Origin of the sequence: Bacteroides difficilis (assembly GCF_048319815.1) — a bacterium.
GTDB classification, from domain to species: Bacteria; Bacteroidota; Bacteroidia; order Bacteroidales; family Bacteroidaceae; genus Bacteroides; species Bacteroides zhangwenhongii.
This window is the reverse complement of record NZ_CP182814.1, coordinates 3575626-3633296: the sequence shown is the minus strand read 5'-3', so window position 1 is coordinate 3633296 and position 57671 is coordinate 3575626. Positions and strand designations below refer to the sequence as shown.

Below are 57671 nucleotides of genomic sequence, written 5' to 3'. Positions count from 1 at the left end.
ATGTATTCACGGAATATCGGGAAAGAACGCCATATGGCAAACGACTTGAAAGCAAGGATAATCTCCACCCCTGCCCTGTCGGCTACGCTCTTGATCAATGTAAGGTTCTTTCTTAGAAGTTCTTCTTCCATAATATAACAAGGAGAAGGGAACTGTGCAAAGTCTATCATCATACTATTTAAGTTTTATCTAAAATCCCAAAGTAACGCCTCAATGACGCGGATGCAAAAATACAAATTCAAAAGCAAAGAGAGATTGTTTTATTTTTAATTAAGATATTGCTTTTCGAGAACTTTTTCCTATTTTTAAGCCTTTATTATTTATAAGTAGTTGTATCATCCTAAATAACTGATTGAATATGAATAAAGATTTAAGAAAAGTAGTGATTCTGCTGGCACATCCCAACATTAAAGCCTCACAAGCGAACAAGGCATTAATTGACGCTGTCAGTGACATTGAGGGAGTAGCGGTTTTCAACCTTTACGAATTGTCGGAAGATATCGCTTTCAATATCGACGAATGGAGTAAAATCATCTCCGACGCTTCGGCCGTTATCTACCAGTTTCCTTTCTATTGGATGAGCGCACCGTCATTATTAAAAAAATGGCAGGACGAGGTTTTCACATTCTTATCCAAAACTCCGGCCGTTGCCGGAAAGCCATTGATGGTAGTGACAACTACCGGTTCGGAATACGAGGCCTATCGCAGTGGTGGACGAAACCGATTCACTACGGACGAACTTTTGCGCCCTTATCAGGGAAGTGCAATCCACTCGGGCATGGTATGGCAGACCCCCATTGTGATATATGGAATGGGAACCGCGGATGCGGGAAAGAACATTGCCGAAGGAGCGAACTTGTACAAACAAAGAGTAGAAATGCTTATTAACAGCAGTAATGCGGGAAATAATTGGTAAAAACAAAAAGCGTAGCTTTATCCAGTCTAAAGCTACGCTTTAGCATACCTAAAGCACAGCTTTAGAGGAGGTAAAGCAATGCTTCTTCTTCAGTGTCAGTACGGGCAAAAAAACAAACACTCCGACCACTGACATTATCAACCCGCCAATAGTGCCTGCCGCCAACGGAAACCAGAATCCTTCCTTTTCCGCTCCTACCATAAAAGGAATAAATCCCAAAACGGTAGAAGCAACCGTGAGGAAGATAGGTATTATCTTTGTATTCCATGCCTTCACATAGGCCCGTAACGGTGCAAGACACGGAAAACGCTTACGAACCGCATTATATTCATTCAATATATAAATGCTTGCATTCACCGTGATGCCACAAAGCAGGACAAAGGAGGCAAAACCTCCCTGGTCAAAATTCAGTTTGAACCAATAGAACGTCAGGAATACGCCGATATAAGATACCGGAATCACAAAAATAATAGCCAACGGCTGTTTCAACGAATTAAAAAGAATACTCGTAATAAAGAATATAATGCCGACTACGATCAGAAGCAGACGATATTGTTTATTATCCTTTCCACCCCACGACCAGTTGTTATCTTCTGATTTCGCAGTATATCCCATCGGAAGGACTTCATTAAACTCCTCCAAATCTTTCTTCAGCAATTTATGCCCCTGTTCCGAAGAACCTATATACTCGTATTGCAGGCACAAGCGGTATTGCTGGTTTTCCTTTGCCACCTCTTGCGGCATCTGTCCTTTTTCGACAATGGCCAGTTCCGACATCTTATATTCCCTGCCGCCTGCCTGAAAAGGATAATACCGCATAGCCCATACATCCCTTTCTTCCGATTGCCGGGAAGAAAGCCTTATCTTTTCCGTTCCTTCCTCCGTCAGTACTGAACCGATTTCCATATTTCGCCCATATATCGGACGGATAACGGAAAACAACCCTCCGGCTCCAATTCCTTCTTCAACTATCCGCCGTTTGTTCAGATTGAAGTAGAACTCCATATAATCATCTTTCCACCACGAGAAACCAGAACCTATCGTCACTTCTCTAATCCGCCGATGCTCCAACAGCTTTACTTTCAGTTTCTCCGCCCAATCGTAAAGTTCGTCATAATTGTACCCGTACATCTTCACTCGGAAAGAACCCGCATTCTCACGCACACTATTACTGAATCCCTGATCCTGCAACCCATAGATACTCCAATCTCCACCACCCAATTGAAGAGCCTTACTTATCATATTAGCTTTCAACGTATAAGGGAACCCGCTTTTCTGGTGTTCTTTGGTGAAATAGATATGGATAGATGCACGACGGGCACTCTCTACGGACGCTTGAAACTGTTTGATTTCCTTAAATCCACTCAGATAGGTTTCCATCCGTTTTATCAGTGTATTCATCTGCTCAAGCGTGCTCCCATTCGGTAGATTCGCATTGGCGTGGAGCACCACTTCTTCATTACGTGAGAAATAGCTCCCCTCATACACCTTTTGTATGAACAGCCGCAAGCTTCCGCCCAACGCCTTATCCACAATCGGTTTCACCTTTTCCTTATAAGTAGAAGTACCCAACGTTTTATTATAAACTTCCGCCCATTTATCTTCCCCCTTCATCTTTTCCGGCAACAAGAATACAGGTAATCCGAATCCCAATAATAACAGTATGCACACCGCCACCCTCCAACGGCAAAGAATCCGTATCAGCCACATATAAAAACGGCTGAAGTAAACCGGAAAACGGTGCATCCTTGAGCGTGTCCACACTAAGAGACGCACGTTCCCTATCCTTTGTCCCGATTTCAGTTTCAGCTTTGGTTTCGAAAGAGAAATTCTTTTCCGCCGCTTCAGTCCTGTTTTATCAATCAGGGAAGGAACAAAAAACAAGGCAACCAACAAAGAGACTCCCAAATTGATAATCACCACAGCGGCAAAGTCCTGCAAATTGAGCCGTATCTTCTCATCCAGAAAGAAAACGATAGCCAGTGCTCCCATCGTCGTCAATGTGGCCGCCAGCACAGACATAAACGCTTTCCGGTTGCCACGACGCAGATAGTGGTCGCTCATCACTATCGTATTATCAATCACAAGATTCAACGAGACAGTGATACCCGCCAAAGAATACAGCTGCATTTCCAGCCCGAACGCGTAATACAGAATAACCGCTATCGCTATATTGACAGACAGGCTGACAACAATCAGAAACAGATATTTTGGACTGAATGTAATCAGCAATACAAACAACAACAGGATAGCCACCGTGCCCCCCGTACGCAAATAAATCTTACCAAGCTCATCTCTGATGAACTCCGTTGCGTCATAACTCGTATGAATCTCATATCCCGTCGGGAGCAATAGCCGGATATTATCCATATATGCCTTTACTTCCTTACCCAACGCCAACTGATTGGCCGTCTCTTCCGCAACTATCGACAGATAAATGGAATTCAGTCCATTGATACGGTAATAACTTTGCGGCTGTTGTTCCATGCGGGAAACCTTCACCAGCTCATCCAGACCAATCATTCTCCCGTCCTTCATCTTCACCTGTATCCGGCTGGCATCAAACTCCCGGCTGTCATGTTCGGGAACCAGCGCCAGGCGTATCCATTGCCTGCTCGCAGCCCCTTGTTCCGCATCATAAGTACCCAGAAATTCTTTCTTATAATGCAGCCCGACCGCCTGACGAATATCATCCGTACTCACCCCCAACGTACGTAGCTGTTCACTGTCATATTCCAATCTCCATTCCATCGGCGTAGCTCCGCTAATACTTATCTTATAAATTCCCGAAAGTTGTGCCAGCCGTGTCTTGATATGCTCCTCCGCATATTGCTGAATCAGAATAGGAGTGGCAGGCGCATTAATCGTAAACGACATGAAAGGCCCTTGACTCTGTTGCTCCGGACTATGCATCTGTATATACGGATAACTCACCCCGTCCGGCAACTCAGGCCACGTCTGCCGGATAATCGTCGAAGCTTCAAAACGCGCGACCGATGCATCCGCATGCCTGTCCAGACTTACATTAATCCTTCCCCACCCGTTTCCCGAAGTGGAAGAAATGTTCCGAATCCCTTTCACACGGGCAAGCATTGCTTCCAACTTACTGGTAGCCGTCATCTCCACCACACGAGCCGAAGTGCCGGGCATACTAAAACTGACACTAAACCCCGGCAATGTCCGCGATGGATTCAGCTTGACCGGTAACAACGGAACAAGTGCCAACCCGACTAGTGCCACACAGACAAATGCGACAATCAATGTAAAAGCGGATGCCTTTGAAGACCTTTTCAATTCAGATTCCATATCAATCTTTTCTCATTCTTCATTTAATTAGTTTCCCTCCGTTAAAATCGAAACGGTCGGAAAGGGAAAGATTCGCAGCGAAATCAAACAGAGTGAGACGACGTATCTTGTAATAATTCAGCCAGTAATTCTGTAAAGCCGAAATATAGTTCCGTTGCGCCTGTTGCTGACGATTAAGTGAAAGAGTGAGACTGTTGATGTCCGCCTTACCAATAATAAAACGCTGTTTCGTCTCGTTATAGGCAAGAATGGACAAGTCAAGCGCCTCTTCCGCACTCGCTATCAGTTGCTGCTGGATATTAAAGTCACTTACCGTCATGATAACCTCCTCCTCAATGCTTATCTCATCCTGACGGGCGGAGATTTTCACCACATTCAGATTATTCCGTGCCATATTATGCTTTCCCTTACGGACACCCCAATCCACCAACGGAATAGAAACGCTGACCGACACCAAATCCTGTTGCATCGGTTTATGATATACATCACCGAAATTATCCGCTACCTGATTAAAGCCGATACTCGCATTCACGCTTGCGTTGAAACGTGATTCTTTTCTCGTCTTATCCACATTTCTTTCCGCTTCCAGTACATTCTGCCTCAATTCCAGCAATTGAGGGTTATTACTCTTTCCATAGCTCAAAGCCTCATCCACCGGAATCTCTATCCGGTTGGGACGGGAAGGAAGCTTCAAGTCTATCTGCGTATTCTTATCCAGATTAAGAAAAGACGCCAGAGAGAACATCGCCCGTTTCAGATCACTCGCCTTGTTCTGCAACGTATTCTGCGCGTTCACACGGTCCAGCTTCAGTGTCAGCAAGTCAGCCTGCGAAATGGCGGCTATCCGATGACGTTGCTGTCCGATACGGTACAGTGTATCCGTGGAAGCCAGGTTATCCTTAGCCAGATTATATTCCGCCTGTGCCATAGCCAGCGAAAAGAAATAATTCGTAGCGGTTTCCGAGACTTTCTCCACATTATAGAGAAATTCCTTCTTTACGCGCTCGTATTTCAATGGCTCTATCTTACGTTCCCACTTGAAGGGATTGTATCCTACCAGGCTCTGCGAATATCCGATTCGCACGGGAACACTGGTGAGTTGTGTCACGCTGTTATCACCAAAGTTACGCATATAAGCAAGATTCGATTCCAGATAGAATGCACCTCCGGTCAAGTCCAGGTTTTGTTTCACACTCAGTCCTCCGTATGCATAATAAGATTGCTGCGTACGGTATACATCCAGGTTGGAGCCCGAATCGTAACGCTTCGTAATGTCCCTGTTATATTGTGCCGGAGTAAGATCCAGCGTCAAGCTGGGCAAACGGTTGGCACGGTATGTCCGGTATTCCCAATAACCGGAAAGGTACATATTCCGTGCGCGGAATGACTCCAACGAGCTGTCATTCGCCAAAGCAATCGTCTGATTCAGGTCCAGTACCAGATGTTTCTGCGCATACAACGAGGATTCACCACAGAGGACACAGAGGACACAGAGAAAGGTGGGAATTCTTAATAATCCATTCATAATTCTCATATTTGAACTATTCTTTATTACTTGTTTCTTCTTTTTTCCGGTAAATGAACCAGTAAAGCAACGGTATGACAAACAGGCTCACTGCCGTACCTATCGACATCGTTCCTATCATGGCAATGGACAACGGCTTTTGCAGTTCCGAACCCATATCCGAAGAGAACAACAGCGGGACCATGGCAAAAATCGTAGTCAGCGAAGTCATAATAATAGGTCGGAGACGTCTGCGGCCGGCTTCATGGATGGCTTCCGGCAAAGGGACGCCTGACTTGCGCAGTTCATTGATGGCATCCAGTTTCAAGATAGAGTCATTGATGACAATGCCACAGGTGACAATCAGCCCGATGGCGGACATCAGATTCAGTGTGTGCCCGCAAAGCCAAAGTAACAACAGTGCAAAGGCCACGTCTATCGGAATCTCCGCCAGGACAAGCAAAGGCTGTAAAAAGCTCTCGAACTGTGCCGCAAGGATAAAATACATCAGCAACAGTGAAATCATAAGTATCACTACCAGTTCATCCAGCATTTCCCGATTTGAGAAGAAGCTGCCGGAAAAGCCCGTGTCCCAGTCTCCCGTTTCCTCCGCTACCCGCTTTACATTCTTTATCAGCTTGTCCGCATCCCGCACCCCGTAAAAGTCGAAGGGCACAAATTCTCCGTTACGCCCGGAAGTAATGCTTTTCAAGTCTTCGGCGGGAGTCACCTTTACCAGTTCCCGAAGCGGGATATATTCCACCTCCCCTTTACTGTCCGGCTGTGTCTGTATCAATGTCTCCTGCAAGACCCTGTTCACCGTTCTTTCATTGCCCGCAATATTTATCGGAAGATACTGCTGGTAAGAATGCAGCATGGTCACGCTGTTTTCACGGAAAGCGGTTTTCAAGACACGGTAAAGCTCATTATAGGAGACACGGTAGAGCAAGAGCTTTTCCTTGCTGATACTCAGGTTCAACTGGTTCTCGAAAGCGATACCCGTAGGGTTGATTCCGGTTTCTTTCGCCAGTGCCTGCTCCACTTTACGAATTGTTTCCGCTTCCGGTGCCTGCGCCCTGTTGCGGGCATAGAACTCGGCAACGACATCCGGCTCGCCCGTCACGAAGAGTTTTTCAAACACCGTTTCCGGCGGAGCGAAAGACACGACAGAGAGCGGATAGCGTTCTTTCAGCCTCCGGTATATCTCCTGTTCCAAGGAAGCGATCTCATCGGAAGTCTCCGTCCGGAAATAAAGTTCCGCCTCGGAAGAGGAAAGTTCCCTTTCCCGGTTCAGGATAAAGTCCTGCCTGCCGATAGAAGCCGTCTGTTCAAGGAACCGCCCCTCCAGTTCCTTAAAAAGTCCGTCCACACGCTTCCTGTTTTCATCCACATGGATATTCTCATTCCATTCGATGCGGACAATCAGTTCGTTCTCTTCTATATCGGGCATCCGCTGCTTATCTATGAAGAAAAAAAAGAAGACGCAGAGCGGGATGGAAACGATGCAGAATAGCACACTGAATGTTTTATGACGGAATACCCAGTCCACTCCCGAATCATAAAAGCGGTCCAGCGTATGATCTTTTATCGGGTTATTGAATCTGAAAGAAAACCACTTCCATTTTCGGGTACGGACGCTTGTACGGTAGACCAGCAGGTAAAGAACGGGAAGAAGCATGATTCCCGTAAAATAAGACACCATCAGCCCTACCGTGACAGAGAAAGCCTGGTCATAGAAGATGGCTCCGGCAATGCCACTCATAAAAATCAAGGGAGCGAATACGGCGATGGTAGTCAGCGAGGAACTCAACATGGGAGTCACCACTTCGCTCGTTCCCGTGATACAGGCACGCCGCAGGGAATATCCCCGTTCACGATATTGCGAAATATTCTCGGTCACGATGATCGAGCTGTCAATCATCATTCCCAGAGCCAGAATCAACCCTGCAAGGGAAATGATGTTCAATGACATATTACAAAGGTAGAAGAATACAAAGCTGATGACGATGGAAACCACCATGCTAAGTCCGATAACCAGCGGTGATTTCACATCACCCAGAAACAGAACCGCCACCAGGCAGATAAACAGGAAGCCCTGAGAAAGATTCTGTTGCAGGTTGGAAATCGTATAGTCCAGCAGTTCCGTCTGATTACGGCTGATACTGAAATCAATATCCGGATACACCCGCTGGAAATAGTTCATAGTGCCTACAAGGGAATTCTTCATCTTATCCATGTTCTCGTCTGCCTGCTTGATGACGGCCAGCGTCACTGCGCGTTTGCCGTTCGACACGGATACACCTTTCTCCTTCACTGGCACGATACTAACTTTACAGAAATCCTTTAACTGTACGATGCGGTCGCCCTTGCGCAAATAGATATTTTCCACATCTTCCGCCGTGCGCAGCAGTGTAGAGAACTTAATGTTATATTCATAGTACCCGTCACGCACCGTCATACTACCCGGTTCCACATTATTGGACGACAGGGCCGATTCAATATCCCCGATGGAAAGTCCCATCATCGCCAGCTTATTTTCATCGGGAACAATCTGTACCTGGCGTTCCACGATTCCGGTCACGTCTACCATAGCGACTTCCGGCAATTGCTCGATACGGCGTTTGATAACCGATTCGGCAAACCCGCACAAATCCAAGAAAGTTTCTCCCGTACCATAACCGGCAGTGTCATTCTTCAATGTCAGATTCAGGTAAAATACGGGAATATCCGTAGCGCTTGCCTTTATCACTTTCGGACGTTCCGTCTCTTTCGGAAGGAAGTTCATCGCAGCGTCTATCTTTTCGTTCACCTCGATAAAGGCAAGGTCGGTATTCGTACCGTAATCAAAAGACAAACGGATGATTCCCGCCCCGTCACGTGACTCACTATGGATATCTTTCAAGGTCGAAACCTGAATCAGTTGTCCACGTAAAGGTTTCACAATCGTATTTTCCAACTCACGGGCAGAGGTATTGGCGGCGGATACCTGAACCGTTATCTCCGGAATGGCAATATCCGGAAGCAATGAAACCGGCAGGGTGGAATACGTCACCAGCCCGATAATGAAGCAGGCGGTAAAAGCCATCAGTACCGCAATAGGACGCCGGATTAAAAATTTTATCATACTACTTGATTTTAGGCACGGGACTACACACAGACGACTCCGTACCTTTTTTGATTATCTTACATTTACTTCCGCTTCATGCGCCAGATTCAGATTTCCGGTCACAATGACCGTATCTCCTTCCAACAAACCATCTCCAACTCCTTTTTGGGATTTATCAGAAACGATGTATTCCGTAGCATTCTCCAGTCCCGTATGCACATAGTTCCACATGGACTTGCCGTCTTTCAAGGTAAACACCACCTGCTTGCCGGAGCGCAATACCACCGCCGTCTTGGGAATCACCAGCTGTTCACCCAAGTTACGTCTCACGCTGACCCTTACGTTCATGCCGCTAAACAGCCTGCCTTCTCCGTTCACGTCAGCCTTCACCTTCACCATCCCGTTGGTATCCACCAATGGGTTGATTTCCGACACGCCGCCTTCAAACGAGCCCCCTCCAGCATAGGGAAAAATCATTACCTTATCACCTTTCTTTATAAAGGACAGTTCACTCTCCAATACAGTAAATTCGGCCTCCATACCTTTGGTATCAAGAACCGTACAGAATACTTCAGACGTATTAGCCAGGTTAAAAGCCTTCGAAAAAAGATTAGCCACTACTCCGTCAAAAGGAGCGGTCAGTGTGGCATGGCCCGTTTCTCTCTTTGCCAACTCATATTGTGATTTCGACTGGTCATATCCGCTTTTTACTTTGGCAATCTTCATCGTCTCCGCCGGAACGTTGCTGAAATCATCAACAGAATACCCCTGTCCTATCAATATATCCTTCAGCTCCAGTTCAGCTTTCAACAAGGCATCCTCAGACTGGGACAGTTTCTGCTCCAGACGGAATTTGTCCAACTCCGCCAGTTTTTGCCCTTTATGCACACGGTCGCCATTCTTCACATAAATACGGGCGATAACTTCACTTGTCTCAAAACGCAAATCAGCTTTATTCCGGGCATTTACCTTGCCATTGCTTACCAACTCGTGATTAAAATTCTGTCGCTTCAGGACTTGGACGGTGACCTCATTTTTTGCATCGGGAAGAACAGTGGTCACTCCCTGCTCTTGCTTTTCCGTACTACTTTGCTTGTCAGAGCAAGAAGCAGTCAACACGAATGCCAGACATAGCAATAATGTAGAATTGTGTTTATTCATATTTTTCTCTTTAATAGCTAGTTCTTATCGAGCTTCCCCCTTTATTTTCAATTTAAATGGAGATCCTTCGGCGTTGCAATATATTGTTATTGTTTTTTCAAAGTACCCAGGATGTTCGGCATTATAATCAATTTTCATTTTGATAGAGTCTCCCTTTAAAACAGGTTGCTTTTCATAATTAACTATCATACATCCACAAGAGACTACAACCTCATTTATGACCAATGGCTTCTCTCCTATATTTGAAATAAAAAAACTTCCACTTCGCATTTGCTTCCAGTTAAATATTCCCATATCCAAATATAAACTAGAAAATGAGATTCTCGTTTCTTCCAAAGAACTGACCACCGCAGACTGGATATTATCACCATATATGATATTTAAATATAAATCCTTTATATAAGGATTCGCAATTGGATTACCTACAGCTAAGATTTCGTCATTTTCATTTAATAAAAATGTATGAAAACGTTCATCTTCAGGAAAATGATTTAAGATATTCAAAGAGTCATTTGCATCAACATATATTGCATGAAAAAATTTATTCTTCCACATAAGATCGTAAATATTATCTGTTTTTTTCGGATGGAAATAAAACAAATAATCTATTTGATCTCTATACTTTGAATTTAATTCCATAATAAAACTATTCCAATCCGACAATTTCAACTTACAACTACTACATCCTATGGAATCCACATAACTAAGTATTCGGAATTTATGCCTTTCACCTACAGAAAACGTATCATTACCAAATGTAACAGTTTCATTATAGGTAGGAAAAATAATTTTTTTCCCTACCCATTTCAAGACCTCATCTTCCAATTGCTTCGTATTACTTTGACATCCTAACAGAAAGAATACCATCCCAAGGCATAATATATATATTATTTTCATATTAATGTAATATTTGTAAACATAGCACAAAGCCCTCTTTTCCTAAATGATGTCTTACTGAGTCTGGTAGCGATTTATACTTTGACAAATCGGAATCCGGATCTATATAAGTAATCCAATTTCCATTACTATATCCTGTACCCCAAGACATATCTGAATCTAGTACTACCTCGCTATTATAACATTTCATATTCTCCATATCATGCAGAAATACTTTATGCTGCCTTCCGTCCCATAATGCTCCCCCTATCATTCGATCTGTTACGACAACAAAATCCCTCAACAAACAATAATTATCAAACTTTTCAATATTACGTTCAATATCTTTTTTGTCTTCATCAAGTACGTTTTTATCACCAAAATCAATATTAATACTTTTTTCTAATTCGCCCGAATGGTTGAATAGATAGACATGGTTATCAATTGGCTGATTATAAACGATATGGCTTTCTGTTTTTACAAATTGATAAAAAGACAACCAATAATTAGGATCAAAAAAATCATCATATTGGAGATATTCTTTTAATATATTGATCTCTTCATCCACCAAAACAACTTTACTACCTTTACCTTTTTTATGATTCCAAGAAGACAACCCGAATAAGAAACCTGTTTCTAAAGTTTGTAAGATATCTGCATCAAAGGGTAATGAAGTTGCTGATAAAAAAGTCAAGTCAGGAGAATAAGAAAATAGTTTATCAAGTTGCCCATCAATACAATAAATTTCACCATCCTCCGCCACATCAAAGTCAGCAATATCAAGATACTCTCCCGGACCTTGTCCAAAGGTACCCACTTTTCCAATCCCTTGTCCTTTCATGTCAAAAACAACGAGCTTATTAAATTTCCTATCTAAAATATAAATCCTATTGTTTTTGCACAACACTTTATGTATAGCTCCAAAAAGGAGCTCCTCATCATGCATATCCAATAAGATATACTTTTTTCCGCCAAGTAAAGAGTCAGATATTTCATTTAAAGGGATTCTCTCCAATTGATCAAAATCAATTTTGTCCTCTGGAACACTAGACAAATTCTGCTGCTTGGCACATCCTTGTAAAAACAAAGCAAAAAACAAAAAGAACAAATTTCTCATGATTAATAATAAATTCGGAGAAAGGAATAACAAAACTTACAGAAGCTTTGTCATTCCCCTACTCCAATAATTATACACTTAAAGGTTTATTGACAACCTCTATTATCTTTACAATTATAATCGTTTTGCGATTTACAAGTTCCTGTTATTGAGGTTTTAGGACCACCACAAGGTACTCCTCCACCCTCTCCACGAGCCAATGCTTCAACATTAGATGAAACAAGTCCTATCAATAGATCTTTTTTTGATTGCGATTCATGGATATTATATCCGGCAAAAGCGATAACTAACACCACTACTATTCCTAACGCAATTTTTCTCATGATTTAATTATTTATAAATTAGACTTTTTATATCGCTGTATTTATCATTTCAACAGATAGCAAAACAAATTTGCACTAATCTCTTATTAACTATTTTGCCTCAACCTCCTTTTTCAAATTAGAATTCAGTTTATTATAGTCGACTATTAATTTTTCCATTTCCTTTCTCATTTCCTTTATCGCCGTCGATTGAACTTTCGGCTCTTTTGTTAAGACTACTTCAATCGCTCGCTTTAACTTCTCCTCATGCCGATAATCAGGTGCTGCATAAAGCTTTGCTAACAGATAATACGGATAAATCCGTCCCGGAAGCCGATGTGTAGAACGTAACAGAAACCTTTCGGCTTTTTCATATTCCCCTATCGCCTGATAATTCTTCCCAATAACATTCAATATCATCGGGTCATTACTGTGTGTCATCGCTTCCTCCAATACGTTTGTCGATCTTTCGTATTTTTTCAATTTATGAAGACAATGACCATATTCAAAAAGGAATGTCCCACAATTCTTTAACTCGGGATATAACCTCTCGTAATCTTCTTCAGCAGATCGGTAATCCCCTATATTATATAGCATTTTAGCACAATGCCAGTCCTTACACGCATCATATTGGTTGTTCCTCCAATAATACGTTCCCAATAGTACCATCATTGAAAGAAAAAGTGACAGTATTATCCTCGAGCGCCCAATGGCACAAGCCGCCAACAATAAATAGAATGCAACAGCAAAGCCTGGAATCTGCATCGGATAAGAAGAAAAAGCAAATACCAATACTGAAATCACACCTCCACAAATGCCAATTCTATTTTCCGTAATTCCCCTCCAAAGACAAAATGTAATCACTAATGCAGTCACCAATAAAAAAGGAACTCCATATTCCACCGCTATCTGTAAATACTCATTAAAAGCATACTCCGGACTTCCTGCCACCAGTTCTTCCGTCTCCGAATATTCACCGTTGGCGAAATAATCTTCCTGTGCTTTACCATAGGCTGAAACAAAGCTTCCTGTTCCATGTCCGACGATGGGACTTTCAGCAATAGCAAGAGCACTGACTTTCCACATGAACAAGCGTCCGTTGGCAGAAGTTGCTTTCAGTTGGAAAAGTGCGTAGCCAATCATTATGATTATAACACCACCTGCGATACAAGCTAATCCTACCTTTCTTTTATATCTCGTTCTGATCTCCTTTAATCTGATTCTCCATGAGGCGTGTATCCCATATACCCATACGCCCGATATAATGGCAGCAATCCAAGCCGAACGGCTCATTCCGGCAGGCAGCACACAAAGAATCAACAGTATCACTCCCAATGTCACATAATATTTTCCCTGTTCCAAGCATGTACGTTCCGTTTTTTCTCTCAAGTTTAGCCACTCATGCAGACAGAGCGGAAATATCATCGCCAAATATCCCGAATAAGGACCCGGATTATAGAAAGACCCCGTAAGTGCATACAAGGAATGATTGGAAACTGCCAGACCGTATATCTGTCTCAATCCCCAAATGGCCTCAATACCTCCCAATACAATCAATACCCATGTTACTATGGATGGAAAAGACAGATATTGTTTTCTGTTCAGGCAAAGAGAAAATACACAGCAAATGACAAAAACAAAAATTATGCGTCCCAACCACAGTTTTTGATAGGCCATTTCGCCAATAGGAATAGCAATCGGAATGGCAAAAACCACTACGCTCAAAATTGCAGCCACTCCCAAGAGCACTATCAAATCTGCCATACCTTTCCTCCCAAGCCTTATCCACTTCAATTTTGCTTTCATGTACTTCAATTGTCTGACTCTTCTATATCTTTTGATTAACTCTCCTATATGTTTTAGGTAAAACAACCGCATGATTTACCCTAAACAACCGTATCTTTTGAATCAATCAACCGTATGTTTTTTCTATATTATACGGTCCTTTACAAGTAAACGACCGCTCCTTTATGCTAAATTCTACCTATAAATTACATATTGCAATTATGCCTTCACCCGCTATCCCCCATGAATAAAGAGTTGTGAAGGGTGAAGGCCATAATCCGTATTTATCAATTTATATCTCATTTTTCATTTTATTTTCTTCATTATTCTATCCCAGCGGGGTTTCTCCGTAAATTTATCTTCCGAATACCAGATACGGGTAGCCTTACCTACAATATATTCTTCCGGCAACATCCCCCAATATCTTGAATCCTGTGAATTTGCCATATTATCACCGGATACAAAATAATAGTTCTTTCTAAAGCGATACTGGGTAATCGCACTGTCTCCCAGCAATATCTGTCCATCTTTTATACGTAGTTTCTTCTTCTGTTCCCAACCTATCAACTGCCTGTACAAAAGACAGTTTGTACGGTTCATCATTACCGTCTGTTCTTTCTTGGGAATCGGCAAAGGTCCGAACTCACGGATAGTCCATCCAATTTGTTTATCATACGGAAATGCACCGACCACAATACCATACTGCTCCGGATGATCCAAGTTCGCAAGATCGTGTTGAGCGCTGTAATTTCCCAGTTGTTCGTCACATCCACGTATTTTATAAAATCCGCCCCGAATCTCTAACGTATCTCCTGGCAAAGCAATACATCGCTTTACGTAATACTGCATCACATCCATTCGGATACTATCCCAGCGGTTCATTTGGTAAGGAAAATTAAAAACCAGTATATCATTTCTTTTGAAATTCCCAAATCCAGGTGTCCGGTGGATAACAACGTCCTCATTATTCAATACAGCAAACACATCAAACAGGCGAGCCCCCTTTATCATCTTATTAACCAATATCCGGTCGCCATCCTTCAATGTCGGTTCCATAGAATCCGAAGGTATCCTGAATGAAGTAAAGCAGAACAATTGCATCAAGAATAAAATTACCACCATACAGAATATGAAGAACGCCAAATTCTCCAATATATTCCAGATTTTTTTCACTTTGCTCATAGGTTTCCTTTTAATTGAACCAATTTATGATAAGCCATCAGCCCTAACACACATTTCACACGTTCGTCGTCATGCTCCAATAACCCTACAGATGGAAAAGTCATTTTCTTCATCCTTTCCTGCAAATAATCCGCCCATAAACACAATTGTTCCCAATGCATATCAGCGTAACCAAAGTCCTGTTCCGCTTCAATAATAGCAGTTGTCATCATCAATATATTGGCTGCCGCTTCTATGGCGCAGTCTTCTAGTTTCACCTGTTTGCTAGCAATGGGATACAAGCCTATATCGTAAGGTGGATACCTCTTTGCCCAATGAATATCTTCACAATACGCAAATATGGGCTCCAACAACCCTTTCATCCAATCGGTGCGATTAAAAAACAACAATGCCGGAAAACTTTTATAAGCTTCTCTGACATTACCCAAAGTATCACCAAAACAAAAAAGCTTATTGTCTGAGGATGACACAAACCTGTGAGAAGACATAAAGTTACGATAGGCAGAAAGCATGGACCCGGCAAAGGTTTCATTTCCTACTTGAAATGCCTTGATATTCCACCGATAATCCAATTCATCACATTCGGTTTTAAATTTCTGGTATCTGTTTCCTACAGACATCATTAATTCTTTCACCTCTCTTGTTCCATCCTTATTCCAAAGTGGGCGCAAATTTTCACCGCTATATTGGAAAGTCCGACCTTCTTCATGTCCAATAAGTAATACACCTTTATTCTCATTTCTCGCACACAAGTTTTGAGACAAGATGATATGATTATCTTCACATGAAAACGTTGTTTCCCCTGCTATCATAGCCAAATACAAACTGTCGGACTTCGCAAAACGCCAATCATGTTCAACCCAACTATCAACTTTCCTCGTACCAAACATCCATTCCGCATCTACATCAAACATAATTTCCACCGTATGCTCTTTTTCGTTTTCCGTACGAACCTGATAGGAAAGAAAACCGACAGGCCACCCTGCCATATCCCACTTTTCCGATAAGGAAGGTGAGACAAAATCAATCTGAAGTTCCACCTCTCCACACTGGAAAATAAATTGAGTCTGTGTAGCTTGCGCATTCATTTTTTTCAAAGTTGCAGGTTCCGCATCAGCATAAGTTTTATTTTCTATATACAAGCCAAAATCCAATAAGGCAGCTCCACCTGTATTGCGGCAATATGCAGCCAAGATATTATCTCCATCCACTATTTGATTAATTGCTTCATCAGTCAAACGCTGGCATTTCGTTTGATGTGTAAATCCGCTTTCCAACAGATGTTTCCCATTACAGAAAAGTTTTATCCGATCGTCGCATACATAACGGACATAAACTTTATGATTCTTCAAAACATTTCTATTACCGACCTTGATATGCCTGCGGACATAAATATTTTCCGCTCCCCACAGGGTATGAGCCGGATAATAATACCCTTTTACCGGGCCAAAAGCCCCTTTTCCTTCACTCCACCAAGAATCGTCATATACCCTCTGCTCCCATCCTTTTCCCGGGAACAAGAAAGAATATTTTCCCGTCCATCCGACTGTGTCCTTCGAAAGAGGTACTAAAGGAGATATACGTAAAGAATCACCTCCCATAAAACGATAAGGTATGCCGTCTACACGTAAAATACCAGTTATCGGAAACTCCTTTCCGGTTCTCAACTGCGGGTAACTTTTATTTAAGGTATCCCCCGTTAATTGGAGACTTAAACTGGGGGTAACAGCCAACAATGTATGTTCAGTAGGAACAATAGCGGACAGGCGGGGAATCTTCTCATCCGAACAAGCACATGCATATATCAGAGAAATAATACCTGAGGCTATAATCATTCTCCATGTTGCAACAAATCTGATATACATTCTTATTTCCATAGCTGTACCCCGTTTTCATAAATAAATATCCTCTCGTCCAATCCACGTGTATGATTTCTCAAAAGCAATACCGTATTTACAGGAATACCTTGAAATACCAATGAATCGGCAGTCGCCTTAATTTTTCCGGCAGACTTCCAATCCTTGTCACAATAAAACAACTCATATACATCATCAGGACGGACATAGTTGTCTCTGTTGCGCGGAGTATAGACAATACGGTCTACACGGACTTTTCTACCCAAGTCAAGTCCCGCCCATCCACCGGTATGTTTAAAATAATCAAAAGAAGTCCATGTTTTTCCATCAAAGACATTAGTATATTCATGCGTTCCGTCATGTTGGTAACATCCGGGAGTCCCTATAATTTCCCCAGATAAAGCTACGGTATCATTCTCCCCATAAAAAGCGACTTCCGCAATATTACATGCGCTTTTGGGCGGACCAAAATATCTTAAATAACGATATTCTTTATCAGACCAACTTTTTACAGTTGTATTCAAACGATTAGGTCTGCCCTGTATAATGAATAAGGTGTCTTTTTCAAAAAAATCAGGATGATTGCTCCCTTCAAAAACACCTCCTATCATTCGATTTCTGAACGCATTTTCTCTCCCAATATCACACTTAGCGTATAATATTACATCTTCCTTCTCCTTTCCTGAGGAATAATAGCAAATTTCATTACTCTGTTTATCAACATAAAAAGGATCGGTCAAAAAGCATAATGTCCCATTCTCATAAGTAGCCACTCTCATAAACGAGCCATTGCGTATATATTGAAACGATAAACGGCTAGCATCATATTCAGTCCAATCAATAGGAGTCCAACGATCCCGGTCACTGACACATAGATAAGCTATCTTTCCGATCCGTTTTGTTTTATATAGCTTTTCTAGAGGAATAACCAATTCTTTCTTAAAGTTATATCCATATCCATAAGTTACGTCCATAAATTTAGGCAAACGCCAAAATGGATATATGTCTTCCCCATATTTTGCCATTTGCTCATACAACTTTCTGTTCACACTAAAAGTATACCTATACACTTTAGAACTATCATTCCACCGATACCACCAATTCTTACGCACAGGGCGTAACTTTTGCGGAAAGTCAGTCATATACTCCTCTCCGTATTTATTCCATGTTGTTAACCAAAAATGCCCGGCATTTACATAACTACGTACAGGAACAAAGTCAATGGCGCAAGGAATACCCAAAGCTCTAAATAAATACACTCCAAAATCAGTCACTTCTCTGCATGTTCCTGATAAATATTGTACATATTCAGGCCCTATATGTCCAAATGGATAGGGCGTTACAGAAGTATAATAATAGTTTTTATCAGGCAATTTACTTATTAGATAATTAGCGGCAACTACAGGATCTTCTATATCTAAAGAATCAGACATACGCAATGAATCAAGCAACGAATTATATTTTTCATAGTACGTTTCACGCCAATAAGATAATGGTTCATCACCTATCCGATAAGGTAATAAGTACTCACAAAACGTTTCAAATGAGATATTCTTCCCCCAAGGTTGTTCCTGCCAAACTTTAAATGCCCAGTCAATGTTATGGCATAAATAGGCAGAATCTACCTCTAATATATCCCGCTTTTTATCAAGCTTTTTCATAGAGCCATATGCTTCCTTTACTGAATCGGCTACTTGTTGTGGTGTTTTTGGACTCTTCTTCAAACAAGTATAGTAAGATTTATAATTTTCCAGTTGTTCTCCATCAGAATATGCATAAAAAGGCATATTCTCTATCAAAAAACAAACTGCTTTATATTTTAAACTATCAGATGAATTTTCTTTATAATAACGAAGCACCTTTTCCAACTCTATTCGACTATTTCCTGCAGATTGCAAAGCGACTTCCAAATAAGAGGTTGGTTCTTCTTTATATACTATTTTAGCAATGATCTGCGATACCACAGAAATGAATAATGCGATAAGTATTAATTCAATATATCCTAAGTGCTTCTTCATCAAATCTCATTTTCTATAATTCATTTTGCATTTCCTGTAATTCTCAATTTAAGTGGAGAATCTTCCGTATTACAATGTACTGTAATAGTTTTATTAAAATGCTCTAGATGATCCGCCTTATATTTTACTTTTATAGCAATATTTTCATGAGGCCGAATTGGCTCTTTAGAATATTCTACTGAAATACAACCACAAGAAGTAGATATATTATTTATAACTAATAGCCCTTCCCCTAAATTATTTAATAAGACTTCGGATATTTGTTCCTGTTTCCAATCGAACTCACCCATATTCAAAGATTGTCTATCAAATCCAGCACTAGTCTCCAATCTTTTATCACATGATAAAAGATAATTATTGCCCAAAATGATTTTCAAATAAAGTTCCTTTATTTTAGGATTATATACAGGATTGCCAATAGCAATAACTTTATTATTCTTATCTAATAAAAATGTATGAAGCCTTGAATCAGAAGGAAAATTATTAAGTTTAATAATACTATCCTGATCATCCACACATACTGGATAGTTAAAATTGGAAGTTAATATAGCATGACGAATATCTTTAACTCTATGAGGAGAAAATACAAAAATAAAATTCATCTTACCAACATATAAAGAATCCATTTCTTTAATCAACATATCCCATGCAGGTAATTGCAGTTTACAACTAGTGCATCCTATTGAATCAACATATGTCAATATCTTATATTCACTGTCAAGATTATAATATATAGTATCTTCCAACATTGTTGTAAAATACATATTTTTAGGGAACAGAATCTCTTTCTGTTCCCACTCTTTCAGAAAAGAAGTTATATCACTATCATTTCTATTTGAACATGATATCAGCAACAATAGCAATAGTATAAAATTTACACTTTTCATTACTATCCTATTATTAAAATGAAAATTCCACTATATGAAATTCAGGAGAGCTACTAATTCCATAAATCTTTTTATGGAGTTTGTCAACAGCAAAATTTATGATTCCTTGATCTAAAGAGTATATTTTTTGAGGAGAACCATCCCATCCAAAAACAAATATACGATCCGGTAATTCCATTTCCTTAGCATCCGGATTCCAAGGCTTACCATTAAATAATACAAAAAAATCATCTCCAACATTATATGGAAAAAAGTATGAATCTTTGTTCTCTTTATCAGGGGTAGCGGCAATAGCATCACCATTATGGAATTCTTTGAAACGTGCATACGAATGTTCAGGCCCATGAATTCTTTTTCTCAGCTGCCCGTTTTGATCATAAATATCAATTAAATCTGTCCATTTATAACAAACAGCAATCCTATCTTTCATATTAGTTACAAAAGAAAATTTAAAAGCCTCCAATTTTTCATCATCGGTATATGACAAGTCTGTCACTACTGGATAATAGCCAAATTCACCGACCTTATTTCCTGCATTATTAAATTTTACAAATTGATTCTTTGGATTATAAGTTGATCCTATTAAACAATCGGCAAGCATACCAATTTCGCCATATGCCTGTAATTCTAATGTTCTTCTTTCTACAGGAAGTGTATTTTCATTCGAAATAAAATCTGCTGTATCATATGTGAATAACGTAAAGGAGGCAACATCAAATATTATGATTTGATTCTCATCAAATTTTATAATAGAAGGGCGAATCATTTCGTTCGGTCCTTGTCCTAAAGAAATCCGTTGACCTATTTTTCTTTTAGAATTTAAATCAAAAAGATGAAACAATTTTTTCTCCATTGGATTCATTGTTACTAAAATAGTATCACAGACATAAACACGCATCGGTTTTAAGACTTCTTTATCTGATAAGAATACTTTCCCTACCAATTTTTGGGTAGATGCAAAATCCTTATATTCAATAGTTGTTGCATCCTGATAGTTACTTCCATTCTTATCTGAACAAGCAACTAATACTATCAAAAACAGTATTATATATGATTTACGGATATTCATTGTATTATTATATATTTTTAGGCTACATAGAAGACTGATTAACAGTGCCTCTATATAGCCTATTAAAGAATCTGTTAGCTATCGCCTTATTCTACTATCATAACAAGTAGTAAAAGTATTATTTGTATATCGAATAATACATGTATCAAAATAGCTGGTCATACAATAAGTATTACAATCACTCTGAGAGCCCTCACCTGAACTAGCCAATGCTTCTATATTAGCCAAAGCCAAATCCGACAACTTCACATTTTTTTGTGAAGTATATACATTGTATCCCGTAACAGCGGCAACTGCGACAATGGCAATAATGCCCATCATTTTCTTTTTCATTTTGTATTTTTTAGTTTATACTTTCTCCTTTTTATTCTGTATATATCATTTCAACAGAATGGCAATAGTTTGCTACATTAATTTTTTATTCTTATGTTTGCATCGAAATCTTTTTTTAAAGGTTTAGGAGCAGATGATATGTAAGCAAATTCGGCAAGATGAACAAACTCATCATTCTGCTCCTTTAATCAAGTTAATTATCTCATTCAACCAAAGCTAAATTTTAGTATTGGCTGGTCACTATTTACATCTGTCGCCATTATTGTTTTAGTGGCTTCATCTACCCAAATGCCATATACATAATGATCAAGTACATATTTACATAACGGCTCTCCTTTCAAACTAAATACATAAATGTATTTTCCACCATCAGGAAGTCTGCCGCTTTGCCTTGCTATCTCTTTAAAGGACGTTCCATGAAACACCGCATAAATAGCACTATCAGTCACTTGAACATCACTGAATCCCATAATGCCTGTTGGTATACCATACCCATCGGAAACTTTGAATTCAGGTTCGTTGTGCTCACCGATACGAACAACATGAGTACTGTCTTTCAAATTATAAACTTCAACCACCTCTCCCAGTTGAGTGACAGCAGCTAAAACGCCATTATGGGGATTATAATCTAAAAAACTACGCCATGCTTGTGCTAATGCTGGACGGGCTTCATGCAAAGCTTTCTCATTCGCTGTAGGTATAGCGCCTATCTTCTCTATAAGTTTACCTTGGCAGTGAACCTTTAAAAAGCGGCTCTCACCTGAATAGTCAGGAATAACAAATGTTGTATCATCATACACAACAAAATCAAGTGGTCGAAGTATATCTTCATCCAATGTTACCGCTTCCTCACGAAGCAGTGAATCACCGGATGAAGAAAAGTCTAACCTAGTTAATTCGCTCTTGTTTGCATCCAATGTCCATACTGTATGATTATAAAAACGAAAGTTTTCCATTGAAAGCATTTCCACAGGAGAATCTCCACGCCGTCCAAAAGAAGACAGATACTGAAAACTCGGATATTGAAATAGATGTCCGTAATGATCAGTACCATGCAAATCCATCACAATGACCTTATCCCCTTCTATTCGTATTCGAAAAGGATAACGGAACAAGGCTGTATCAAGCTCTATTACCTGTGCTGACAAATGTCTCTCTTCCGGAAACTCTGAATATTTCATCCCCCAAAAAGTTCTTTGGGACTGTGAACACGAGAATAATAGTCCAACTACTAATATTAGTAGCAAAAGCTTACCAATCCAAGATAAATGGTTCGAAAACATATTCTACTTTTTTATGATTGATAGGACAATCCACTGAGCCGGAGCCAATACAGGTAACCATAGGACTTTCATCAGCAGCCAAAGCTTCCACATTATTTAATAAAATAACATTTTGCAATTTGTTGTACTCAGCTTTTCTACTAAAGAAAATAGAAACCAATACGACAAAAGAAAAAACTCCAAACTTTAAATACTTTTTCATACTATAATATAAATTGATTAATTTTTACCCAAAAGTAGACATCCGGTGCGAACACGCCAAATTATTAGCATGAGAAATCGTGAGGTCTATTGTGAGAAAATTCTCACAATAGACCTCACTGCTAATTTTCATCGATGAAATGGTGCTTTTTAAACAATCAAAGAATAACTATTTCCTGATGATTTAATAGATATGTTTACTGATTCTTCCCGAAATAACTTTCTTAAATCACTCACTGCACGACGTAACCTATCCTCTACACCACTATCTTCCGCTCTCCATAAGCATGAAATAATCTCTTCTTTAGTCACTGTATATGATGAAGATTTCAGAAACAACAAAAGTAAAGTTGCAGATTGAACACGAACCTGAATCTTTCGATCATTTACATAAAATTCATGCAAATCGTAAACATAACGCAGATTTGCCACACTTACAACTAATTGGGATATATCTTCTACAGAAGGAACGCTCTGTTTCATTTTTTTTCTTAGATAATAAATAAAACAAATAAATAAAAAAACAAGGAGAATTAATTCTCCAATAACAAGCATGGTTATCGAGGCATTTTTAAGAACTGTAAACCAAGAGTATCGAATAAAAGGTTCCACTTCTATTTCATTGGAAAGTCCAGCATAAATACTACTAACCTTTTTATATTCGGGTGAAAATAGCGTAGAATCTCCACAAGCAAGTACATAGGCACTATCTGCGTGAATATGTATTTGCAATGCATGACACGAAACAATATTCGCTTCAAACAGTTTTTTACTCCATAAAGATAAACAAGCATCGGCATCTATTCCCTCTTTTGCTAAAACAGTATGATGTATTCTAGTATCAATATCCGAAGTAACTACGACCTTACTTTCTTCAACTACAATATCTTTTACGCTTTTACCTTTAGGACTAATTACTGTACAATGTTCAAAGCTTCTATTCGGTTCCATTTTACTAGTAGCCTCATATAATCCCAGTGCCTTATATTGCGCATCGAATCCATCTTCTATTGCCTCCAATAAACTTATTTCTGTTTTTCCTCTAAGTGTAACTTCTCCTGATGTATAAAGCATTCGTTCTAATGTAACAACAAGAATTATCATTAAAATGAAAAACAGTAAAGCCATTCGTTTGTCTGAGTCCATAATTTATACAAATAACAAATTGTTATAAAAAAGTTCTTATCATGTTTCTTTTTACATTTTATAGACTGCAAAGATAACATTATTTAAACTAACAAACGAATAAACCAAGCGATAACTACTTTTATGGTTACTATGCTTACATACTAACGTTTATATAAATTACATCCAACAAAAAACGCTCCCAATATAAATGGAAGCGTTGTCTTTATCTTTTTTTTAAATTCACGATATTTTGTGGCAATCCTATTATAAGCTTTTTATTTCTTCAATGGATAGTCCTGTAACTTGAGAAATAGTATCAAGTGGAATATTCAAAGATTTCATATTATGTACCATTTCTCTTTTTTCTTCCATACGTCCCTCTGCACGCCCCTCTGCACGTTCGGTATATATATTATCTCGTAGAATCACTATGTTATCCAAATGACGATAATAAGCATTTAATTCTTCTTTAGTCATCCTATCCAGTTTCAAGCGTTGACGAGCCTCATCCAATCCCGGTGCTGTTGCACTATCAGGTATATCACCTGTATTCATATAATAAACCCATTCCTCCAACGGACTCCGGGCCACTTGATTGAAATCATTGACCTTCAGAATATAATATTCGGGATAAAGCTGACTGACACTATCTACTTTGAATGTCTGTTTCTGGAAAGGAGTCAATTCCAAAACATCTCCCTGATGGATTCCGCGGAATTCAGTTTTTCCATGATATACGATATCCTTTCCACTCCCTAAAGAGAAATATACAATATTGACACTATACACTTTCCTTACTTTGTCATACCCTTCCCCGCGGTTTATATATTCAGTGACCAATTTCGAAGTACCGAATAGCATACGTTGGAAATACGCATACTCATTATTATTTTGAACTTCAATCAAAATAAGTTCGCCTTTTGAGTTCTCCGCAAGCATATCTACCCGATTATACTTGTCAAACTCGTCCTCTTGATTGCTTTCACTTTCCAACAACTTCTGGATGACTATCTTTTCATTTAGAAGAGTGGTAAGAAAGCCCTCGAGAACTGCAAAATTGGCTTTATTACGCAATAAGCGTTTCATCGCCCAATCGAAACGAATATAATTACTTGGCATAGGTTCGTCTCCTTTCTTGTTATCTTGTTTCATGCTAACAAAGGTAAGCAGAATATGTTTGATTTCAAATATATATCCTTCTATTTCTTTCTGTCTAAGAATATTCTATCACCCACTCTCCCAAAGTCCGTGTTGTACTATCAAAATTCACTCCAACCTTATTCATCAGGTCTCTTACAAAAGAGTAATGCATTAGTTGAAACATGAACAAAGATAATGTTTTACGCGTATCTTACACAGATAGAGGCTGAATTTGTTATTTCTAACCGTATCATTATTGTATTGAAAGTGAAAGTTACTATCTATTATTCAGTATCAACGAGAAGTATTATCACTTTTCACTCATTCATAATGAGAAATTTTAGCATTTTATATTCGTTTATAATGAGAAGTTTTATATCTTTGTAATCAAAAGCCCAATTATCATGAAAGAATTATTAAAGCATATCATATTCGACCAGCGTGAAAAAGACATATCCCAAATGATAGAAAGGGATATTGACACGAGTTGTGTAAACAATCCCGAAGTGCTAGTCATATCTGGTATAAGAAGATGCGGAAAATCCGTTCTTTTACAGCAAATACGTTCGCAACAGTCAGAACAAGACTTTTACATGAATTTTGATGATGAGCGGCTTATCAACTTCAAAGTCGATGATTTTCAAACCTTATATGAAGCTTTCATCGAATTGTTTGGAGAACAAAAAACATTTTATTTTGATGAAATACAGAATATTCCCGGTTGGGAAAGATTTGTAAGAAGGTTGCATGACAGTGGATGTAAGGTATTTGTTACAGGCTCTAATGCCAATATGCTAAGTAGAGAATTAGGCACACATCTCACCGGACGTTATTGCCAAATTGAACTATACCCTTTCTCATTTCCCGAATTTCTAAAAATGAAGGAAGCATATCCGCAACAAAAGGACTTTTATACTACTACCGGAAAAAGTATGCTAAAAAAACACTTCGACGAATACTTGAAAACTGGCGGTTTTCCCCGTTATATAAAAGACCGGAACAACAATTACCTATCCACTCTTTATGAGAATATTATTTATAAAGACGTTGTCACTCGAAACAAACTAAATGGTGAAAGAGAATTGCTGGAAATGGTTTATTACTTAGCCAGCAATGCTACGAAACGTTTCTCGTACAGTTCGTTAGCAAAAACGATAGGTATCAAACATACGGAAACAGTCAAAAACTATCTGGAATATCTTGAAAATACTTATCTGCTATTTCAGGTAATGAAGTTCGACTGGTCTGTAAAAAAACAGATGAGCAATCAAAAGAAAGTGTATTTCATAGATAATGCCATTATTGGCAAAGTGGGATTCAATGCGACCGACAACATCGGGCAATTACTTGAGAATTTGGTATTTATAGAAATAAAGCGCCAAGGAAAAGATATCTATTATCACGATGACGGAATAGAATGCGACTTCATTATGCGTGAAAACGGACATATTGTATCTGCCTGCCAGGTCACCCGTTCGATGAAAGATGAAAAGACAAGGCAGCGTGAAATAAATGGATTAATTGCCGCACTCAATACCTATAATCTCACCGAAGGAATAATTCTGACTGATGACGAAACCGAGGAAATAACTATCGGTAACAAAACAATACATATAATTCCGATATGGAGATGGCTATTAAGATAGTGACGCTAGGCCAGTGCCAAGAAAGGAAACAGAGAATGGAGCCGACCTAATTCACTCGTTGCAAAACTTTGACGATATTTTTTTAGCATATCGAACTCGGTAAAACCTAAACTCGGTTCGATTTCTGAAATTTTTTGTATCTTTACCATGTGTTTTTATTGTTAATTACCCCCGTTTTGGCCGTCAAACCGTTTTTGGGGGGAGAATGCTTAAAGATACAAAAAAGGCAACTAACTCGCAATGAAGTAGTTGCCTTTAATTTTATTATTTTAGGAATATCCCAATTAGAATTCAGTAATGCCATTTTTTCTTATATTTATAATTTCAACAGTTGTATCCTTTAGTGTTTGAAGGATGATATTGATTTCATGTGTTGTCGGGAGTACTCCATAAGGTATATTTCTATTCAGGATAGGGAGATAATAATAGTCTGTCCAAAATTCTATATGATATACAATTAAAAAATTAAGTGTTCCAAAATCCCTTTGCTTCGGAGAAGAGGCTCCATAAGAGAGCCAAAGTGACTTAGTGTATGTAATATGCTTTTGTATTCTAGAATCTTCTTTCAATCGGGATATAGATTCTTCAATGTCAATCGGAAATAGTTCTTCATCCCGTTTGTGACTTTCAGATAAATATACGTATTCACTATGGTATGCAAAATGCGAATTAAGTATACCTCTTAATTCATGAAAAATATTGAGTGATAATGGGATAAATACATTATTTAATACATCCCAAATGTGTTGTTCTCCTGTTATTGAAATCATTCTTTCTGAAAGTTCTACCTTTCCTCGTTCAATAAAATCTATAAAATCGTAGCTATCATACCAGCCTGATACAGAACCGTCTTTTGCTATGTTGAACTCAATATAATCATTATACCCATTTTTAGGAGGAATAACTCCATTAGGAACATAACCGATTAATTGACAAAGTGCTTTTTTATCTTTATCAAGTAAAGTGTATTTACCCTCATCTCTCACTTTTGAAAAAATGTGGCAGGAACCAAATTCTGTTTTCCATTCCTGTAGAATATGTTTCTTTAAATCAATAGTAACTTCCCAGCGTTCATCGTCTGTTACCAAAGGATATTTCTCGTAATCATTGGATGAGAAAATGTAATCATCGGCATAAAACGGAATGGATATATGAATATATCGACTATATACTTCTATTTTTTCCTTTAATTCTGTATTCATAATTTACAAGTTTTAAATTAGATATTTATTATGCTACCGCATAGTATTGACGGCAGAAAACTCGTAAAAATAAGCATTTCCTTCGATGCCGAAAAACGAAACTTAGAGATAATGGCTTATAAATAAAAGCATGACATCACATTGAAATCCGTCCTCAACGCTGTGTAGGCAGAGTAAACTCCTGCGAGTCGCAGATCACCCCATTTTCATCTGCCACTGCTACACGGAACGTTACTTCACCGTCTTTCAATCGATCACTGGCATGTATGGAAGCCGTATAACGAATGCCTTCGCCCGGCAAAATCTCTTCGACCATTACCGAAGGAGAAATGCCGATATGCTTCACCTTGCCTACGGTTTCCACCACCGGAACTACGTTATAAACAGGCTTCCGGCCTTCATTCATAATCTCAAAGATAATCTTACTGTTCTCTCCCGCATCAATCACATGACTGCGATTATCATCTATAAAACGGATTCTACGTAGTTTCAATTGAGAAACAGGCTGCTGAACCGGCTGTTTCTTATATTTCTGCACACGAACCTCCCGAACTTCGGGAACGTATGCGTCATCCTCTATCGGCTCTTGTCGCGGTGCGGTCAACGCACTGCCTATCGCCGCACCGGCAATAGTCCCTACAATATTGCCAATAGCAGAGCCACGATAACCACCTCGCCAACCTCGATTATTATCTCCAATCAATCCACCTATCGAACCTCCCAAACTACCTCCGATAGAAGCACCGGCCACGATAGCTCCCGGATTACCCATACGCCCTGATGCACATCCGCTCAAAAGTAAAACGGAAAGCAAAAATACTGTTAGTTGTTTCTTCATGAGCCTTTCTATTTTAATATTTTTATTCTATTACCTTAAAACGAGCGAAACGCAATAATAGTTGTTTCTCTCCCGCATTTTTAAAATGAATAGTTGCTTTTGCATTGTCTCCCGTGCCTTCTACCTTCATCACTTCTCCCAAACCGAAACGTTCATGTTCAATTCTCTGTCCGGCTTGTAATCCTGCAACCGATACCGGACCGGAAGACATCGCTTGAGAACCGCCACTGCTTACCGTACTTACCTTTTTCAAATTTCTCGGCACACTGGGAGCTATTATCTGAGCCTTCGGTCGCTCCTTTCGTTCCGAAGAAGCACTTCCAAAAGGTGTAGTACGCGACGGAGAAGCAGAACGAGTGAATCCTCCTTCAATCTCCCTGCGGAAGCGTCCTGCGCCTTCATCCACCGAACGACTGATTCCCGCTTCGTGCGGCATTTTCAAATAATGGATATCAATATCACGCAAGAAACGACTGGGACTCCCAAACTCCATCTTTCCATAACGGAAGCGTGTTTTGGCAAAAGACAAGTAGCAATGTTCCTCTGCACGGGTAATGGCGACATAGAACAAACGGCGTTCTTCCTCCAATGCACGGGGAGAATCGCCAACCATCCCACTTGGAAATAGGTTTTCTTCCAGACCGACTACAAAAACATTCTTAAATTCCAATCCTTTGGCGGAATGAACTGTCATCAACGTTATCTTTTCTCCGTCATCCGCTTTGTCGGAATCCTGATCGGTGAGCAACGCAATCTCTGAAAGAAAATCGGTAAGAGATATATTCGGATTGCCTTCCTCCTGCCGCAAAGTACAGAAATCATTCATTCCATTCACCAATTCTTCTATGTTTTCCTTACGGCTCAAGTTCTCCGGAGAAGTATCCTGACACACATCGTTCATAATGCCCGATTGACGGATAATATCCACACCTATCTCGTACGCATTCTTATCCGCCTGATCGGTTATAAAACCCTCGATCAATGCACGGAAACCTTGCAGCTTTGTATGAGTACCTTTGTTGATGTTCAGTCCATAAGTCAACGGTTCACAAAGCGTTGACCACAGACTGACTCCATGATCAGTTGCCGCCGATATGATTTTACCGACCGTAGTATCTCCGATACCACGAGCAGGATAATTAATAATTCGTTTGAATGCTTCTTCATCATTCGGATTCACCACCAAACGGAAATAAGCAATCACATCTTTTATCTCTTTACGTTGGTAGAATGAAAGTCCGCCATAAATTTTATAAGGCATACTCCGCTTCCGAAGAGCTTCCTCAAAAATACGACTTTGTGCATTCGTACGATATAGGATAGCAAAATCAGCATACCCGTAATGATATTCCCGACGAAGTTCAGCTACCTTATTAGCAACGATATCCCCTTCTTCCACATCACTATATGCCTGAAATACACCGATAGCTTCCCCTTTCTCCTTTTCGGAAAATACGGCTTTACGTATCTGGCGCTCATTCTTTTCTATCAAGCTGTTGGCAGCACAAACAATGGTCTGTGTGGAACGATAGTTCTGCTCCAACTTGAAAACTTTCGTATTCGGATATGTCTTCGTAAAGTAAAGGATATTATCAATATCCGCTCCACGAAAAGAGTAAATGCTTTGTGCATCATCGCCAACAACACAAATATGCTGATTTTCTTTCGTCAGTTGCAAGATAATGCAATGTTGGGCATAGTTAGTATCTTGATACTCATCGACCAACACATAATGGAACTGTTTCTGGTAACGTGCTAATACTTCCGGATAATCACGAAACAGAATGTATGTATATACCAACAAATCATCAAAATCCATAGCTCCCGCCTGACGACACCTGTCCCAATAATGGGTATAAATATCACGAATAGCAGGCATCCTTACAGCCATATCGCCTTCGTATACTTCTTTATTGGCAGCGTATCCCGTAGGAGTAACCAAATGATTCTTTGCATTGGAGATGCGAGCTTGTACTACCCCCGGTTTATAAGTCTTTTCGTTCAACCCCATTTCTTTAATAATGGAACGAAGTAGACTTTTACTATCAGTAGTATCATAAATGGTAAACTGAGAAGTAAAACCAAGATATTGTGCCTCGCGACGAAGAATACGAGCAAAAACAGAATGAAAAGTACCCATCCATATATAACTTGACCATGGAAGACCAATATCACGGTCAACACGTTTCACTATTTCACGTGCAGCCTTATTAGTAAAAGTTAGTGCAAGTATATGATGCGCATCAAACTTTTTTTCCTTAATCAAATAATCTATTTTATAAGTCAATACACGTGTCTTTCCCGAACCTGCGCCAGCTATCACCAACGAAGGTCCATCAATATAAGTCACAGCTTCATACTGACTCTCATTCAGTTCTTCTTTATAATTGATATTCATAACAGCATTATAAAAACAATGTAGTTTTTTAACAAACTCTCGGCATTCAAATTTGTTCTGAATACAAAAGTATAATATTCATTTGAGAATGACGGTATTTTTATGATTTTTCGTCACTAACTATTTTAACCTAACCCCCAAAGCAATGAAAAAAAGTATATTGTTATCAATTATTTTGAGTTTAAGCCTAGTCGCCTGCATTCCACAGGCTATGGCGCAAAAACAAAGCCGTATGGAAAAACTGCTAAGGTATCTGAACGATAATGATACGGAAAAATGGCAGAAGAACCGAGAAAAGGTAGACAACGACACGAAGGCATATTATGCCGAAGAACTGGCCCTGCTGGATGTCCTTAACGGGTTGTGGAACGAACAAAGCGAACAAGCCGCAACCGATTATTTCGGATGTTACGGGAAAGCGGCAAACGCCTACTTCTCCAACATCTGTGAGGAAGAGAAAATACCGCTTCCGAACGTACAGGACAGAGCGGAACAGGCTATTATCCACATATTGGAGGCTTCGAAAGAACAGATACCTTTCAGCCGTACACTGCTGGACAGCATTCGTTCAAGCGGTTATACGGCAGACTCCGTTATTGCACAGAAGATACGGAATATCCGTGAATTGGCTTTATTGGAAGGTATGCTGACAGCGCCTGCACTCAGCACATATCAGACATATATAGCGGAATATCCGAATGGGAAATTTATCCCGCAAATCAATGCTGCCGAAAACAAACGGTTATACGGGATTGTAAAACATAACCCGTCACAGGAAAATTTCAAAGCTTTTTTTGACGATCCGGCAATGCAAAAGTTTTTCACGGACAAAGAAACGCGCCCGTTTTTGCCAAAAGTCCAAGCTTTATATGATGATTTTCTATTCCATTGTATCGACAGTCTGCGAGAGGGAAACAATGCAACCGCCCTCCGGCAGGTTATTGACGATTATAAACGCAACCCTTATCTGAGTTCCTCAGCACGTACCCATCTGGACGACCTCGAATATCTTAGCGAGAAAGCTGATTTTGAACTTTTGAAACCGACAATAACCAATTCCGAATCTTTGGGTTTGTTGCGGGAATTCCTCAGTACACATAAGTACAAAGAGTTTCGTGATCAAGCCAATGCGCTACGAGCTCCATTCATTCTACAGACAATCATCTCCACTCCCACTTCCGTAAAATATTACAATGCGGGACGACTGATCAAGTCTGCCGCCAACGACAGCACTGGGAATGTGTCAACCACTTATTCGTACAATGACAAGGGGCAGCTTGTCTCTATATTATCCCTGACTATGAAAAACGGTCAGGTGAGTGAGGAGGTGCAAACAAACAGACTGTATGACCCTCAAGGCCACTGCATCTTTGAAGTGCAGACAAATCCCAAGACCAAAACGGACATTTACCGAAGGACACGCCGTATCGGTGCCGACGGGAGCATCGAGAGCGATTCACTTAAATATATGGACGGAAGGTCGATTATCAGCACATACAGTAAACAAGGCTTATTGACTGAAGCCAAAGAATACAATAAGAACGGAGAACTCCAAGCATACACAGCGAACAAGTATGATGAAAAAGGCAGATTGACCGCATCGCAACATCAGAACTTGCTTATGGCTAACTCCGCCGATCAGATCATCTCCCAAAAAGATACTTATGAATATGACAAATACGGTTATTTGACTCAGATAGCTTATCAGCGTATTTTAGGCAATAACCAGAAAACGTCCGGTTACCTGACTTGTATGTATGATAAATATGGCAATCCGATTGACGGAAATTCTTATTATGAATATGATAATACAGGGCAATGGGTCTGCCGTACAAATCGCGGAAATCCCCAAGAGGTGGAACGGGTACAGTATATTTATAAATAAAAGTGAAGATACTGCGAACCTTTTACCAAATGCTTCTGTTATTATAGTATAACAAGCCATTTAAAACTTGTAACATTATGAATACTATATTAATGTCTTTAATTATGATGACCATGACTTACGAAATGCCTAAACTTCCTTACGCAAACAATGCGTTGGAACCTGTAATCAGTCAGCAAACGATAGATTTCCATTACGGGAAACATCTACAAACGTATGTAAATAATCTGAACAGCCTCGTGCCCGGAACCGAATATGAAGGTAAAAAGGTGGAAGAAATCGTTGCCACCGCACCGGACGGAGCTATATTCAATAACGCCGGACAAGTATTGAACCACAATCTATATTTCCTGCAATTTGCCCCCAAACCTGCCAAGAAAGAACCGACAGGCAAACTGGGAGAAGCCATCAAGCGTGACTTCGGCAGCTTTGAAAACTTCAAGAAAGAATTCAATGCGGCAGCGGTAGGATTATTCGGTTCAGGATGGGCCTGGTTGTCCGTTGATAAAAACGGAAAACTGCACATCACCAAAGAGGGAAACGGCAGTAACCCTGTACGTGCCGGATTGAAACCGCTTCTCGGTTTTGACGTGTGGGAACACTCTTACTACCTGGATTACCAGAACCGTCGTGCCGACCATGTCAATGCCCTGTGGAGTATCATCGACTGGGATGTGGTGGAAAACAGAATGTAACGGATTTACTGACTAAACTATACTTGAACAAGGTCGTTGTGATTTTCACAGCGACCTTTTTTAGGCTATATAGATGCCACCAACACAAATATCCGACAGAAAAATGAAAAAAAATCAACCGATTTAGTGTTTTTCTGTTTCTTTTTCACTTACTTTGCTCCCGTAAAGACAAAGGGGTGCCCCATGAGGGGCTGAGATTATACCCTAAGAACCTGATGCAGTTAGCACTGACGTAGGGATTGTGTTTCTTCTTATCGCCTTTCCGTAAAAGCACGCTCTTTGTATTTACTTTCAACTTATTTATTCTGATAGGACAATGAAAGTACAAGTGAACAACAAAGAGGTGGAACTTATCCCCAACTCTACCCTTACACAGCTGACGACGCAACTCGAACTTCCCGTTCAAGGTATTGCTATCGCGGTAAACAACAAAATGATTCCCCGTACCGAATGGGAACGTTTCGTATTGCATGAGAATGACAATCTGGTAATTATCAAGGCGGCTTGCGGAGGATAAGAAAATGATTAGTCTGCAATTTATCACACATCAGACCGAACGGTATTCATATTTCGAATCGGCACGTATGGCACTCGAAGGAGGGTGCAAATGGATCCAACTACGCATGAAAGAAGCTCCTCTTGAGGAGGTGGAACAAGTGGCGCTGCAACTGAAGCCACTCTGTAAGGAACACGAAGCTATCTTAGTTCTCGATGATCATGTCGAATTGGTCAAGAAACTGGAAGTGGACGGTGTACATCTGGGAAAGAAGGATATGCCCATCGACCAGGCACGACAGATACTCGGAGAAGCCTTTATCATCGGTGGCACGGCCAATACCTTCGAGGATGTCGTACAACATTACCGCGCCGGAGCCGATTACTTGGGGATCGGTCCCTTCCGCTTCACCACCACTAAAAAGAATTTAAGTCCCGTACTCGGTCTGGAAGGTTACGCTTCCATCCTTTCACAAATGAAAGAAGCGGATATCAACCTTCCGGTAGTAGCTATCGGAGGAATCACCAACGAAGATATCCCCGATATCCTCCGCACAGGAGTCAATGGCATCGCCTTGTCCGGAACGATTCTCCGGGCGGAAAATCCGGTAGAGGAAACACGGAAGATTCTAAGTAATTCATAAATCAACATCTATAATTCTAAATTCCAAAAGACATGGAAAAGTTAGTAATTGCAGGACGTGAATTCAGCTCACGCCTTTTCTTGGGAACAGGAAAATTCAACTCCAATGAAATAATGGAGCAATCTATTCTGGCTTCGGGCACAGAAATGGTAACGGTTGCCATGAAACGTATTGACATGGACAACAAAGAGGACGATATGCTGAAACATATTATCCATCCGAATATCCAGTTATTACCCAACACTTCCGGTGTACGCGATGCGGAAGAGGCTGTGTTTGCCGCACAGATGGCGCGTGAGGCGTTCGGAACGAATTGGCTGAAACTAGAGATTCACCCAGATCCCCGCTACCTGCTCCCCGACTCTATCGAGACACTGAAAGCTACGGAAGAGTTGGTGAAACTAGGTTTCGTCGTATTGCCTTATTGTCAGGCAGACCCCGTGCTTTGTAAACGGTTGGAAGAAGCCGGAGCAGCTACCGTTATGCCTCTCGGCGCTCCGATCGGCACAAATAAAGGATTGCAGACCAAAGAATTCCTACAGATTATTATCGAGCAGGCAGGTATCCCTGTTGTCGTTGATGCAGGTATCGGTGCGCCAAGCCATGCCGCTGAAGCAATGGAACTGGGAGCTTCCGCCGTACTGGTAAATACAGCAATTGCCGTTGCCGGAAACCCGGTAGAAATGGCGAAGGCCTTCAAAACTGCCACCGAAGCCGGAAGACAGGCATACGAAGCGGGATTAGGACTGCAAGCGGACAACTTTATAGCCGAAGCCAGCTCACCGCTGACTGCTTTTTTGGATAAATAATATGAATAAGTAGCTGACTGCTAAAAGAACAATTATGGAACAAAGAATAAAATTTCCCCGCTCTCAGAAAGTATATTTACCCGGAAAACTTTATCCGAATATCCGCGTTGCCATGCGGAAAGTGGAGCAAGTGCCCAGTGTCAGTTTTGAAGGCGAAGAAAAGATTGTAACTCCCAATCCGGAAGTATATGTGTATGACACCAGCGGACCGTTCAGTGATACGGAAATGAGTATTGATCTCAAAAAAGGCTTGCCCCGAATGCGTGAAGAATGGATTGTCGGCCGTGGTGATGTGGAGCAACTACCCGAAATCACTTCCGAATACGGACAAATGAGACGGGACGACAAAAGCCTCGACCACCTGCGTTTTGAGCATATCGCTCTGCCTTATCGGGCAAAAAAAGGAGAGGCTATTACTCAGATGGCATACGCCAAAAAGGGAATTGTCACTCCGGAGATGGAGTATGTGGCCATCCGTGAAAATATGAATTGCGAAGAGTTAGGAATCAAGACTTATATCACTCCCGAATTTGTCCGCCAGGAGATTGCGGAAGGACGCGCCGTACTGCCTGCCAACATTAATCATCCGGAAGCCGAACCGATGATTATCGGACGTAACTTTCTGGTAAAAATCAATACGAATATCGGAAACTCGGCTACTACTTCGAGCATTGACGAAGAGGTAGAAAAAGCATTATGGAGTTGCAAATGGGGAGGCGATACGTTGATGGATCTCTCTACCGGAGAAAACATTCATGAGACACGTGAATGGATTATCCGCAACTGCCCCGTACCCGTCGGCACAGTCCCTATCTATCAGGCTCTTGAGAAAGTAAACGGTGTGGTGGAAGACCTGACTTGGGAAATTTACCGGGATACCTTGATTGAACAATGCGAACAAGGAGTGGATTACTTTACCATCCATGCAGGTATCCGTCGGCACAATGTCCATCTTGCCGACAAGCGGTTGTGCGGTATTGTCAGTCGCGGAGGAAGTATCATGAGCAAATGGTGTCTGGTGCACGACCGGGAAAGTTTCTTATATGAACACTTTGACGACATCTGCGATATTCTGGCACAGTATGATGTGGCAGTATCTTTGGGCGACGGACTTCGTCCGGGTTCTATCTACGATGCCAATGACGAAGCGCAGTTTGCAGAATTGGATACAATGGGAGAATTAGTGTTACGCGCATGGGATAAGAATGTGCAAGCATTCATCGAAGGCCCCGGACACGTTCCGATGCACAAGATCAAAGAAAATATGGAACGCCAGATTGAGAAATGCCACGATGCGCCGTTCTATACACTCGGCCCGCTGGTAACGGATATTGCTCCGGGATATGATCATATCACTTCCGCCATCGGTGCGGCACAAATCGGATGGTTGGGAACGGCAATGCTTTGCTATGTCACTCCTAAGGAACATCTTGCCCTGCCGGACAAAGAAGACGTACGTGTGGGAGTCATCACTTATAAGATTGCCGCCCATGCCGCCGACCTCGCCAAAGGACATCCGGGAGCACAGGTACGTGATAATGCATTGAGCAAAGCCCGGTATGAGTTCCGTTGGAAAGACCAGTTTGATTTATCACTTGACCCGGAACGTGCACAAAGCTACTTCCGTGCCGGACATCATATCGACGGAGAATACTGTACGATGTGCGGACCTAATTTCTGCGCAATGCGGTTGTCACGTGATTTAAAGAAGAACAAAAACTAATCACTAAAAATTATGTTTTCAGACGAATTAGAAAAAATATCTTGGGAAGAGACGACAAAAGCCATCTATTCCAAAACGGATGCAGACGTACGACGTGCATTGGGTAAGAAAGAGCACCTGGACGTCAGCGATTTTATGGCATTGATTTCTCCGGCCGCCGCTCCTTACCTGGAAGTGATGGCACGCCTCAGCCAAAAATATACATTGGAACGGTTCGGCAAGACCATCTCTATGTTTGTTCCGCTCTATCTGACTAATTCTTGCACCAACTCTTGTGTGTATTGCGGTTTCCATATCAGTAATCCGATGAAAAGAACCATACTGACCGAGGAAGAGATTATCAACGAGTACAAGGCTATCAAACGTTTGGCTCCTTTCGAGAATCTCCTGCTAGTGACCGGCGAGAATCCCGCAGCAGCGGGTGTTCCTTATATCGCCCGCGCTTTGGACTTAGCCAAACCTTATTTCAGCAATCTCCAGATTGAGGTAATGCCGCTTAAAGCAGAGGAATACAAGGAGCTGACCAATCATGGCCTGAACGGAGTAATCTGCTTTCAGGAGACTTACAACAAAGCAAATTACAAGACGTACCATCCGAGAGGCATGAAGTCCAAATTTGAATGGCGTGTCAATGGCTTCGACCGTATGGGACAGGCAGGTGTGCACAAAATCGGTATGGGGGTATTGATTGGTCTGGAAGAGTGGCGGACAGATGTTACGATGATGGCTTATCATCTGCGCTATCTGCAGAAGCACTATTGGAAAACGAAATATAGCGTGAACTTCCCGCGTATGCGCCCGTCGGAGAATGGAGGTTTCCAGCCCAATGTCATCATGAACGACCGCGAACTCGCCCAACTCACATTCGCCATGCGTATCTTCGACCATGATGTAGATATCTCTTATTCTACCCGTGAAAGTGCGGAGATACGCAACAACATGGCAACACTGGGTGTAACGACCATGAGTGCGGAAAGTAAGACTGAACCGGGAGGATACTACAGTTATCCCCAAACACTGGAGCAGTTTCATGTCAGCGATGAACGGAAGGCCGTGGAAGTGGAACGTGACTTGAAAAAGCTAGGACGTGAACCTATTTGGAAGGATTGGGACCAGTCGTTCGATTTCAAAAGATAGGCTGATGCGATACGACAGACAAATTATACTTCCTGAGATTGGGGAAGAGGGACAGAATAAGTTGCAAAAGGCAAAAGTGCTGATTGTAGGTGTGGGAGGGTTAGGCTCTCCCATCGCTCTTTATCTGGCGGGTGCAGGCGTAGGCTGTCTTGGTCTGGTAGACGATGATTCGGTAAGTATCAGCAACCTGCAACGACAGGTCCTTTATTCCGAAGAGGAGCTGGGAAAGCCGAAGGTCGTATGTGCCGCCCATCGCTTGACCTCGCTCAACAGTGAGATTGAGACAAGATACTACTCTACCCGACTGACTGCGGAAAACGCAGACCGTATTATCCAAGAATATGATATAGTGGTGGACGGCTGTGATAATTTCGATACCCGTTATCTGATTAACGACATCTGCATCAAGCAGGGAAAGCCGTATGTATATGGCGCTATCTGCGGATTTGAAGGACAAGTCTCGGTTTTCAATTACGGAAACCGAAAGAAAAGTTATCGTGATCTTTATCCTGACGAAGAAGAAATGAAACGAATGCCTCCTCCCTCCAAAGGAGTAATGGGAATTACGCCTGCCGTTGTAGGAAGTATTGAAGCAACAGAAGTTCTAAAGATAATCTGTGGTTTCGGTGACGTTTTAGCCGGTGAACTATGGACAATTGACCTGCGGACATTGCAATCTAACAAATTTTCACTATAAAGGTTGGTTTCTGATATAGTTAATTAGTAACTTTGCTAAAGAATCCAATTTTAACAAAGGGAAATGAAATTAATTGTAGTCACCACACCCACTTTCTTCGTTGAAGAAGACAAGATTATCACTGCTCTTTTTGAAGAGGGATTGGATATTCTACATCTTAGAAAACCGGAAACTCCGGCCATGTACTCTGAACGGTTGCTGACTCTTATTCCGGAGAAATATCATCGCCGTATTGTCACGCACGAGCATTTCTATATGAAAGAGGAGTTCAATTTGATGGGGATTCATCTGAATGCCCGCAATCCCAAGGAACCACATGATTATGACGGGCATATCAGCTGTTCATGCCATTCTGTGGAGGAAGTGAAAAACAGAAAACATTTTTATGACTATGTTTTCATGAGTCCTATTTACGACAGTATCTCTAAAGTGAACTATTATTCGACATATACCGCCGAAGAATTACGTGAAGCACAAAAGGCTAAAATCATCGACTCGAAAGTAATGGCGTTAGGCGGTATCAATGAGGAGAACCTGCTTGAGATTAAGGACTTCGGCTTTGGCGGTGCCGTTATATTGGGGGACCTTTGGAATAAATTCGATGCTTGTTCCGATCGTGATTATCTGGCTGTAATCAAGCATTTCAAGAAACTGAAAAAGCTATCGGATTGAGCGAATAAAGAGCCGGGCTTGTATTTTATATTGCAATCACTAGATTTAGATTTTATATAAAAGAAAAGGGAATCCCCGAATATTCGAGAATTCCCCTTTCCTTTATTATTGTAGTACAACGGTGCTTTATCAGAACTCGTAATGGAAACCAAATGAAAGGTCTTCACTACCGAATGAAAATCCGTAACCATCAGTACCATACGCATAATCATCTCTGTATCCCAAGAATCCACATTTGGCAACAAGGCTAAAGTGATTATTCAATTTAATGGCAAGTCCCGGTTTGATCCCCAGCTCAAAGCCACCTTCGGAGTTGTCACCATATTTAACAGAAGAAACTCCAATACCTCCATCCAAGAACAGACGTACTACTTTATTTTCGTAATATGAATAACGAACATAAGGAGCAAAACTAAAAGCATTTTTAAAACCTACTGTCTCTTTGCTGTTGTGAGCAAATCCTAAGGTAGCTCCCACTGCCCATTGTTCACTAAAGTTATATCCAAATTCCGGTTCAATCAGGAAAGATGTATTATCTGCATCGTCATTATGCCACAATGCCACATTTCCACCCGCATAAAATTGTGCTTTAACAGACAAAGCCGCCATCACTACAAAAATCAAAACTACAATCTTTTTCATTCTATCGTTGTTTTAGTTAAACATTCAGGCCTCTTAAAAGCCTAATACCTTAATTTTTCGGGGAACAAAAGTATAACCCTTTTTTGATTAAAACAACTTTTTAGTTAGTTTTTCATAAAATATACATCTTGAGCGAGTGTAAACTTTGAGTAAACATCGCAACAAGTAATAGTAAATAATCGGCTGAAAAAAATAGGCTGCAATCAACTCTATGAGATGATTACAGCCTACATTACAGATAGTTAAGTACCTAACCAGTGTATTTGACTATCCTTCTATAGCTGCCTGCGCCGCTGCCAATCTTGCAATAGGCACTCGGAACGGCGAACAACTTACGTAGTTCAATCCTACTCTGTGGCAGAACTTCACAGAAGAAGGTTCACCACCATGTTCACCACAAATACCGCATTTCAAATCCGGACGGATGGCACGGCCTTTTTCCGTTGCCATACGAACCAACTGTCCCACACCATTCTGGTCGAGAACCTGGAACGGGTCTACTTTCAAAATCTTCTTTTCCAAATATACAGGGAGGAAAGAAGCAATATCATCACGAGAGTAACCGAAAGTCATCTGCGTCAAGTCATTTGTACCGAATGAGAAGAATTCCGCAGAAGAAGCAATACGGTCGGCAGTCAAGGCTGCACGAGGTATTTCGATCATAGTACCAACTTTGAAATCAATGCTATCTCCCATTTCCTCAAACAATTTCTTAGCTTCGGCACGGATCACCTTTTCCTGTTCTTTGAATTCATACAGAATACCGGTCAATGGAACCATAATTTCCGGATGAGTCTCCACTCCTTCTTTCTTCAATTCCAAAGCAGCACCCAAGATAGCGCGTGTCTGCATCTGTGTAATCTCCGGATATGTATTTCCCAAACGACAGCCACGGTGTCCCAACATCGGATTGTGCTCACACAATGATTCCACACGCTGTTGGATATATTGCAGGCTCACTCCCATAGTATCTGCCATTTCCTGCTGTCCTTTCAGATCGTGAGGAACGAACTCATGCAAAGGAGGATCGAGCAGACGTACAGTCACAGGACAACCCGCCATTGCCTTAAAGATACCTTTAAAGTCGGCTTGTTGATATGGAAGAATCTTAGCCAATGCCTTACGACGGCCTTCTGCATTTTCAGCCAGAATCATTTCACGCATAGCCTTAATCTTCTCACCCTCAAAGAACATATGTTCCGTACGGCAAAGACCGATACCCACCGCACCGAAATTACGGGCTACCGTCGCATCATGAGGCGTATCCGCATTAGTACGTACCTGCAGACGGGTATATTTATCGGCAAGTGCCATCAGTTCGGCGAAGTCACCGGAGAGTTCGGCAGCCTTCGTTTCCACCTTACCATTATATACTATACCTGTACTTCCGTTCAATGAGATATAATCTCCTTCTTTCAATACCACACCGTCAATTTCTACGGTACGAGCTTTATAATCGATATTCAAAGCACCCGCACCCGACACACAGCATTTGCCCATACCACGTGCAACCACAGCAGCATGAGAAGTCATACCACCGCGAGCTGTAAGAATACCTTCGGCAACTGCCATACCGGCCAGGTCCTCAGGAGAAGTCTCGATACGAACCATCACTACACGCTTACCGGCAGCACGCCATTCGGCTGCATCATCAGCAAAGAATACAATCTGACCGGCAGCAGCACCCGGAGAAGCAGGAAGACCGCGAGTTAGAATTTTAGCTTTCTTCAAAGCGTCCTTATCGAATACAGGGTGGAGCAACTCATCCAACTTATTCGGTTCCACACGCATCAAGGCAGTCTTTTCGTCAATCATGCCCTGACGGAGCAAATCCATAGCAATCTTCACCATAGCAGCACCCGTACGCTTGCCGTTACGTGTCTGGAGGAACCAAAGTTTACCTTCTTGTACGGTGAACTCCATATCCTGCATATCCTTATAGTGATTTTCCAGTTTGGTTTGAAGCGCATCCAGTTCTTTATAGATTTCGGGCATGGCTTCTTCCATAGAAGGATATTTGGCAACGCGTTCCTCTTCACTGACTCCTGCCAGTTGAGCCCAACGCTGAGAACCTATCTTAGTAATCTGTTGCGGAGTACGGATACCGGCTACCACATCCTCGCCCTGCGCGTTAATCAGGTACTCACCATTGAAAAGGTCTTCACCTGTGGCAGCGTCACGGGAGAAACAAACACCTGTTGCCGAAGTTTCGCCCATATTACCGAATACCATAGCCTGTACACTGACTGCTGTTCCCCATTCGTCGGGAATTCCTTCCATCTTACGATAAAGAATAGCACGTTCATTCATCCATGAGTTGAATACAGCACAGATAGCTCCCCAAAGCTGTTCGTAAGCTGATTTCGGGAAATCCTGTCCGGTCTGTCCTTTTACGGCGGCCTTGAATCGTTTTACCAATTCCTTCAAGTCTTCCACTTCCAGCTCATTATCCAGTTTCACACCTTTCTGATGTTTCACTTCTTCGATGATTTCTTCAAACGGGTCCACATCTTCCTTATTCACCGGCTTCATGCCCAATACCACGTCACCGTACATCTGTACAAAACGACGGTAAGAATCCCATGCAAAACGTGCATTTCCTGTTTTGCGGATCAATCCTTCCACTACTTCGTCATTCAGTCCCAGATTCAGAATCGTATCCATCATGCCCGGCATGGAAGCACGCGCACCGGAACGAACAGAAACCAACAACGGATTCTCAACGTCACCGAATTTTGATTTCATCAAAGTTTCTATATTGGCGATTGCTCTTTCTACTTCACTTTTCAAAAGAGATACGACTTTATCTTTTCCTAATTCGTAATATTCTGTACAAACATCTGTGGTGATTGTAAATCCCGGAGGAACAGGGACACCGATAAGATTCATTTCGGCAAGGTTGGCGCCTTTACCACCTAACAAGTTTCTCATGTCAGCCTTTCCTTCTGCCTGACCATTTCCAAAGGTATAAACTCTTTTTTTATCCATAATATTGTGTTTAAAGTTACATTATGACTTTTTTCTGTTCGCAAATCTAAGGATATTTCGCAAACCAGAAAACTTTTTGCGAAAAAACTTTCTATCAAAATGCAATTTCGACATTACAATCTGGAATATTTCCGTAGACACGAAAGTTTTCCAAAAAAAATACCTACTTTTGCAAAGTAATTATTAGATTGGTGTAAAAGTGGCAAGAAAGAAAAAAGAGCTTCCCCTATTGGAGAAGGTAACAATCATGGATGTGGCTGCCGAAGGGAAAGCCATCGCAAAAGTAAATGACCTGGTAATTTTTGTACCATACGTAGTACCGGGCGATGTAGTAGACCTTCAGATCAAGCGTAAAAAGAACAAATATGCCGAAGCAGAAGCGGTGAAGTTTCATGAACTGTCGCCCAACCGCGCTGTTCCTTTCTGCCAACATTACGGTGTATGCGGCGGTTGCAAATGGCAAGTGCTCCCCTATTCGGAACAAATCAGATATAAACAGAAACAGGTAGAAGATAACCTGAAACGTATCGGCAAGATCGAGCTTCCCGAGATTTCTCCTATTCTTGGTTCGGCAAAGACCGAATTCTATCGGAATAAACTGGAATTTACATTCTCAAACAAACGCTGGCTGACTAGTGAGGAAGTCCGTCAAGACGTGAAGTATGACCAGATGAATGCAGTAGGTTTCCACATTCCGGGAGCATTCGATAAAGTGCTGGCCATTGAGAAATGCTGGTTGCAAGATGATATTTCCAACCGCATCCGTAATGCGATACGCGACTATGCATACGAACATGATTATTCCTTTATCAATCTGCGCACGCAGGAAGGTATGTTGCGTAACATGATTGTCCGCACGTCTTCAACCGGTGAGCTGATGGTAATTGTGATTTGTAAAATCACGGAAGAGCATGAGATGGAGTTGTTCAAGCAGTTATTGCAGTTTGTCGCCGACTCATTCCCGGAGATCACTTCCTTGCTATACATTATTAATAATAAATGCAACGACACTATCAATGATCTGGATGTGCACGTATTCAAAGGCAAAGACCACATCTTTGAAGAAATGGAAGGATTGCGCTTCAAAGTAGGTCCGAAATCTTTCTATCAGACAAATTCGGAACAAGCGTACAACCTATATAAGGTGGCCCGTGAATTTGCCGGTCTGACCGGAAATGAGCTGGTATATGACCTTTATACGGGAACAGGAACAATTGCGAATTTCGTATCACGCCAGGCACGCCAAGTGATAGGTATCGAATATGTGCCGGAAGCCATCGAGGATGCAAAGGTCAATGCAGAAATCAATGATATCAAGAACGCATTATTCTATGCAGGTGATATGAAAGACATGCTGACTCAGGACTTCATCAATCAGCACGGACGTCCGGATGTGATTATTACAGATCCTCCCCGTGCCGGTATGCATCAGGATGTGATCGACGTTATCCTGTTTGCCGAACCAAAACGGATTGTTTACGTAAGTTGCAATCCTGCTACTCAAGCACGCGATTTGCAACTGCTCGATGAGAAATATAAGGTGAAAGCCGTTCAACCGGTAGATATGTTCCCTCATACTCATCATGTGGAAAATGTGGTGTTATTGGAACTCCGATAAAGAATTCGGTTCACCACAGATTACACGGATTAACACGGATTTTTTATTGTTGGATTTTATAATCTGTGTTAATCCGTGTAATCTGTGGTGAGTATTAAATCAAAAGAAAAAAGAAATGGAAAAAAGACCGAGAAGAACTCCCGCTGAAAAGGCACGTGCTCAATATACCAACTATGCAGTCAAGGAACCGATGGAACTTATGGAGTTTCTGGCTGCCAAAATGCCGGATGCAAGTCGTACCAAACTGAAATCATTACTCAGTAAAAGGGTCGTATTCGTTGATAATGTAATCACTACGCAGTTCAACTTCCCGTTACAGCCGGGTATGAAGGTGCAGATCAGCAAAGAAAAAGGAAAAAAAGAGTTTAATAACAGACTGCTGAAAATTGTATATGAGGACGCTTACATTATTGTGGTCGAGAAGATGCAAGGACTTCTATCCGTCAATACAGAACGTCAGAAAGAACGTACCGCATATACAATACTGAATGAGTATGTACAACGTTCCGGACGCCAGTTCCGCGTGTATATCGTTCATCGGCTGGATAGGGATACTTCCGGCTTAATGATGTTCGCTAAAGATGAAAAGACGCAACGTACACTACGCGACAATTGGCATGATATAGTGACCGATCGCCGGTATGTAGCTGTAGTAGAGGGAAGTATGGAGAAGGATTATGGAACTGTAGAATCGTTTCTTACAGACAGAACTCTCTATGTCAGTTCAAGCCAACAAGATGATGGCGGCGCATTATCCATCACTCACTATCGCACTATCAAGCGTGCCAATGGGTATTCTTTGATAGAATTGGACTTAGAGACAGGCCGTAAGAATCAAATCCGTGTACATATGCAGGATCTGGGACATCCGATTATCGGAGACGGAAGATATGGTGGTGAAAATACTCCTAACCCTATCGGTCGAATGGCACTTCATGCTTTCAAGCTGTGCTTCTATCATCCGATAACAGGAGATTTGATGGAGTTTGAGACTCCTTATCCGGCAGACTTCAAGAAATTGTTTCTAAAAAAATAAACTCTCATACAAAATAAAGAGAGGATGTCCAAACACAGATTAACGCAAATTATCGCAGAAATGATTTTATAAGTCGTTGATTTATATTTATCATTGAAATAATCTGTGATAATTTGCGTTAATCCGCATTTTATCACTCATTATGACACTATGCTATTACTTTACTGGCGACGCATATAAAAAGGTTGCCCATTTATCCTATCCCTGAAATCTTGCCATGTATTATACCAAGTTCCACTAAATGTCCTGCCGGTAGCTTCCGCTCCCCAAATGTAAGCATAAGTGCCATCACCATAAAAATGCAGTTCCATTGAATTATATCCTCCATCAATCCACTCCCACTCAAAAAGCAAATAATTTGGGTCGCCTATTGAGCCAATTGTCCCTTGATTCCTCGCATTGAAAGTCATTACTGTACCTCTTCCCCACGTATACGCGCCATAATCTATTTCTTCATTAGTATACCACTCACCTGGCAGATTAAATTCTGTCTCATCTTCACTCTCACACGAAGTAAAGCCGGCCAATAAAGTCAGCATAAGTAGAAGCCCCGCATATTTCTTAATCAGTTTCATATCTTTTCTAGTTTATTTCGTTTACAAATACAAAATTAGCATTTTTATTTTACTATATACCACAAGCCATAAGTTTTTCGTACCTTTGCCAAATAATTTAAAATTCTCACATGAAACTTCTTTGGCTTGATTTAAATAGTTCATACGCCCATTCATCTTTGGCATTGCCTGCCTTGCACGCGCAAATAGCAGATGACACCACAGTCGAATGGTGTATGGTCTCCGCAACAATTAATGAAAACACCGGTAACATCGTCAAACAGATCTATCAACACCAACCGGATATTATTGCAGCTACCAATTGGCTATTTAATCATGAGCAACTGTTACACATTGTCTCACGCGCCAAAGCCCTGCTTCCACAATGCTGTATCATACTCGGAGGTCCCGAATTTTTAGGAGACAACAAAGACTTTCTATTCAAGAACAAATTTGTCAACGGAGTGTTTCGGGGAGAGGGAGAAGAAGTATTCCCATTATGGTTAAAGGTGTGGAATCGACCAAGAAAAGAATGGAAATCAATCACAGGACTCTGTTATCTTGACGAATCGGAAGAATATCAAGACAACGGTATTGCCCGCGTCATGAACTTTTCCGCATTGGTTTCCCCAGAGAGAAGCCGTTTCTTTAATTGGAGCAAACCCTTTGTCCAACTGGAAACGACACGAGGTTGCTTCAATACCTGCGCATTCTGTGTCAGTGGCGGCGAAAAGCCTGTTCGTACCATCCCACTGGAAGCCATTCGCGAACGTTTGGATAATATTCATCAGCATGATATCAAAAACGTGCGTGTACTCGACCGTACGTTCAATTATAACAACAAAAGAGCCAAAGACCTCTTGAATCTTTTCCGTGAATATCCGGATATCCGTTTCCACCTGGAAATTCACCCGGCACTCCTTTCCGAAGAGTTAAAGAATGAACTGGCTGCTTTACCCGATGGTTTATTGCATTTGGAAGCCGGCATTCAAAGTTTGCGGGAACCTGTTTTGGAGCAAAGCCGCCGTATCGGAAAACTATCCGACGCTCTTGAAGGATTGAAATACCTCTGTTCGTTAAAGAACATGGAAACCCATGCCGATCTGATAGCAGGTCTCCCCCTCTATCATCTGACAGAAATATTTGAAGATGTCCGTACACTTGCAGAATATGGCGCAGGGGAAATACAACTGGAATCATTAAAGTTACTTCCGGGCACAGAAATGCGAAGAAGAGCAGAAGAATTGGGTATTCAATATTCTCCGCTTCCCCCATACGAAGTATTGCAAACCCGTGAAATCTCAGTAGAAGAATTACAAACAGCCCACTATCTGTCCCGTCTTTTGGATGGATTCTATAATACTCCCACCTGGCGGACAATCACACGGACATTAATTCTGGAGAATCCTCATTTCCTACATGAGCTACTTGATCATTTAGTTCGGACAGACGTCATAGACACCCCTCTAAGTCTGGAAAGAAGAGGATTAATCTTATATGATTTTTGTAAAAAGCATTATCCCGGTTATCTGACGCAAGTCAGTATCGCATGGATAGAGGCCGGTATGTCATTAAAGAAAGCTCCGGCGGAAAAAGTAAGGACCAAACGCCAAGTCCCACCCGAGAAATGGGAAATAGTATACGGAACTTATCGTGAGAATTTACGGCTATGTTTCCTCCCCACTGATGAAGCAGAACATGGCTATTGGTTTGGATTCGAATCGGAGATTCAGAAGATACAACCCGTATTTAAGGCAAAAAATCAATAACAACGGGCAACCGGATAATCGACTCTGTAAACTCGATCGAAGAAAGGAACCCATTCATTCTCAGCAATGCCAAGCTGCAAGCCATAAAAATGTGTATCCGCCTTTCTATATTCCAAAATCCGGTCAGTCAACTTCGGTGAGGGAAGCGGTATTTTAAAATCAGTAATCCATAAAACATCCGCATTCATATACTCTTTCTTCGATTGAAGTAAGTCAAAAGTAACTTTCAACATCCGGGTGGCATCCGTGTCCCCGCAGGAAGTGGTAGAAAAGAAATCAAGCAAACGGGCCCGTTCCTTGCGGACATCAATCGGACATATCGAAACAGAAAAAGCGATCAGGAAACAAGGACGGCGTTGCCTGTCGGCTATTTCCAATAGTTTCACCAACAAAGAATAAGCTATTTTCTCCGGAATGCCTACCATGCTTCCGGAAGTATCCAGACAAACAATCATCGGCCCTTTATGAACAGCCGGTTTGGTTTCCAACGAACGGGCAGGCTGCATAATCTCGGACTTATAGCGGAACGTCTGGAGCTTTCGGGTGACATATTTATAAATAAACAAACTCTCCAAATCATCATCAGCACAATGCACCATCTCCGTAGGCAATAAAGCATTCAAGTCATTACCGACAGTAACTCCTTGAATATCATTTTTAGAAGAATGTTCCAACCGATACACATCCCCTTGTCCCACGTGCAGCCGTTCCCTTCCCTCATCATCGGCAGTACGCCCCATCAAGTTTGCTATTTTAATGATCTCCGGATATTCCTTCTGCATACGCACCACTTTACGGATCCGCTCAAAGTCAACCGTATTCCACATCCCGCTCATCAGTCCCCAAGCCTGATAGAATTCATCTTTTTCCACCTCATGCCGTCTAAGATATTCAGGAATGTTCTTGAGATTGGCGTGCAACCCATTTTCCAGACTCTCTTTCCTCCGGTCTATCTCCTTCTTTTTCTGTTCCTGCAGATTACGTTTGAAAGCCTCCTCCCAATCTTCCACCATCCGTTCCCAAAGTTCATCATCGCCATACTTTTCCTCCTCATTCCCGAACTGGCTTTTATAAAAGGAACTACCAAACCCCATTGTCTCGTATTTGTCCGATACTTGCTGAAGCAAAGCCTGCCATCCGTCTTTCCGCCTGGCTATCGACCATTCCAACGTTTGCTTCATTCCATTCTGCTCCGATTGGCTTTTTTGCAGGTTATACTTTTCCTTTTCCAGATTCAAATGAATGAACTGGCTCATCATGTCATAAAAAATACGAGCACACACTTCATCAGTCAGCACTTGTATCTTTACCATCGGATCATTCATGATAGACAACAAATACGCATACAAAGGTTCGCCATCCGTATCACTGCACTCACCGGTTGCCACATATTGATCCAGCACCCGGATATAAAAGGAAGCGTCATATTTAGGATTCATCGCCGTACCGCAATTTACGTACATCCACACGTGCCCAAGCTATCTCCTTACGCACCAGAGCCACATACTTCCCCACCTCTGTTTTATCCTCTTCGGATATAAACATATTTCCCTGCAATTCTCTAAACAGTTTTTCGACGGCAGCATTCACCGTTTCCAACTCCTGCTCATAATCACGGTCGGTAAGTGTAACATTCCCCAGCCAGAGTTGCTGTTGCTCTCCTCTTTGCAGCCGACGCATCGGGAAACGTACCCCGTTAATATACAGATTCCTGTCATCCCGATACAGCGTCACCCTTTCAGCTCCTTGCTCTCCCAGCTTGGCAGTACCCGAAAAGACACGTATAATCGTCTGCTTCGGATTCTGGGGATCGGCATACATCATCCCTGTCGCCGGTGCATTTTTCGGATTATATTCCTTCAGATTCCGATAATCCACAATGAAGATATAAGTATTTCCCGTACCATGATTTTCAACCTGGTAATAGAAATGATCGACAATCAACAGGTCATCATCCCTGCGGTCGCCTTGTTTTCGTGCCTTCTCCAACGCTTCACGCACACGACTCACTTTCAAATCCGATTTTAAGGCCCGGCTAATCGATGAAATTTCCTTAACATAAGAGGCAAACAAACTACGGATTACTATCTGACGTATGTCCGTACGCTCATCCGGCTCACTCCACAAGCAATGATAAACAGGCAACAAATCCGGCAAAGTGACTTCCGTACGCCCATGTACAAAAGCCGAAGCCTTCAGAAGCCGTACTATATTCTTCCAACGGCGGTCGCTCACATAGACATTACGATGAACTTCCGAACCTTGTACTTCCACTTTTCCCAATCCCTGACGAATCTCCGTTATACACGCCAGAATTGTCATAGGTACTGTCACCCGGACTATTTCTTCCTGCCACAAGCGATATTCTTCATCCGTTATCTGCCATTTCCCGACTTCATCGTTTTCTTCCACTTCTTCATCCAGCAACATCTGATAAAATGTCTCTTCCCGCTTCACACAAGTACTGATGACGCGAATCAGAAAACGATCCCACAAAGCGTCAAGCCCTTCTCCCTGAGCAGGAAGCTCATTACTGGCGGCAACGAGCAGTTTCAACGGCAACTTGATTTCCGTATTTCCATTTCTAAAAAGTTTCTCATTAATAACCGTTAGCAGTGTATTCTGTATCGCCGGTCCCGCTTTCCATATCTCATCCAGAAATACAACATCCGCTGTCGGCAGATAACCGTCAACCACGCGTTCGTACGTATCCGATTCTTTCAGACGGCTAATGCTTACCGGACCAAAGATCTCATCAGGAGTACTGAACCGTGACATCAGATATTCAAACGCCCGGGCATTTACAAAAGCTTTCTTCAACCGCCGAGCCACCATAGATTTGGCTACTCCGGGAGGGCCCAACAGTAAGATACTCTCTCCCGCCAAAGCGGCAAGCAAAGACAACCCTACTTCTACTTCCTTCTCATATACACCCCGATTCATCTCTTCCAGCAAAAGACTGATACGTTCCTTTATTTCCATCCTTTATCTTTCATTCAAAAATACCGTTACTTACTCTAATAAGAAACGCCCCCAGTGTTAATGGAAGCGTTAATCTATTTTTCAATAAAAAACCATCAAATAAATGTTGGAGTAAATTCAATACCTAATGCACGTGCTATGCGAATGAAACTCGATAACTGTATATCGACTTCACCTTTTTCTACACGAGCAATATAACTTTGTTCTTTACCGATTTTTTGCGCTAGCTGTTTCTGAGTCAACTTAAGAGCCTTACGTCTATCCCGAAGTATATCTCCATAATACCATGCCAACGTTTTTTCATTGAAAGCGTCACGGGTTGGTGTACCATGTTCCCCGTATTTTTCATCAAGTAACTGGTTGGTTGTCTTGAGTTTTGCTAATTTCTTTTCATCTAACTGTATCATAACGCTAAATCTTTTAAACACAGAAACACGCATTTCGTACAAGTCCGTTCCATCTAAATGTTTCACATACTTTACGGGCAGAACATATACTGTTTGCACCAGTCCGAATGTATATTCAAACTTATCCTTTACCCTTTTATCCAAACTATTATAGAACTCTTCAAATTCTTCTGTCCTGAATATGGTCCTTATATCGGTGGTTTTACCTTCTACTGATTCCATAGCACAAATATAACTAATTAGTTATAATCCAACAAGCGATTAACGTAAAAAAGATAATCTGATACTGATATTTAACATCTACTCAGAATACTTTCAATGACTCATTCATACTTCCGTTTGTTTTCTATGACGAGTACGCCATACTTTCTTTTCTTACTTATACAAATAGAGAGCCTCTGAAAGTTCAGGCAACAGACTATCCAAACCTCTATCCCACTTTCAGATACTTTTTCCGTGCAACAAAATTGTATTTATTTTAAGTTTTATACGGGGAAAAACAAAAATGTCACAGCACTTATAATCAACTAGTTAACGAATAAAAGCCCCCTGATTTTAAATAAGTTTACAAAAAACATACGGTCGTTTTTACTCTTTTCGGAAATAAAATTGCACTTTTCCGATAACACACTGTTCATCAGACCATTATCTCCATTTCAATCTATTTCTTTATGACTCATCTGCTACTGTCGAATAACTGCGACAATGCACAAGTGTAATCGAGTGATTGCTCTTGTGCATTACATGAGTTGCTCAACTGCAACTGATTAATTCTATTAGATAACTTCATTAATATTACTGTATAAAATGCTCAGCTTGTGTAGAAGAATCGCTCACTCCGTCTATATATTTTTGGCAAAGCATACGGTCTTTTCAAATCTACTTTACCAACCTCAAAATCCCATCCAACCGTTCCAAGACCTTCTATTCCAACTAACCGTTTTCCAACAATCTTTTTAAGAACTATATTATAACTGTAAAAATAATTATCTTCCTATTCATCGTAAAAGAATGCTAACGAAAACTGAGTTAAGAGGAAGCTCCTACACCTCTCACTTTCGAGTTTTCGATTAGCATCCTCAAAATTCATTCTAACAATATACTCGTGCTAAATTGATATACAAAATAAAAACATAACACTAGCTTCAAAACAGTACCTAGCAAAAAACCCAGCAAAGAACCTATTCCTGACTTGATAGCTTGTGAAAGTTCTTTTCTTCCTAATAATTCGCCAATTACAGCCCCGAGAAAAGGACCTACGATGACACCATATGGAAGAAAAAATAGACCAGCTATCGTTCCTATAACACAGCCCCAATTCCCCCATTTACTACCTCCACTATATTTACTACCCAACATAGGAATAAAATAATCCAAAATCTGAACTATTACAACTATAAATAGCCAAATAATTAATTGCCCAACAGAATATTGCACATTAGTTGTGAAATGTAAAAGAAGCATCCCCAAATATGCAATAGGAGGACCCGGCAAAACAGGTAAGAAGCATCCTAATATACCTAATATAAGACAAACTGCCCCGAAAGAAATTAATACTATATCCATTTATCAATCATTTAAAAAGTCGTTGCACCGAATCATTTGTTTTATTCACTGTTTCCCTAAACTTTTCAGTACTTTGTAAAACATATCCTTCCTTTATCAGCCAATCTTCATAATACTTATTATATTTACGAGCCAAGCCAAATGTCCCCACTTGCCGCAGGATAAAATTACCAATTATAGGTATTATAGAACCTAAAAGAAGGCAAGCCCAAACAACAACAAAAAACTTAAATGCCAATTCCCATTGCCCCTTTATCAATGGATATATCCATCCCAACAAAAACACCGGAATTGAAAATCCACGCCTTACAGTCTGCACATCTCCAGTTATTGGATGAATATAAACAGCCTTACTTAAAAAAGCCCTACGAGTTCGGGCATATTCATTCCATTCCAAAATTCCCATTGACGCAAAACGCCTCCATTTTACAAACATAACAATAGAGACTATTGCCAGAACAAGAATCAGTGGTAACAATAATACACCTCCTATTAAAGATGTCAAAAAACCTTCTGTACTATCATATATCAAATAAAATAATACAACTCCACCTACAGAAAGCAAACCTGCATTACGAAAACGGTTCGCATATTCTTCTTGTGTTATATCTTCTACTCCCATAATTTCAAATTCACTTAGTTAAAAAATAACATCATCAGCAACTGCATTTCGATTTTTTACAAATTCTATCAAATCTTTCTCAAAATGTGCTACCGCTAAAACACGGTAAAAAATCACATTCTTTTCTGTACTCCCTTAAAGAATTACTTTACAGTGAATTAAACAGAATATAATGCAAGATTAACTCCTTTGCAATAAAAGGTGTTATCATCATAAATTAATTTAGTTACTATTATATAATTGTCAGATTTTCCCTTTGCTATTTCTTTCAACAACAATTTCACCTGCTTTTTATTCTTCTTAAAAGTATCATCTTTTTTTAGATAGATTGTATTTATATTACAGTCTGGAGATTGATATTTTTGGAGACCTAAACTATAAAATTTATTATATAAATTACTATATTTAAACTTTGCACAATCCTTAGATTTCACAGTTCCCCTATCTTTACATTTACCCTTATAAGCATGACTTACTTGTTGTACTACCTCAATAACCCGCCCCAAAGCATCCGTTTTATACATCATATTATTATAATAATACTGAGTGTTTGGCATGCTACATAAATTCAACAAATCGATATTCTTACATATAATTTTATTTCCTGATATCGCTCCATATTCCTCTCCATTGTAAACAATCAAAACAAGACTATCGGACTGCACAAACTCGATATATCGCGGCTTGATTAGTTTATTTTTTTTAGGAAGACCTTCCTTATGAGAGTCTGCAGTCACAGACCAATAATATAGCTGTTGTAATTGCCCGCATAACTCTGTTTTCGACAAATTAGCGTACACTCTTACTGCATTGGGATGATTATTCAACAATATAGCTATTGCTCTAGAACGATTAATATCATCAAACAACAGCCTATTCAAATGGTCAGAGTTCTCCATTACATATAGAGAGTCTAGTACTTGTTTTGTTACAAGTTCCGAAAGTTGAGTGACGGTCGTTGCTTTTTTTATAGAATCTTGCATAGTTTGCGATGCAGCAATAATAGCTCCATTTCCTAACGCAGCTACTTTGATATTACTTAATGGATTCAAATATGACTTCATCTTAGAATACATTAATGGATACATCTCATTATATTGATATATCGATACATTTTTATATTTTCCTAAAAGTTCAAGCTCTTTTGTACGGTCTATTTTCAAATCCTTTAATTTATTAGCATTTGCTGTTATACTAGACTTTGCTTCTGATTCAACTATAGAGTTCCAAAGTGAATTCCCGATTCCACTCAATTGCTCTTCAGCTGCACTTACGATACTTTGAGCAGCCTGGTCAATGATCCAGTCAACTATCTGCGCATGTACATTTCCTGAAATTATTAACGATAATATTCCTAATAATATTCGTCGTTTATTTAGTAATGAAATTAATAAACTCATTCTGATTTTGGTTAAATTGTTCTATTATATCATTCTTAATCAACTGATTTTGTCGTTCAGTTTTTGCTACTATTTCTTTCAAGACTTCCTGCATATACATTTCTCTAAATGTAATTTCTTTATCTGATAAATTGGATACAGCTATCATATCTAATGCACCTTTACCAATAGTAGCCCAAAAACCAATGAAGAAACTTGCTACATTAGAAATTGTTTTTGCGGTTTCTCTATCTTCCACAAAGTCTTCTCGTGCTTTACCCACTTTTGCTAACATATCATTTGGTACATCATAGGTAAAATCCAAATCAGGAGTAACAAATGTGATTTTGGGAGGATTTCTTCTTTCGACAAATTGTGCATACTGAACTCGTGCTTCATTAATAGAATTACAAAATTGGCTTATTTCCGTTTCCAACATTTCCGAGATACTTTTTGTTGGAATACAAGTTTCCACTAATGCCCTATATTGCTTTACAGCTGTTGCTACGTCATCCGGAATCATACCTATCTGAGAATAGTAATTAGCTACTTCTTTATAACCATCAAATAAATATTTCCATACAGATTTTTCCATATTGAAAAGAAGGGATTCCAACAAAATAAATTCCTCTTTGCAGTATTCATGTACACTTTGTTGCAATATATCTTGTACTTCATATGTTCGAGACTTCTTCTCATTTTCGACAGAGAAGTCAATGTCATAATCCTGCAAATTACTACCAATATAAGACAACTCTTTATAAGACAATGAATCCAAGTTACTCAATATGACAGTATTTATAAAATCACTCACAAGTATCTTTCGAGTAGGGTGTTCTATTGCATACAATACGATTTCTTCTGCAGAGCATTTCTCCAATTCTTTTATAATTTCATTTTTCTTGCGCTCTCTTATCTTAAATAAATAATCACCTAAAACAGATGATTCATTAACCATAAGACATAATGTTTCAATTTGTTCATAGGAATACTTAGAAATATCTATTCCAGTTATGAAAGCATCCTCCACTTGTAACCTATTATTTTCCGATTCTTTATTGTAAATAAGCAATAGTCCTAACGCATCTTGGCGCAACAACGTTGCTGCAATATCCTCAGAAAAACACTGTGCAGACATTTGTAAAGTAAGTCCACACAAGAATAATAGGATTAGTATCTTTTTCATTATTATTTTTTTTACTCCCATAATAGCAAATTAAATAATTCCATCATTTTTTTATAAATTGGGAAACCGAAGCATAAATAGAACTGTTGACAACAAGATAAAATAAAAATAATATTGCCAAAATAAATCCCACTCCATACAAAAGCCAAAGTAAAAACTTTTTCATAATCTTGGTTTATGATTACCTCCCATAGGAGAATATTTACACTTATTCACAGTTAAATCAGAAATACTCTTTGCCTCTTTACCGCAATACACACACTCGTATTTTCTTTTCAAACTTCCTTCATAAAGTTTATGACAACCTTCATTAGCACCATTAGGATGACGTTTACATGAATTGACCGACAAATCCTTAACTGAATGAAACATTTTTCCGCAATACTCGCAAAAATATATATCATTATTTTCACATTCTTCGATATTATTATCTGACCTATCACCATTGTTTGAAGGTACAGTAGAAGCACCTCCAAAACAACTAGTCAAAAAGACAACACAACCTATTAATATAATTTTTTTCATCATACTAAAGTTACATTTTTTACTAACATTTCTCCTGCCTTGCATTCAATGTCTACTCTGAAATTAACAAAGTCACTATAGATATACAATGGTAGCACATCTCCGTCTTTAGGTTCGTAATCAAATTTCAGCTTAATACTGGAACCAGCTAAGAAATTTTCTTTAGGTAACATTACTTTTTCCTTGTCTTGTAACTGATAAATAGAAAATACAGGATCGATCAACGTCAAGACTCTAGGAATTTCCAGTTTCAATTTTTTATCAGGTTTATTCCACAATTCAGTGACAGAAGAAGATATCTCTTTCACTTTTCCCCATGAAAGCCAATTATTACTTTCTTGTTTTTGTTTAGCTGCAACTCCATTAATGCTTATACCCTTTTGAAG

48 protein-coding genes, 1 pseudogene and 1 riboswitch (2 of these 50 only partly in view) are annotated in these 57671 nt (G+C 40.5%); of the genes and pseudogenes, 14 read left to right on the top strand and 35 right to left on the bottom strand.

Annotated elements, in window-relative coordinates:
* A protein-coding gene (gene nspC / locus ACNOGP_RS13915; RefSeq protein ID WP_418214765.1) for a carboxynorspermidine decarboxylase crosses the window boundary here: on the bottom strand, positions 1–170 show its 5' portion. 970 nt of this gene lie to the left of the window's left edge; the window shows 170 of its 1140 coding nt (coding positions 1–170); it begins with the start codon at positions 168–170; the stop codon falls past the left edge of the window.
* A 188-nt stretch (positions 171–358) separates the two neighbouring features.
* Here nspC and ACNOGP_RS13910 point away from each other — a divergent pair, with 188 nt between their 5' ends.
* Positions 359–916: an NAD(P)H-dependent oxidoreductase gene (locus tag ACNOGP_RS13910; RefSeq protein WP_143865799.1), complete on the top strand. Its 558-nt coding sequence runs from the start codon at positions 359–361 to the stop codon at positions 914–916.
* Between the two features lie 48 nt (positions 917–964).
* Here the strand turns inward: ACNOGP_RS13910 and ACNOGP_RS13905 are convergent, their stop codons facing one another.
* The 18 genes from ACNOGP_RS13905 to ACNOGP_RS13820 all read right to left on the bottom strand — a co-directional run bounded on the left by ACNOGP_RS13905 (position 965) and on the right by ACNOGP_RS13820 (position 25182).
* Positions 965–4222 carry an efflux RND transporter permease subunit gene (locus tag ACNOGP_RS13905; RefSeq protein WP_418213071.1) on the bottom strand — a complete coding sequence of 1086 codons (3258 nt, stop codon included), beginning with the start codon at positions 4220–4222 and terminating at the stop codon, positions 965–967.
* Positions 4223–4241: 19 nt separating this feature from the next.
* Positions 4242–5747, bottom strand: a complete 1506-nt coding sequence (locus tag ACNOGP_RS13900) for a TolC family protein (protein ID WP_418214764.1) — start codon at positions 5745–5747, stop codon at positions 4242–4244.
* A gap of 16 nt (positions 5748–5763) precedes the next feature.
* Complete coding sequence (locus tag ACNOGP_RS13895; protein ID WP_418213070.1) at positions 5764–8850, bottom strand: efflux RND transporter permease subunit; 3087 nt, start codon at positions 8848–8850, stop codon at positions 5764–5766.
* Between the two features lie 54 nt (positions 8851–8904).
* Positions 8905–9993, bottom strand: a complete 1089-nt coding sequence (locus ACNOGP_RS13890; protein WP_418213069.1) for an efflux RND transporter periplasmic adaptor subunit — start codon at positions 9991–9993, stop codon at positions 8905–8907.
* A gap of 24 nt (positions 9994–10017) precedes the next feature.
* Positions 10018–10890 (bottom strand): DUF1573 domain-containing protein, encoded by an 873-nt coding sequence (locus ACNOGP_RS13885; protein ID WP_418213068.1) that lies wholly within the window; start codon positions 10888–10890, stop codon positions 10018–10020.
* Between the two features lies 1 nt (position 10891).
* The gene (locus ACNOGP_RS13880) at positions 10892–11986 is read right to left on the bottom strand and encodes a 6-bladed beta-propeller (RefSeq protein ID WP_418213067.1); all 1095 of its coding nucleotides are present in this window, start codon (positions 11984–11986) and stop codon (positions 10892–10894) included.
* Between the two features lie 86 nt (positions 11987–12072).
* A complete protein-coding gene (locus tag ACNOGP_RS13875) occupies positions 12073–12309 on the bottom strand; it encodes an NVEALA domain-containing protein (RefSeq protein ID WP_007760910.1) in 237 nt (78 codons plus the stop codon).
* Between the two features lie 90 nt (positions 12310–12399).
* Complete coding sequence (locus ACNOGP_RS13870; RefSeq protein WP_418213066.1) at positions 12400–14094, bottom strand: O-antigen ligase family protein; 1695 nt, start codon at positions 14092–14094, stop codon at positions 12400–12402.
* Positions 14095–14379: 285 nt separating this feature from the next.
* The gene (lepB, locus tag ACNOGP_RS13865; RefSeq protein WP_418213065.1) at positions 14380–15255 is read right to left on the bottom strand and encodes a signal peptidase I; all 876 of its coding nucleotides are present in this window, start codon (positions 15253–15255) and stop codon (positions 14380–14382) included.
* Positions 15252–17132, bottom strand: a complete 1881-nt coding sequence (locus ACNOGP_RS13860; protein ID WP_418213064.1) for a glutaminase domain-containing protein — start codon at positions 17130–17132, stop codon at positions 15252–15254. Before ACNOGP_RS13860 ends, lepB begins: the two co-directional genes overlap by 4 nt.
* Entirely contained in the window at positions 17123–19129 is a 2007-nt protein-coding gene (locus ACNOGP_RS13855) for a transglutaminase domain-containing protein (RefSeq protein ID WP_418213063.1), read from the bottom strand. The genes ACNOGP_RS13860 and ACNOGP_RS13855 overlap by 10 nt, the downstream gene beginning before the upstream one ends.
* 20 nt (positions 19130–19149) lie before the next feature.
* On the bottom strand, positions 19150–20016 hold the full coding sequence (locus ACNOGP_RS13850) for a DUF1573 domain-containing protein (RefSeq protein WP_418213062.1): 867 nt from the start codon (positions 20014–20016) through the stop codon (positions 19150–19152).
* 13 nt (positions 20017–20029) lie between these two features.
* Positions 20030–21085, bottom strand: coding sequence for a BF3164 family lipoprotein (locus ACNOGP_RS13845; protein WP_418210523.1), 1056 nt, complete (start codon positions 21083–21085; stop codon positions 20030–20032).
* A gap of 78 nt (positions 21086–21163) precedes the next feature.
* Positions 21164–21418, bottom strand: a complete 255-nt coding sequence (locus ACNOGP_RS13840) for an NVEALA domain-containing protein (RefSeq protein WP_272719547.1) — start codon at positions 21416–21418, stop codon at positions 21164–21166.
* A gap of 206 nt (positions 21419–21624) precedes the next feature.
* Positions 21625–22599 carry a BF3164 family lipoprotein gene (locus tag ACNOGP_RS13835; protein WP_418213061.1) on the bottom strand — a complete coding sequence of 325 codons (975 nt, stop codon included), beginning with the start codon at positions 22597–22599 and terminating at the stop codon, positions 21625–21627.
* Between the two features lie 70 nt (positions 22600–22669).
* The gene (locus ACNOGP_RS13830) at positions 22670–22903 is read right to left on the bottom strand and encodes an NVEALA domain-containing protein (RefSeq protein WP_007760951.1); all 234 of its coding nucleotides are present in this window, start codon (positions 22901–22903) and stop codon (positions 22670–22672) included.
* 149 nt (positions 22904–23052) lie between these two features.
* Positions 23053–24048, bottom strand: a complete 996-nt coding sequence (locus ACNOGP_RS13825) for a hypothetical protein (RefSeq protein WP_418213060.1) — start codon at positions 24046–24048, stop codon at positions 23053–23055.
* A 246-nt stretch (positions 24049–24294) separates the two neighbouring features.
* Entirely contained in the window at positions 24295–25182 is an 888-nt protein-coding gene (locus ACNOGP_RS13820) for an Rpn family recombination-promoting nuclease/putative transposase (protein ID WP_418213059.1), read from the bottom strand.
* 392 nt (positions 25183–25574) lie between these two features.
* Between ACNOGP_RS13820 and ACNOGP_RS13815 the strand changes: the two genes are divergently transcribed.
* The gene (locus ACNOGP_RS13815) at positions 25575–26816 is read left to right on the top strand and encodes an ATP-binding protein (RefSeq protein WP_418213058.1); all 1242 of its coding nucleotides are present in this window, start codon (positions 25575–25577) and stop codon (positions 26814–26816) included.
* A gap of 8 nt (positions 26817–26824) precedes the next feature.
* Here ACNOGP_RS13815 and ACNOGP_RS13810 read toward each other — a convergent pair.
* The 4 genes and pseudogenes from ACNOGP_RS13810 to ACNOGP_RS13795 form a co-directional block, all read right to left on the bottom strand.
* Positions 26825–26965 (bottom strand): annotated as a pseudogene (locus ACNOGP_RS13810) (DDE transposase); the annotation flags it as partial.
* Positions 26966–27100: 135 nt separating this feature from the next.
* Complete coding sequence (locus tag ACNOGP_RS13805; protein WP_418213057.1) at positions 27101–28018, bottom strand: hypothetical protein; 918 nt, start codon at positions 28016–28018, stop codon at positions 27101–27103.
* A 154-nt stretch (positions 28019–28172) separates the two neighbouring features.
* Positions 28173–28856, bottom strand: a complete 684-nt coding sequence (locus tag ACNOGP_RS13800) for a glycine zipper family protein (protein ID WP_418213056.1) — start codon at positions 28854–28856, stop codon at positions 28173–28175.
* Positions 28857–28878: 22 nt separating this feature from the next.
* Positions 28879–31254: an ATP-dependent helicase gene (locus tag ACNOGP_RS13795; protein ID WP_418213055.1), complete on the bottom strand. Its 2376-nt coding sequence runs from the start codon at positions 31252–31254 to the stop codon at positions 28879–28881.
* 145 nt (positions 31255–31399) lie between these two features.
* Here ACNOGP_RS13795 and ACNOGP_RS13790 point away from each other — a divergent pair, with 145 nt between their 5' ends.
* The 9 genes from ACNOGP_RS13790 to ACNOGP_RS13750 all read left to right on the top strand — a co-directional run bounded on the left by ACNOGP_RS13790 (position 31400) and on the right by ACNOGP_RS13750 (position 40011).
* On the top strand, positions 31400–33139 hold the full coding sequence (locus tag ACNOGP_RS13790; protein WP_418213054.1) for an RHS repeat protein: 1740 nt from the start codon (positions 31400–31402) through the stop codon (positions 33137–33139).
* A gap of 77 nt (positions 33140–33216) precedes the next feature.
* Entirely contained in the window at positions 33217–33834 is a 618-nt protein-coding gene (locus ACNOGP_RS13785; protein WP_007755077.1) for a superoxide dismutase, read from the top strand.
* A 162-nt stretch (positions 33835–33996) separates the two neighbouring features.
* Positions 33997–34090: riboswitch (TPP riboswitch) on the top strand.
* 60 nt (positions 34091–34150) lie between these two features.
* Entirely contained in the window at positions 34151–34351 is a 201-nt protein-coding gene (thiS, locus tag ACNOGP_RS13780; protein WP_007755075.1) for a sulfur carrier protein ThiS, read from the top strand.
* A gap of 4 nt (positions 34352–34355) precedes the next feature.
* Positions 34356–34973, top strand: coding sequence for a thiamine phosphate synthase (locus ACNOGP_RS13775; RefSeq protein WP_186968262.1), 618 nt, complete (start codon positions 34356–34358; stop codon positions 34971–34973).
* Positions 34974–35005: 32 nt separating this feature from the next.
* Entirely contained in the window at positions 35006–35782 is a 777-nt protein-coding gene (locus ACNOGP_RS13770; protein ID WP_007760996.1) for a thiazole synthase, read from the top strand.
* Positions 35783–35816: 34 nt separating this feature from the next.
* Positions 35817–37505, top strand: coding sequence for a phosphomethylpyrimidine synthase ThiC (gene thiC / locus ACNOGP_RS13765; RefSeq protein ID WP_195533890.1), 1689 nt, complete (start codon positions 35817–35819; stop codon positions 37503–37505).
* Between the two features lie 12 nt (positions 37506–37517).
* A complete protein-coding gene (gene thiH, locus ACNOGP_RS13760; protein WP_186968264.1) occupies positions 37518–38642 on the top strand; it encodes a 2-iminoacetate synthase ThiH in 1125 nt (374 codons plus the stop codon).
* A gap of 4 nt (positions 38643–38646) precedes the next feature.
* The gene (locus ACNOGP_RS13755) at positions 38647–39339 is read left to right on the top strand and encodes a HesA/MoeB/ThiF family protein (RefSeq protein ID WP_272719538.1); all 693 of its coding nucleotides are present in this window, start codon (positions 38647–38649) and stop codon (positions 39337–39339) included.
* Between the two features lie 63 nt (positions 39340–39402).
* Entirely contained in the window at positions 39403–40011 is a 609-nt protein-coding gene (locus tag ACNOGP_RS13750; RefSeq protein WP_007755052.1) for a thiamine phosphate synthase, read from the top strand.
* 129 nt (positions 40012–40140) lie between these two features.
* Here ACNOGP_RS13750 and ACNOGP_RS13745 read toward each other — a convergent pair whose 3' ends face one another.
* Positions 40141–40653 carry an outer membrane beta-barrel protein gene (locus ACNOGP_RS13745; protein ID WP_418213053.1) on the bottom strand — a complete coding sequence of 171 codons (513 nt, stop codon included), beginning with the start codon at positions 40651–40653 and terminating at the stop codon, positions 40141–40143.
* A 267-nt stretch (positions 40654–40920) separates the two neighbouring features.
* Positions 40921–43641, bottom strand: coding sequence for a pyruvate, phosphate dikinase (gene ppdK, locus ACNOGP_RS13740; protein ID WP_143865756.1), 2721 nt, complete (start codon positions 43639–43641; stop codon positions 40921–40923).
* Positions 43642–43888: 247 nt separating this feature from the next.
* On the opposite strand from ppdK, the gene rlmD reads away from it, so the two are divergent.
* Both rlmD and ACNOGP_RS13730 read left to right on the top strand, forming a co-directional pair.
* Complete coding sequence (rlmD, locus tag ACNOGP_RS13735; RefSeq protein ID WP_222619243.1) at positions 43889–45259, top strand: 23S rRNA (uracil(1939)-C(5))-methyltransferase RlmD; 1371 nt, start codon at positions 43889–43891, stop codon at positions 45257–45259.
* 115 nt (positions 45260–45374) lie between these two features.
* A complete protein-coding gene (locus tag ACNOGP_RS13730; protein ID WP_007752679.1) occupies positions 45375–46295 on the top strand; it encodes an RluA family pseudouridine synthase in 921 nt (306 codons plus the stop codon).
* Between the two features lie 161 nt (positions 46296–46456).
* On the opposite strand, the gene ACNOGP_RS13725 is transcribed toward ACNOGP_RS13730, so the two are convergent.
* Complete coding sequence (locus ACNOGP_RS13725; protein WP_418213052.1) at positions 46457–46870, bottom strand: hypothetical protein; 414 nt, start codon at positions 46868–46870, stop codon at positions 46457–46459.
* Between the two features lie 110 nt (positions 46871–46980).
* Between ACNOGP_RS13725 and ACNOGP_RS13720 the strand changes: the two genes are divergently transcribed.
* A complete protein-coding gene (locus ACNOGP_RS13720) occupies positions 46981–48618 on the top strand; it encodes a DUF4080 domain-containing protein (RefSeq protein WP_418213051.1) in 1638 nt (545 codons plus the stop codon).
* Here the strand turns inward: ACNOGP_RS13720 and ACNOGP_RS13715 are convergent.
* From ACNOGP_RS13715 to ACNOGP_RS13675, 9 genes are all read right to left on the bottom strand, one after another.
* Positions 48612–50057 carry a hypothetical protein gene (locus ACNOGP_RS13715; RefSeq protein WP_418213050.1) on the bottom strand — a complete coding sequence of 482 codons (1446 nt, stop codon included), beginning with the start codon at positions 50055–50057 and terminating at the stop codon, positions 48612–48614. The two genes, ACNOGP_RS13720 and ACNOGP_RS13715, sit on opposite strands and share 7 nt — an antisense overlap.
* On the bottom strand, positions 50047–51600 hold the full coding sequence (locus ACNOGP_RS13710) for an AAA family ATPase (RefSeq protein WP_287665567.1): 1554 nt from the start codon (positions 51598–51600) through the stop codon (positions 50047–50049). The genes ACNOGP_RS13715 and ACNOGP_RS13710 overlap by 11 nt, the downstream gene beginning before the upstream one ends.
* Positions 51601–51695: 95 nt before the next feature.
* Positions 51696–52007, bottom strand: coding sequence for a helix-turn-helix domain-containing protein (locus tag ACNOGP_RS13705; protein WP_418214763.1), 312 nt, complete (start codon positions 52005–52007; stop codon positions 51696–51698).
* A 1086-nt stretch (positions 52008–53093) separates the two neighbouring features.
* Complete coding sequence (locus tag ACNOGP_RS13700; RefSeq protein WP_418213049.1) at positions 53094–53573, bottom strand: DUF456 domain-containing protein; 480 nt, start codon at positions 53571–53573, stop codon at positions 53094–53096.
* Between the two features lie 7 nt (positions 53574–53580).
* Positions 53581–54195 carry a hypothetical protein gene (locus tag ACNOGP_RS13695; RefSeq protein WP_418213048.1) on the bottom strand — a complete coding sequence of 205 codons (615 nt, stop codon included), beginning with the start codon at positions 54193–54195 and terminating at the stop codon, positions 53581–53583.
* A gap of 158 nt (positions 54196–54353) precedes the next feature.
* On the bottom strand, positions 54354–55595 hold the full coding sequence (locus ACNOGP_RS13690) for a hypothetical protein (protein WP_418213047.1): 1242 nt from the start codon (positions 55593–55595) through the stop codon (positions 54354–54356).
* A complete protein-coding gene (locus ACNOGP_RS13685; protein WP_418213046.1) occupies positions 55567–56760 on the bottom strand; it encodes a hypothetical protein in 1194 nt (397 codons plus the stop codon). The genes ACNOGP_RS13690 and ACNOGP_RS13685 overlap by 29 nt, the downstream gene beginning before the upstream one ends.
* Before the next feature lie 162 nt (positions 56761–56922).
* Entirely contained in the window at positions 56923–57288 is a 366-nt protein-coding gene (locus ACNOGP_RS13680; RefSeq protein ID WP_418213045.1) for a hypothetical protein, read from the bottom strand.
* Positions 57285–57671, bottom strand: partial view of a hypothetical protein gene (locus ACNOGP_RS13675; RefSeq protein WP_418213044.1) — the end only. It continues 1833 nt past the right edge of the window; the window shows 387 of its 2220 coding nt (coding positions 1834–2220); the start codon falls outside the window, past its right edge; it ends in the stop codon at positions 57285–57287. The genes ACNOGP_RS13680 and ACNOGP_RS13675 overlap by 4 nt, the downstream gene beginning before the upstream one ends.

Bases quoted from the DNA above. Each gene is read 5' to 3' on its own strand.
- ACNOGP_RS13910 (WP_143865799.1), top strand. From the start codon at position 359: ATGAATAAAGATTTAAGAAAAGTAGTGATTCTGCTGGCACATCCCAAC.
- ACNOGP_RS13905 (WP_418213071.1), bottom strand. From the start codon at position 4,222: ATGGAATCTGAATTGAAAAGGTCTTCAAAGGCATCCGCTTTTACATTG.
- ACNOGP_RS13900 (WP_418214764.1), bottom strand. From the start codon at position 5,747: ATGAATGGATTATTAAGAATTCCCACCTTTCTCTGTGTCCTCTGTGTC.
- ACNOGP_RS13895 (WP_418213070.1), bottom strand. From the start codon at position 8,850: ATGATAAAATTTTTAATCCGGCGTCCTATTGCGGTACTGATGGCTTTT.
- ACNOGP_RS13890 (WP_418213069.1), bottom strand. From the start codon at position 9,993: ATGAATAAACACAATTCTACATTATTGCTATGTCTGGCATTCGTGTTG.
- ACNOGP_RS13885 (WP_418213068.1), bottom strand. From the start codon at position 10,890: ATGAAAATAATATATATATTATGCCTTGGGATGGTATTCTTTCTGTTA.
- ACNOGP_RS13880 (WP_418213067.1), bottom strand. From the start codon at position 11,986: ATGAGAAATTTGTTCTTTTTGTTTTTTGCTTTGTTTTTACAAGGATGT.
- ACNOGP_RS13875 (WP_007760910.1), bottom strand. From the start codon at position 12,309: ATGAGAAAAATTGCGTTAGGAATAGTAGTGGTGTTAGTTATCGCTTTT.
- ACNOGP_RS13870 (WP_418213066.1), bottom strand. From the start codon at position 14,094: ATGAAAGCAAAATTGAAGTGGATAAGGCTTGGGAGGAAAGGTATGGCA.
- lepB (WP_418213065.1), bottom strand. From the start codon at position 15,255: ATGAGCAAAGTGAAAAAAATCTGGAATATATTGGAGAATTTGGCGTTC.
- ACNOGP_RS13860 (WP_418213064.1), bottom strand. From the start codon at position 17,132: ATGGAAATAAGAATGTATATCAGATTTGTTGCAACATGGAGAATGATT.
- ACNOGP_RS13855 (WP_418213063.1), bottom strand. From the start codon at position 19,129: ATGAAGAAGCACTTAGGATATATTGAATTAATACTTATCGCATTATTC.
- ACNOGP_RS13850 (WP_418213062.1), bottom strand. From the start codon at position 20,016: ATGAAAAGTGTAAATTTTATACTATTGCTATTGTTGCTGATATCATGT.
- ACNOGP_RS13845 (WP_418210523.1), bottom strand. From the start codon at position 21,085: ATGAATATCCGTAAATCATATATAATACTGTTTTTGATAGTATTAGTT.
- ACNOGP_RS13840 (WP_272719547.1), bottom strand. From the start codon at position 21,418: ATGAAAAAGAAAATGATGGGCATTATTGCCATTGTCGCAGTTGCCGCT.
- ACNOGP_RS13835 (WP_418213061.1), bottom strand. From the start codon at position 22,599: ATGAAATATTCAGAGTTTCCGGAAGAGAGACATTTGTCAGCACAGGTA.
- ACNOGP_RS13830 (WP_007760951.1), bottom strand. From the start codon at position 22,903: ATGAAAAAGTATTTAAAGTTTGGAGTTTTTTCTTTTGTCGTATTGGTT.
- ACNOGP_RS13825 (WP_418213060.1), bottom strand. From the start codon at position 24,048: ATGGACTCAGACAAACGAATGGCTTTACTGTTTTTCATTTTAATGATA.
- ACNOGP_RS13820 (WP_418213059.1), bottom strand. From the start codon at position 25,182: ATGAAACAAGATAACAAGAAAGGAGACGAACCTATGCCAAGTAATTAT.
- ACNOGP_RS13815 (WP_418213058.1), top strand. From the start codon at position 25,575: ATGAAAGAATTATTAAAGCATATCATATTCGACCAGCGTGAAAAAGAC.
- ACNOGP_RS13805 (WP_418213057.1), bottom strand. From the start codon at position 28,018: ATGAATACAGAATTAAAGGAAAAAATAGAAGTATATAGTCGATATATT.
- ACNOGP_RS13800 (WP_418213056.1), bottom strand. From the start codon at position 28,856: ATGAAGAAACAACTAACAGTATTTTTGCTTTCCGTTTTACTTTTGAGC.
- ACNOGP_RS13795 (WP_418213055.1), bottom strand. From the start codon at position 31,254: ATGAATATCAATTATAAAGAAGAACTGAATGAGAGTCAGTATGAAGCT.
- ACNOGP_RS13790 (WP_418213054.1), top strand. From the start codon at position 31,400: ATGAAAAAAAGTATATTGTTATCAATTATTTTGAGTTTAAGCCTAGTC.
- ACNOGP_RS13785 (WP_007755077.1), top strand. From the start codon at position 33,217: ATGAATACTATATTAATGTCTTTAATTATGATGACCATGACTTACGAA.
- thiS (WP_007755075.1), top strand. From the start codon at position 34,151: ATGAAAGTACAAGTGAACAACAAAGAGGTGGAACTTATCCCCAACTCT.
- ACNOGP_RS13775 (WP_186968262.1), top strand. From the start codon at position 34,356: ATGATTAGTCTGCAATTTATCACACATCAGACCGAACGGTATTCATAT.
- ACNOGP_RS13770 (WP_007760996.1), top strand. From the start codon at position 35,006: ATGGAAAAGTTAGTAATTGCAGGACGTGAATTCAGCTCACGCCTTTTC.
- thiC (WP_195533890.1), top strand. From the start codon at position 35,817: ATGGAACAAAGAATAAAATTTCCCCGCTCTCAGAAAGTATATTTACCC.
- thiH (WP_186968264.1), top strand. From the start codon at position 37,518: ATGTTTTCAGACGAATTAGAAAAAATATCTTGGGAAGAGACGACAAAA.
- ACNOGP_RS13755 (WP_272719538.1), top strand. From the start codon at position 38,647: ATGCGATACGACAGACAAATTATACTTCCTGAGATTGGGGAAGAGGGA.
- ACNOGP_RS13750 (WP_007755052.1), top strand. From the start codon at position 39,403: ATGAAATTAATTGTAGTCACCACACCCACTTTCTTCGTTGAAGAAGAC.
- ACNOGP_RS13745 (WP_418213053.1), bottom strand. From the start codon at position 40,653: ATGAAAAAGATTGTAGTTTTGATTTTTGTAGTGATGGCGGCTTTGTCT.
- ppdK (WP_143865756.1), bottom strand. From the start codon at position 43,641: ATGGATAAAAAAAGAGTTTATACCTTTGGAAATGGTCAGGCAGAAGGA.
- rlmD (WP_222619243.1), top strand. From the start codon at position 43,889: ATGGATGTGGCTGCCGAAGGGAAAGCCATCGCAAAAGTAAATGACCTG.
- ACNOGP_RS13730 (WP_007752679.1), top strand. From the start codon at position 45,375: ATGGAAAAAAGACCGAGAAGAACTCCCGCTGAAAAGGCACGTGCTCAA.
- ACNOGP_RS13725 (WP_418213052.1), bottom strand. From the start codon at position 46,870: ATGAAACTGATTAAGAAATATGCGGGGCTTCTACTTATGCTGACTTTA.
- ACNOGP_RS13720 (WP_418213051.1), top strand. From the start codon at position 46,981: ATGAAACTTCTTTGGCTTGATTTAAATAGTTCATACGCCCATTCATCT.
- ACNOGP_RS13715 (WP_418213050.1), bottom strand. From the start codon at position 50,057: ATGAATCCTAAATATGACGCTTCCTTTTATATCCGGGTGCTGGATCAA.
- ACNOGP_RS13710 (WP_287665567.1), bottom strand. From the start codon at position 51,600: ATGGAAATAAAGGAACGTATCAGTCTTTTGCTGGAAGAGATGAATCGG.
- ACNOGP_RS13705 (WP_418214763.1), bottom strand. From the start codon at position 52,007: ATGATACAGTTAGATGAAAAGAAATTAGCAAAACTCAAGACAACCAAC.
- ACNOGP_RS13700 (WP_418213049.1), bottom strand. From the start codon at position 53,573: ATGGATATAGTATTAATTTCTTTCGGGGCAGTTTGTCTTATATTAGGT.
- ACNOGP_RS13695 (WP_418213048.1), bottom strand. From the start codon at position 54,195: ATGGGAGTAGAAGATATAACACAAGAAGAATATGCGAACCGTTTTCGT.
- ACNOGP_RS13690 (WP_418213047.1), bottom strand. From the start codon at position 55,595: ATGAGTTTATTAATTTCATTACTAAATAAACGACGAATATTATTAGGA.
- ACNOGP_RS13685 (WP_418213046.1), bottom strand. From the start codon at position 56,760: ATGAAAAAGATACTAATCCTATTATTCTTGTGTGGACTTACTTTACAA.
- ACNOGP_RS13680 (WP_418213045.1), bottom strand. From the start codon at position 57,288: ATGATGAAAAAAATTATATTAATAGGTTGTGTTGTCTTTTTGACTAGT.